The sequence below is a fragment of the Roseicella sp. DB1501 genome, from assembly GCF_013112485.1.
GTDB lineage: Bacteria > Pseudomonadota > Alphaproteobacteria > Acetobacterales > Acetobacteraceae > Paracraurococcus.
This window is the reverse complement of the sequence record NZ_JABFHG010000004.1, coordinates 280772-337525: the sequence shown is the minus strand read 5'-3', so window position 1 is coordinate 337525 and position 56754 is coordinate 280772. Positions and strand designations below refer to the sequence as shown.

General features: G+C 69.5%; 50 protein-coding genes and 2 tRNA genes (2 of these 52 only partly in view). 26 read left to right on the top strand and 26 right to left on the bottom strand.

What is annotated here, in order from left to right; all coding sequences use genetic code 11:
• From trbL to HJG45_RS10500, 5 genes are all read left to right on the top strand, one after another.
• Positions 1-88, top strand: partial view of a P-type conjugative transfer protein TrbL gene (gene trbL / locus HJG45_RS10520; RefSeq protein WP_171612067.1) — the 3' end only. 1274 nt of this gene lie to the left of the window's left edge; 88 of the gene's 1362 nt are visible here — the last part of the coding sequence; its start codon lies beyond the left edge, outside the window; its stop codon occupies positions 86-88.
• Positions 88-771 (top strand): conjugal transfer protein TrbF, encoded by a 684-nt coding sequence (trbF, locus tag HJG45_RS10515; protein WP_171612066.1) that lies wholly within the window; start codon positions 88-90, stop codon positions 769-771. The genes trbL and trbF overlap by 1 nt, the downstream gene beginning before the upstream one ends.
• Positions 768-1793: a P-type conjugative transfer protein TrbG gene (gene trbG, locus HJG45_RS10510; protein WP_171612065.1), complete on the top strand. Its 1026-nt coding sequence runs from the start codon at positions 768-770 to the stop codon at positions 1791-1793. The genes trbF and trbG overlap by 4 nt, the downstream gene beginning before the upstream one ends.
• A gap of 113 nt (positions 1794-1906) precedes the next feature.
• On the top strand, positions 1907-3043 hold the full coding sequence (locus tag HJG45_RS10505; RefSeq protein ID WP_171612150.1) for a TrbI/VirB10 family protein: 1137 nt from the start codon (positions 1907-1909) through the stop codon (positions 3041-3043).
• A gap of 1 nt (position 3044) precedes the next feature.
• On the top strand, positions 3045-3284 hold the full coding sequence (locus HJG45_RS10500; RefSeq protein WP_100236962.1) for a DUF2274 domain-containing protein: 240 nt from the start codon (positions 3045-3047) through the stop codon (positions 3282-3284).
• Positions 3285-3322: 38 nt separating this feature from the next.
• Here the strand turns inward: HJG45_RS10500 and HJG45_RS10495 are convergent, their stop codons facing one another.
• The 3 genes from HJG45_RS10495 to HJG45_RS29410 form a co-directional block, all read right to left on the bottom strand.
• Positions 3323-3616, bottom strand: a complete 294-nt coding sequence (locus HJG45_RS10495; protein WP_100236961.1) for a hypothetical protein — start codon at positions 3614-3616, stop codon at positions 3323-3325.
• Positions 3617-4271: 655 nt separating this feature from the next.
• Positions 4272-5516, bottom strand: coding sequence for an outer membrane beta-barrel protein (locus HJG45_RS10490; protein ID WP_100236960.1), 1245 nt, complete (start codon positions 5514-5516; stop codon positions 4272-4274).
• Between the two features lie 141 nt (positions 5517-5657).
• The gene (locus tag HJG45_RS29410; RefSeq protein WP_368040563.1) at positions 5658-6542 is read right to left on the bottom strand and encodes a LysR substrate-binding domain-containing protein; all 885 of its coding nucleotides are present in this window, start codon (positions 6540-6542) and stop codon (positions 5658-5660) included.
• A 259-nt stretch (positions 6543-6801) separates the two neighbouring features.
• Between HJG45_RS29410 and HJG45_RS10480 the strand changes: the two genes are divergently transcribed.
• The gene (locus HJG45_RS10480; RefSeq protein WP_157801163.1) at positions 6802-7134 is read left to right on the top strand and encodes a hypothetical protein; all 333 of its coding nucleotides are present in this window, start codon (positions 6802-6804) and stop codon (positions 7132-7134) included.
• Positions 7135-7158: 24 nt separating this feature from the next.
• Here HJG45_RS10480 and HJG45_RS10475 read toward each other — a convergent pair whose 3' ends face one another.
• The 10 genes from HJG45_RS10475 to HJG45_RS10430 form a co-directional block, all read right to left on the bottom strand.
• Positions 7159-7836 carry an isoprenylcysteine carboxylmethyltransferase family protein gene (locus tag HJG45_RS10475; RefSeq protein WP_242443463.1) on the bottom strand — a complete coding sequence of 226 codons (678 nt, stop codon included), beginning with the start codon at positions 7834-7836 and terminating at the stop codon, positions 7159-7161.
• An 82-nt stretch (positions 7837-7918) separates the two neighbouring features.
• Positions 7919-8632: a response regulator gene (locus HJG45_RS10470; protein WP_100236957.1), complete on the bottom strand. Its 714-nt coding sequence runs from the start codon at positions 8630-8632 to the stop codon at positions 7919-7921.
• The gene (locus HJG45_RS10465; protein ID WP_100236956.1) at positions 8604-11294 is read right to left on the bottom strand and encodes a sensor histidine kinase KdpD; all 2691 of its coding nucleotides are present in this window, start codon (positions 11292-11294) and stop codon (positions 8604-8606) included. The genes HJG45_RS10470 and HJG45_RS10465 overlap by 29 nt, the downstream gene beginning before the upstream one ends.
• Positions 11295-11343: 49 nt before the next feature.
• A complete protein-coding gene (kdpB, locus tag HJG45_RS10460; RefSeq protein WP_100236955.1) occupies positions 11344-13425 on the bottom strand; it encodes a potassium-transporting ATPase subunit KdpB in 2082 nt (693 codons plus the stop codon).
• Between the two features lie 15 nt (positions 13426-13440).
• A complete protein-coding gene (gene kdpC / locus HJG45_RS10455) occupies positions 13441-14115 on the bottom strand; it encodes a potassium-transporting ATPase subunit KdpC (protein ID WP_100236954.1) in 675 nt (224 codons plus the stop codon).
• A gap of 12 nt (positions 14116-14127) precedes the next feature.
• Positions 14128-15831, bottom strand: coding sequence for a potassium-transporting ATPase subunit KdpA (gene kdpA, locus HJG45_RS10450; protein WP_100236953.1), 1704 nt, complete (start codon positions 15829-15831; stop codon positions 14128-14130).
• Between the two features lie 136 nt (positions 15832-15967).
• The gene (gene kdpF / locus HJG45_RS10445; protein WP_197707317.1) at positions 15968-16063 is read right to left on the bottom strand and encodes a K(+)-transporting ATPase subunit F; all 96 of its coding nucleotides are present in this window, start codon (positions 16061-16063) and stop codon (positions 15968-15970) included.
• 530 nt (positions 16064-16593) lie between these two features.
• Positions 16594-16670 (bottom strand) — tRNA-Arg (locus HJG45_RS10440).
• 179 nt (positions 16671-16849) lie between these two features.
• Positions 16850-16968 (bottom strand) — tRNA-Arg (locus tag HJG45_RS10435).
• 56 nt (positions 16969-17024) lie between these two features.
• Positions 17025-18164: a patatin-like phospholipase family protein gene (locus HJG45_RS10430; protein ID WP_171612064.1), complete on the bottom strand. Its 1140-nt coding sequence runs from the start codon at positions 18162-18164 to the stop codon at positions 17025-17027.
• Positions 18165-18337: 173 nt separating this feature from the next.
• Here HJG45_RS10430 and HJG45_RS10425 point away from each other — a divergent pair, with 173 nt between their 5' ends.
• Complete coding sequence (locus tag HJG45_RS10425) at positions 18338-19474, top strand: CaiB/BaiF CoA-transferase family protein (RefSeq protein WP_171612063.1); 1137 nt, start codon at positions 18338-18340, stop codon at positions 19472-19474.
• 197 nt (positions 19475-19671) lie between these two features.
• Here the strand turns inward: HJG45_RS10425 and HJG45_RS10420 are convergent, their stop codons facing one another.
• Positions 19672-20046: a hypothetical protein gene (locus HJG45_RS10420; protein WP_171612062.1), complete on the bottom strand. Its 375-nt coding sequence runs from the start codon at positions 20044-20046 to the stop codon at positions 19672-19674.
• Positions 20047-20175: 129 nt separating this feature from the next.
• Positions 20176-21192: a TauD/TfdA family dioxygenase gene (locus HJG45_RS10415; RefSeq protein WP_171612061.1), complete on the bottom strand. Its 1017-nt coding sequence runs from the start codon at positions 21190-21192 to the stop codon at positions 20176-20178.
• A 139-nt stretch (positions 21193-21331) separates the two neighbouring features.
• Here HJG45_RS10415 and HJG45_RS10410 point away from each other — a divergent pair, with 139 nt between their 5' ends.
• Genes HJG45_RS10410 through HJG45_RS10395 form a run of 4 tightly spaced genes read left to right on the top strand, consistent with a single transcriptional unit; the run spans position 21332 to position 25803 of the window.
• Positions 21332-22126 (top strand): class II aldolase/adducin family protein, encoded by a 795-nt coding sequence (locus HJG45_RS10410; RefSeq protein WP_171612060.1) that lies wholly within the window; start codon positions 21332-21334, stop codon positions 22124-22126.
• Positions 22127-22130: 4 nt separating this feature from the next.
• Positions 22131-23111, top strand: coding sequence for a tripartite tricarboxylate transporter substrate binding protein (locus HJG45_RS10405; protein ID WP_171612059.1), 981 nt, complete (start codon positions 22131-22133; stop codon positions 23109-23111).
• A 53-nt stretch (positions 23112-23164) separates the two neighbouring features.
• Positions 23165-24844: a thiamine pyrophosphate-binding protein gene (locus HJG45_RS10400; protein ID WP_171612058.1), complete on the top strand. Its 1680-nt coding sequence runs from the start codon at positions 23165-23167 to the stop codon at positions 24842-24844.
• Positions 24841-25803, top strand: a complete 963-nt coding sequence (locus HJG45_RS10395; protein WP_171612057.1) for a tripartite tricarboxylate transporter substrate binding protein — start codon at positions 24841-24843, stop codon at positions 25801-25803. The genes HJG45_RS10400 and HJG45_RS10395 overlap by 4 nt, the downstream gene beginning before the upstream one ends.
• Here the strand turns inward: HJG45_RS10395 and HJG45_RS10390 are convergent, their stop codons facing one another.
• From HJG45_RS10390 to HJG45_RS10380, 3 genes are all read right to left on the bottom strand, one after another.
• Positions 25804-26112 carry a non-heme iron oxygenase ferredoxin subunit gene (locus HJG45_RS10390; protein WP_171612056.1) on the bottom strand — a complete coding sequence of 103 codons (309 nt, stop codon included), beginning with the start codon at positions 26110-26112 and terminating at the stop codon, positions 25804-25806. It abuts the gene before it with no gap.
• 60 nt (positions 26113-26172) lie between these two features.
• Positions 26173-27045 carry an MBL fold metallo-hydrolase gene (locus HJG45_RS10385; RefSeq protein WP_171612055.1) on the bottom strand — a complete coding sequence of 291 codons (873 nt, stop codon included), beginning with the start codon at positions 27043-27045 and terminating at the stop codon, positions 26173-26175.
• Positions 27046-27132: 87 nt separating this feature from the next.
• Positions 27133-28113, bottom strand: coding sequence for a threonine dehydratase (locus HJG45_RS10380; protein ID WP_171612054.1), 981 nt, complete (start codon positions 28111-28113; stop codon positions 27133-27135).
• 178 nt (positions 28114-28291) lie between these two features.
• On the opposite strand from HJG45_RS10380, the gene HJG45_RS10375 reads away from it, so the two are divergent.
• Positions 28292-28849, top strand: a complete 558-nt coding sequence (locus HJG45_RS10375; RefSeq protein WP_171612053.1) for a hypothetical protein — start codon at positions 28292-28294, stop codon at positions 28847-28849.
• Between the two features lie 77 nt (positions 28850-28926).
• Here the strand turns inward: HJG45_RS10375 and HJG45_RS10370 are convergent, their stop codons facing one another.
• From HJG45_RS10370 to groES, 3 genes are all read right to left on the bottom strand, one after another.
• Positions 28927-29130, bottom strand: a complete 204-nt coding sequence (locus HJG45_RS10370) for a cold-shock protein (protein WP_111467780.1) — start codon at positions 29128-29130, stop codon at positions 28927-28929.
• Between the two features lie 293 nt (positions 29131-29423).
• On the bottom strand, positions 29424-31064 hold the full coding sequence (groL, locus tag HJG45_RS10365) for a chaperonin GroEL (RefSeq protein WP_171612052.1): 1641 nt from the start codon (positions 31062-31064) through the stop codon (positions 29424-29426).
• 103 nt (positions 31065-31167) lie between these two features.
• The gene (gene groES / locus HJG45_RS10360; RefSeq protein WP_171612051.1) at positions 31168-31482 is read right to left on the bottom strand and encodes a co-chaperone GroES; all 315 of its coding nucleotides are present in this window, start codon (positions 31480-31482) and stop codon (positions 31168-31170) included.
• A 318-nt stretch (positions 31483-31800) separates the two neighbouring features.
• Here groES and HJG45_RS10355 point away from each other — a divergent pair, with 318 nt between their 5' ends.
• Both HJG45_RS10355 and HJG45_RS10350 read left to right on the top strand, forming a co-directional pair.
• Entirely contained in the window at positions 31801-32088 is a 288-nt protein-coding gene (locus tag HJG45_RS10355; protein WP_171612050.1) for a Usg-like family protein, read from the top strand.
• Between the two features lie 223 nt (positions 32089-32311).
• The gene (locus tag HJG45_RS10350) at positions 32312-33331 is read left to right on the top strand and encodes a 2-hydroxyacid dehydrogenase (protein ID WP_171612049.1); all 1020 of its coding nucleotides are present in this window, start codon (positions 32312-32314) and stop codon (positions 33329-33331) included.
• 13 nt (positions 33332-33344) lie between these two features.
• Here the strand turns inward: HJG45_RS10350 and HJG45_RS10345 are convergent, their stop codons facing one another.
• Together HJG45_RS10345 and HJG45_RS10340 are read right to left on the bottom strand one after the other, a co-directional pair.
• A complete protein-coding gene (locus HJG45_RS10345; RefSeq protein WP_171612048.1) occupies positions 33345-34076 on the bottom strand; it encodes a TVP38/TMEM64 family protein in 732 nt (243 codons plus the stop codon).
• Positions 34073-34858: a glycosyltransferase gene (locus HJG45_RS10340; RefSeq protein WP_171612148.1), complete on the bottom strand. Its 786-nt coding sequence runs from the start codon at positions 34856-34858 to the stop codon at positions 34073-34075. Before HJG45_RS10340 ends, HJG45_RS10345 begins: the two co-directional genes overlap by 4 nt.
• Before the next feature lie 106 nt (positions 34859-34964).
• On the opposite strand from HJG45_RS10340, the gene HJG45_RS10335 reads away from it, so the two are divergent.
• Genes HJG45_RS10335 through HJG45_RS10320 form a run of 4 tightly spaced genes read left to right on the top strand, consistent with a single transcriptional unit; the run spans position 34965 to position 42466 of the window.
• A complete protein-coding gene (locus tag HJG45_RS10335) occupies positions 34965-36056 on the top strand; it encodes a COX15/CtaA family protein (RefSeq protein WP_171612047.1) in 1092 nt (363 codons plus the stop codon).
• Positions 36053-40549, top strand: a complete 4497-nt coding sequence (locus tag HJG45_RS10330; RefSeq protein ID WP_171612046.1) for a PAS-domain containing protein — start codon at positions 36053-36055, stop codon at positions 40547-40549. The genes HJG45_RS10335 and HJG45_RS10330 overlap by 4 nt, the downstream gene beginning before the upstream one ends.
• A 25-nt stretch (positions 40550-40574) precedes the next feature.
• Positions 40575-42026 carry a metalloprotease TldD gene (gene tldD, locus HJG45_RS10325; RefSeq protein ID WP_171612045.1) on the top strand — a complete coding sequence of 484 codons (1452 nt, stop codon included), beginning with the start codon at positions 40575-40577 and terminating at the stop codon, positions 42024-42026.
• Positions 42023-42466, top strand: coding sequence for a GNAT family N-acetyltransferase (locus tag HJG45_RS10320; protein WP_171612044.1), 444 nt, complete (start codon positions 42023-42025; stop codon positions 42464-42466). The genes tldD and HJG45_RS10320 overlap by 4 nt, the downstream gene beginning before the upstream one ends.
• A gap of 25 nt (positions 42467-42491) precedes the next feature.
• On the opposite strand, the gene HJG45_RS10315 is transcribed toward HJG45_RS10320, so the two are convergent.
• Positions 42492-43838: a glutamate--cysteine ligase gene (locus HJG45_RS10315; RefSeq protein WP_171612043.1), complete on the bottom strand. Its 1347-nt coding sequence runs from the start codon at positions 43836-43838 to the stop codon at positions 42492-42494.
• Positions 43839-43895: 57 nt separating this feature from the next.
• Positions 43896-44618, bottom strand: a complete 723-nt coding sequence (locus HJG45_RS10310; protein ID WP_171612042.1) for a 16S rRNA (uracil(1498)-N(3))-methyltransferase — start codon at positions 44616-44618, stop codon at positions 43896-43898.
• A 58-nt stretch (positions 44619-44676) separates the two neighbouring features.
• Between HJG45_RS10310 and ubiA the strand changes: the two genes are divergently transcribed.
• From ubiA to HJG45_RS10295, 3 genes are all read left to right on the top strand, one after another.
• Entirely contained in the window at positions 44677-45576 is a 900-nt protein-coding gene (gene ubiA, locus HJG45_RS10305) for a 4-hydroxybenzoate octaprenyltransferase (RefSeq protein WP_171612041.1), read from the top strand.
• Positions 45573-46244 carry a 50S ribosomal protein L11 methyltransferase gene (locus tag HJG45_RS10300; protein ID WP_171612040.1) on the top strand — a complete coding sequence of 224 codons (672 nt, stop codon included), beginning with the start codon at positions 45573-45575 and terminating at the stop codon, positions 46242-46244. The genes ubiA and HJG45_RS10300 overlap by 4 nt, the downstream gene beginning before the upstream one ends.
• 133 nt (positions 46245-46377) lie before the next feature.
• A complete protein-coding gene (locus HJG45_RS10295; protein WP_171612039.1) occupies positions 46378-46767 on the top strand; it encodes a hypothetical protein in 390 nt (129 codons plus the stop codon).
• Between the two features lie 104 nt (positions 46768-46871).
• Here HJG45_RS10295 and HJG45_RS10290 read toward each other — a convergent pair whose 3' ends face one another.
• Positions 46872-47924, bottom strand: coding sequence for an NAD(P)/FAD-dependent oxidoreductase (locus HJG45_RS10290; protein WP_254452417.1), 1053 nt, complete (start codon positions 47922-47924; stop codon positions 46872-46874).
• A gap of 213 nt (positions 47925-48137) precedes the next feature.
• Between HJG45_RS10290 and tsaE the strand changes: the two genes are divergently transcribed.
• The 5 genes from tsaE to addA all read left to right on the top strand — a co-directional run.
• Positions 48138-48611, top strand: a complete 474-nt coding sequence (gene tsaE, locus HJG45_RS10285; protein WP_171612038.1) for a tRNA (adenosine(37)-N6)-threonylcarbamoyltransferase complex ATPase subunit type 1 TsaE — start codon at positions 48138-48140, stop codon at positions 48609-48611.
• Between the two features lie 15 nt (positions 48612-48626).
• Positions 48627-49601, top strand: coding sequence for an aminoglycoside phosphotransferase family protein (locus HJG45_RS10280; protein WP_171612037.1), 975 nt, complete (start codon positions 48627-48629; stop codon positions 49599-49601).
• 133 nt (positions 49602-49734) lie between these two features.
• Complete coding sequence (locus HJG45_RS10275) at positions 49735-50463, top strand: nucleotidyltransferase family protein (RefSeq protein WP_368040560.1); 729 nt, start codon at positions 49735-49737, stop codon at positions 50461-50463.
• Positions 50464-50499: 36 nt separating this feature from the next.
• Positions 50500-53616 (top strand): double-strand break repair protein AddB, encoded by a 3117-nt coding sequence (gene addB, locus HJG45_RS10270; RefSeq protein ID WP_171612036.1) that lies wholly within the window; start codon positions 50500-50502, stop codon positions 53614-53616.
• A protein-coding gene (gene addA, locus HJG45_RS10265) for a double-strand break repair helicase AddA (RefSeq protein WP_171612035.1) crosses the window boundary here: on the top strand, positions 53613-56754 show its 5' portion. It continues 401 nt past the right edge of the window; the window shows 3142 of its 3543 coding nt (coding positions 1-3142); it begins with the start codon at positions 53613-53615; its stop codon lies beyond the right edge, outside the window. Before addB ends, addA begins: the two co-directional genes overlap by 4 nt.

Sequence of the window (56754 nt, the reverse complement as noted above, 5' to 3'; positions counted from 1 at the left end):
CGGTGTCCAGGTCGCCGCCCACGCCGTGCGCTCCGGCGACAGCCACGGCGGCGGCTCCTCTATCAATCTCTCTGAAGGCGACCGCTGATGTTCAAACGATCCTCTACCCATTACGGCAAAACACCCCAGCCCGAGACGCCCTATCAGCGCGCCGCGCAGGTCTGGGACGATCGTATAGGCTCCGCCCGCGTTCAGGCGCGAAACTGGCGGCTGATGGCCTTCGGCTCACTTGCGCTATCAGCCGGCTTGGCGGCCGCGCTCGTTTGGCAGTCGGCGAATGGTTCGATCGTCCCCTGGGTGGTGCAAGTCGACAAGCTCGGCCAAGCCCAGGCCGTAGCGCCAGCGGTCGCCGATTATCAGCCGGCCGATCCCCAAATCGCCTTCCATCTCGCCCGCTTCATCGAACAAGTCCGCTCGATCCCGGCTGATCCGATCATCGTGCGGCAAAACTGGCTCAGAGCCTACGACTTCACCACGCAGGCCGGGGCGCTCGCGCTTAACGACTATGCACGCGCAAACGACCCCTTTGCGAAGGTTGGCAAGCAGCAAATTGCTGTGGAGGTCTCCAGCGTCATCCGGGCATCACCCAACTCGTTCCGCGTCGCTTGGATCGAGCGTCGTTATCAGGACGGCGCGCTCGCCGCCACGGAGCGCTGGAGCGCGATCCTCACCATCGTCGTGCAGACGCCACGCGACGCCGAAAAGCTCCGGGCCAATCCGCTCGGCATCTACGTCAACGCTATCAACTGGTCGAAGGAGCTTGGACAATGACGCCCACCTTCCGCAAAGCCGGAAGGCCGGCTTTCCGTAACTTCTCGGTCGCGGCTTTGCTGCTGGCGACGGCCGCACTTGCCGGCTGCGCTACGACGCAGAGGCCACCGGAAATCTCCTACGATAACGCGGCGCCGGCGGTGCTGACCGTCGATCCCCCTGCGCCGGTCAAGGTGGTCGAACTGCCGCGTCCTCTGCCGTTGCCCGGTCAGTTAAAGCCGGTGCAGGCTTCCCGCAGGACGCCCGAACCGACCGATCCGGCGGCGCGTGTGAAGCAGGCCAACGCTCAAGCCCGCGTCCAGCCTGTGCGCGATGGCTTCATCAACGCGATGCAAGTCTATCCATTTACGGCAGGAGCGCTCTATCAGGTTTATACGGCTGTCGGGCAGATTACCGACATCGCACTCCAACCTGGCGAACAATTCGTTGGCTCGGGTCCGGTCGCCGCAGGAGACACGGTGCGCTGGATCATTGGCGATACCGAGAGCGGGGCAGGCGCCGCCCGTCAATTACATATTCTCGTCAAGCCAACACGGCCGGACCTGATGACCAATCTCGTCATCAATACCAACCTGCGCACCTACTACATGGAGCTGCGCTCCACGACCTCGACCTATATGGCATCCGTGTCGTGGCAGTATCCGCAAGATCAACTCATTGCTCTACGACGCCGCAACGAGCAGGCGCAGACCGCCCAACCCGTTGCGAACGGCGTCGATCTTTCGCGTGTCAACTTCCGTTATGAAGTGACAGGGGATCGCGCCCCGTGGCGCCCGCTACGCGCCTTCGACGATGGACGGCAGGTCTTTATCGAGTTTCCACGCGGTATTGGTCAGGGAGAAATGCCGCCGCTTTTCATCGTTGGACCCGAAGGCGATACCTCAGAACTCGTGAATTACCGGGTGCGCGACAACTACATGATCGTGGACCGGCTCTTCGCCGCCGCCGAGCTGCGGCTTGGTAGCGACAAGAACCAGAAGCGCGTTCGTATTACCCGCACCGACGGGAGGCCGGCGTCGTGACCAATCCGCTGGACCCCGCGAGGGAGGAAGGGGAAACGCGGGCTGCGACATCCCCGGCCGAACAGACGCAGGAGGATGACGCCCGGCCGCTGACCGGAGAGCCAGTCGGCGACATGCGGTTGCGGCCGGAGCCGCCGCGCGTAACGCGACTGTCGCGTAAGGTATTAGCGGGGCTTGGCCTGGTGGCTGGCGTCGGAATTGGCGGCGCGCTCCTCTATGCCCTCCAAACACAGAACGAGGGGAAGCAAACCCAGGAGCTTTACGCGACAGACAATCGCACGACCCCGGACGGTCTCAACACCCTACCACGGGATTATACCGGCCCGATTCTTGGCCCGCCGCTGCCGGGAGATCTCGGGCGCCCGATGATCGGCGCACAAGGCGCCGGCCAGCCGATGCCAACACCACCCGGCGCATCCAATCCCCGAGTCAGCCCGGAGGAACAGCGTCGGCTTCAGGAACTCGAGGCAGCGAGGACCGCTCGCTTATTTGCTGCCACGGAGACGCGCACGAACACGCCCGCTACGGCCTCGCCAACGCCCCCTGCAGCACCGCAGCCCGATCTTGCCGGTCTCGGCCTCGCGCCGCAGCCTGCTACGCCTTCAGCCCAGGATCGCCAACTCGCGTTCCTCAACCAACCGCCCGATCGGCGCACAGCTTCGCCCGATCGTGTTGCTGCGCCGACCTCCCCCAATGTGCTTCAGGCGGGCGCGATCATTCCGGCTGCCCTCATCACAGGCATCCGCGCCGATCTCCCCGGTCAAATCACGGCCCAAGTCACGGAGAATGTCTATGACAGCCCGACAGGACGGATTCTTCTGATCCCGCAGGGCACGCGCGTCATCGGGCAATACGACAGTGGAATCGGCTTCGGGCAGCGCCGCGTCTTGCTCGTATGGAATAGGCTGATTTTCCCTAATGGCCGCTCCATCGTTCTGGAGCGGCAGCCTGGCGCGGACGTCGAAGGTTATGCGGGCCTTGAGGATGGCGTGGACTACCATTGGGGTGAGCTGTTCAAGGCTGCGGCCCTTTCCACCATCCTGAGCGTCGGCGCCCAGGCCGGAGTTTCAGGGGAGGAAAGCGACATCGTGCGTGCTTTGCGCCAAGGCGCATCCGACAGCATCAACCAGACTGGCCAGCAGATCGTCCGGCGCCAGCTCAACATCGCGCCCACGCTCACAATCAGGCCCGGCTTTCCCGTTCGCGTCATCGTTACGCGCGACATCACCCTCGAACCCTACGGGAGCTGACATGACCAAGTTGAAGCTCGGCCCAATCGCCGACGAAAAGCCCGTAAAAGTCACGCTGGAGTTACCCGCCAGCCTTCATAGCGACCTTGCGGTCTATGCCGAAATTCTTGGCCGGGAGACCAATCAACCGCCGGCTGATCCTGTGCGTTTAATCGTGCCCATGCTGCAACGCTTCATCGCCACAGATCGAGGTTTTGCAAAGACGCGACGTTCCATTGGGGCCGCGAAGGTCGATAGCTAATGCCATCGGCCTGATTGCGGTGAAACTTCGCCGTGTCGTTAATGTGCAAAATTACCGCCGATATGCAGCCCGAACGCCACGAACCCTAGCCACAATGCTTCATCCCAATGGTTGAAGCCGTCCCGCTGCCAAAAGCGTTCTTTAAGCATCAGAGCGAACGTCACACAAAACGCGGCATAAAGGCCGATCCAAAAAGAGACGGCCGTGAGATACCCGGCCTTGCCATAGGTGCCGATCACGGCCGATATCGCGAGCTTCGTGCAAAAGCGGCGAATAGCCAGGCGCGACCCGGTATTGAGGCGGGAAAACATGATTTGGCCGGTCGATTGCAAGCGTTTTTCGCTGTCTATCGGGCCTCGAATAAAGACAGCATCAAATTTTTACGCCGCCCGCCGGGAGAGCTTCGGCTGGTCGGTGAAGCCATCCCTATACAGTTCTTACAGAGACGCGCCAAACATTGTGCTGCCCTGACATCGGCTATGTTAGCCGTCCGCTCATGCGGCACGAGTGGAGTCCAGGTCGTTGGCTCGGGGTGCTACGCGATCCCGATGAGCGCTCGCGTAAGCATTTGCGACTGTTGGGAGGCCAGGTCGGCTTTATCGTTCTGTTCAGTTCTCCTACTCTGGCCATTGATCAGCATAGACCGATACTCTTCCTATCCCTGATACATCTCATGTTCGGATTTTCGGCGCTGCTCGTATTCGGTGCCGCACTCTGGAAGCGCGATCCAATTCCTCCCAACAGCCTGTGCGTCTGGGATCACGGGTTCGCCATGCTCCTTTTGATGCTGATCAGCTCGGTTTTCCTCAGAGTGTTGGCGTAAATGCACACATACCGCCGCGACTGACGTCATATCAGAGCCGGTGACGACCGCCTCGAGCTCCGGTGCCCCTGATCTCCGAGCAACAGGCTGCGAGTGCCGGCCAGTGCTCGTGCTGTTTTGGCTAGGCGGAACGACCCTTCAAACCTGCGCCCCGCGCTGCCCCGTCAGAAGAGGATGCCGGTCTCCAGTAGGGCGCGGACCTGATCGCGCTGGTTCAAGTCACGGCCGAAGCCGAGCCCCGACTGAAGATTGCCGATCCTGGTGTAAGACAGTTCGCCACGCGCGAAGAACACGCCCTTTTGGTAGGTCGGAGTGATGGTGAGCGACCAGGCGTTGCTCTTTGCGCCGTAGAGCAGATTGGTCGGCGTGCAGTTGGGGTCCGTCCCGCACGTTCCGCCGGTCGTCTTCAGATATTCGGCGCGCGCGCCAAGCGACCATTCGCTGTTGAGCGCGTATTTGACGAGCAGCGCACCGCCATAGGTATCAGCCGAGCGATTGATGCCGAGTTGGTCATCACGGCCGACGTGGCTATATTGCAGATAGGGCGTGAGCGTCAGTGGGCCGCTGGTATGGGTGTAGATGAGATTGAAGATACTGCTGTTGTTCTGCGCGAGGGGGGTCGCGACTGACGACTTGTCGCTCCGCGACAGGCTGCCGGCGCCGACAATGCTGATCGAATTCGACGAGTCGATCGCATAACCTAGTGTGCCCGAAAGCCAATTCAACTTGCCGGAAAAATAGCCGTCGTTGAGCGAGATCGCTGCGGAGAGCGGCCCGCGCGCATAGTTGACTTGAACGCCGCGGCTGATCGCAGGCTCTTGATTCCATAGCAGCCCGCGCTCGATGTTGACGTTCTGAAACGTGAACGTCGCCTCCGCGCCGACCATAGTCGGCAGGAGACCGCCGCTGATTGACAGCTCCGGTGTTATCATGGCCTTGGCATAGGCGACAGGAATGGGACCATAGAGTTGGTCGGTCGCTTTCGTTGCACGCAGATAGGCCGTGCCCAGCGACGGTAGCGAATAGGCGCCGGCCTGGACATAAAACTGCAAGCGTCCGTCCGTCTGGATCTCGATCTGCGCATTGCTGAGGTCTGCGAATCCGTCCTCGTTTCCTATGCCGCCCGCGTGCGTGGCGGCGCTTTGCAACACGCCAATGCCGCTGAGCTGACCGGAGAGCGAGATCGAGCCAAATGGCCCCGCGTCCACCGACAGAGGATGAGGATTAGGCGCGAGTGGGCCGGAAAAGCTCGGCGCCGGCAACGGATCGGCGTGAGCCGCCTCGATCCCGAAGAAGGCGCTACAGGCAACGAGCAGGAAGGCGTAACGGGCGGCGCGCACACCAGACGAGCGAGAGCCGCATCGCCTCGAGGTGGCCACCGAATAGGAAAACGGAGACGGAGTTGTCATGCGTGCATCCCTCTGCCTGAAAGGTCGATGCACACGAGACGTAAGAGCGGGCGCGTAAAATCGGCGTCTTATCTTGCTCAGAATCGTAAGGACGGAGTAAAAATCGCGGCACGCCGCTGCCCCACCCAATAATTATACACTCTAATGAGTATGGGGCCTACGGACGACTGCGTTGCTCTCGACCCTCGACAGGAGGTTCGCCATGCTCAGCAGGCGCCGAAATGCGGGATTGTCGTTTTCATCGGACCAAATGCCACAGAACGGCAGCCGACACCCAACTAATCTCCGATACGCGACGCCAGCGAACGGCGTTTCGGTGATCGACTCGCTCGCGAGCGTGATGCCTTGACCACAAGCAACGAGTTGCATCAGGGTCTGGCGGGATACGCGATTGCGCTGGATGTCCGGCCGATGACCCAGTGAAGACAAATGCCGAAAGAGGAGAGCCTCAATATCCCGTCCAGGCGCGATCTCTGTGACGATGAACCGACGGCGACGTATATCACTCCAGGCTATCTCCGATCGAGATGCGAGAGCGTCCGCTTTCGACAAAACCACATAGACCTGCTCGGTCCACAAACGTATCGAGCTGAAATCCTCGATCTCATGAGGCTCGGTCATGAACGCAATGTCGAGTTGATGGCGGCGCACGGCAGGGATGAGTTCAAGGTGATCGCCTTCGAGGAATTCGAGCTGCACCTCCTTGTGATCAGCCATAAATTGCCCAATCAGGCTCGCGACGAATCCGGTTGCAAGGGAGGAAAAAAGTCCGATGCGAATGACCCCGCGGCTGCCGCGTCCAATCGCTCCAACATCGCGGATCGCGAAATCAATCTGCGTAAGAGCACATCGCGCTCTCTGAACAAAGCTCTCGCCGGCTTGGGTAAGAGCGACGCCCGCTCGGGTGCGGAGAAAAAGACTAGAGCCGAGGGCATCTTCCAAATCACGGATCTGTCGGCTGATCGTTGACTCGCGCACTCCAAGCCTGGCGGAGGCTTTTCGGAAGCTCCCCTGTTCTGCGGCCACAACAACGTAGCGAAGGTGCCGAACCTCGATGGTGCATTTCGGTATGGGCACGATTGGTTAACCAGCAGCTAGGATGAAGTAATCATAGGAAGATCCCCGTTCACCCCCGCTCGCCGTCCAAGATCAGACGATTTTCAATCGCTTGTCTCCGAAGGATCGACCGAGGCTTAAGCGATCGAATGTAAGGGTGGGATAAAGTTTTTATCCGTTGGCATAAAAGTGCTGTAAGGATGCGCACGCCTGCCGCGGCAGTTCCTCGGTGCTGGTCAGCTACATGCTGGAGCAATGGTCTCATCGTGCGCGCTTAGACCCGGCGCGGGTGGGCGCCTTCGGCTTTTCCTCGGGCGGCTTCACGGTGCTGGCGGCCGCCGGAACGATGACGGATGCAGCGGCAATTTCTTGGCATTGCCGAGTCTTGCCCGCTCTCTTCGACTGTCAACTTCCCAAGACCAATCCCGCGACCCCCAGCACCTCGCCACCCGGATTTGACCGCGCTGGCTTTCATGTCGCCTTCAATCGCGAGGTGGTGCGGTTTTTCCGGCAGAATTTGCGTCGACGCGCAAAGCAAACTTTCCCTTCCCGTGCGCCATAACGACCGGGGGCGGGACTGAGGTTTTCACCAAACACCGGGCAGCAGGCGGTAGCGCACGCGGCTAACATAGTTTCGATAGCCCGGAAGCTCGTCGGCCAAGACCGCTTCCTCCCCAAATATCCGCGCGGCAAGAATGATCGCCATTGGGATAAGTCCGAGCAAACCCCATAACGATCCGAGCATCAGTGTCGTGCCGATCGCGAACGGAAACAGATAGGCATACATTGGATGGCGAATGACGGCGTAGGGGCCGGACGAAATCACGCTTTGACCGCGTTCCTTTTGGACGCCAATCGTCGTCGCGGCAAAGCTGTTGGCGCGCAGGACCGTGTAGAAGCCCCAGAACGACCATGCCACCAGCACCGCGCCGACCACCTCGAGCCAGACGGGGCCATCGGACCATTCAAAGCGCTCGGCATCGAGCGCAATGAACGCCATCCACGCGCAGAAGAAAATCAGAAGCAGCGAAACGATGATGCGATCGCGCGGCTTCTGCTCAGCCTTGAGTGGCGACTGCATCCGCGCGGCCAGTAGTGCGGGATCAGCCTTCAGCATCCAGAGCGTCATCGCGAGGCTGCAAACCATGAAGAGCAGGAGATATGCCCAGCCTTCCGGCCATGACAGCGTGCCGGCAGGCGCAAACAGCAGAAGGCCAAGGACTAGCAAGCCCAAGAGTGATTGAATCAAGACCTTGGCGATCATGATCGCCACCTCACTTTCCAGATCACGCCAAAGACTATGCTGCGAGCAGCCACGGGCGGATGACACTATCGTTGGCGTAAACCTAACTTGCTTCTGAAATCTCGAGCCCAGAGAGTCGATAACCAACCTGCAATTCCGTGATCAAATGCACGGGCTGCGACGGGTCATCCTCAAGTTTTTGCCGAAGCTGAGCCATATAGATGCGAATGTAATGCGAGCGCTCCGCGTAGCCTGGCCCCCAAACTTCCATGAGGAGCTGTCGATGGGTGAGCACCTTACCGTGCCCGCGGATCAGCGCCGTGAGCAGACGAAACTCGTTTGGTGTCAGATGCACCGGCTCATCGCCCCGCGCGATCTCGTGGGTGGCGAGGTTGATTGAGACATTTCCAAATCTCACGATCGGCGAGGCGCCTGCACCGTTTGACACCGTGCTTGAGCGACGCAGTTGCGCACGCACACGCGCCAGCAACTCCGGCACACCGAATGGCTTGACCAGGTAATCGTCGGCGCCGGCGTCCAGCGCTTCGACCTTCTCGGTTTCCTGTTCACGCGCCGACAGCACGACGATCGGAGCGGAGACCCAACTACGGACGTCGCGGATCAGCATCTTTCCGTCTCCGTCAGGCAAACCAAGGTCGACGATCATGAGATCGGGTTTCCGGCTGCCCACGTTGAGGCGCGCCTCCTCGGCCGTAGCCGTCTCGAAGACGTTCATGCCTTCCTTTTCAAGCGCCATTCGGACAAAGCGACGAATGTCGGCTTCGTCCTCAACGATCAGGATGCGCGGTTTGATCATCGGCTGTCTCACTCTCGACTTCAGGCGGCGCACCTAGCGGCAGCCGGATCTCGAAGGCTGCGCCATGTGGCTTGCGCGCCCGCGCCCGGATCGTGCCGCCATGCGCGGAAACGATGCTGCGACACAACGCCAGGCCCAGACCGACCCCAGCGATTGACGATTCCTTCTGCCCCCTGGCGAACGGCTCAAAAAGCCCATCGGGGTCAGTCGCTGGCAAGCCGGGACCGTCGTCCTCGACGACCAGATAGACGGAATCCCCTGAAGCTCCGGCTCGGATCGTAACGGTTGTCTCAGGCGGCGTATATTTTGCCGCGTTGTCGAAGAGGTTGATGAGAACACGCTCAATGAGGGCCGCATCAACCTCGACGAGCGGCAGGGTGGCCGGAAGGCGCGTTTGGACCGTCCGTGGCTTTAGAAGCGTGGTTGATTGCGCGAGGGCGCTGCCGACGATCTCGCTGAGCGTGTGCCATTCTTTGTGGAGATGCACCCCGTCGCTTTGCATTCGCGCCAAGTCGAGAAGATTGCTCACGAGGCGCTTGAGTTCGTCGGCTTGCATCTTGATGGAACGAGCAAGATCGGTGCGGTCGTTGACGCGCAGGTTAGGCGAGTCCTCGAGGGTCTCCGCCAAGCCGCGGATCGCTGTCAGCGGTGTTTTGAGATCGTGAGACACCGCAGAAAGAAGAGCATTGCGAAGTTTCTCGCCTTCCATGCGGACCAGCGTGTCCTGGGCAACCTCCACGAAATGGATACGCTCGAGCGCCAATCCGATGGTCGAGCAACAGGCATCGAGCAAGCGGCGATCGTCTGGATCGTTCAGTATCGTCGAGCCGGACGGCAGGATGGCCAGCACGCCTCTGGTTGCCATTGACGCCTTAAGCGGAAGATAGAGCGCATTGGCGGCGCTCAAGGTCTGTGTTCCGAGTCCCGCTTCCTGCGCATGGTCGAAAGTCCATTGGGCGACCGAGAGGTCGACGAAGCCGGCATTCTGGGTCGCGACGAGGCGCTCCTTCTGGTCCGGGATGAGAAGAACCACCTGAGCCCCGATCAGGGGGGTGATCGCGTCCCGGCACATCGAGACTATCTGTTCGATCTTTATGGCGCTGGAGAGATCGCGCGCGATGCGGGCCAGAGTGGAAGCCCGGCGCTCGCCGGCGCGAGCGACCCTGGCTTCGGAGCGCATACGCGCAGCGAGCTGGCTGATGACAAGCGCCACGACCAACATGAGCGCAAAGGTGAAGAAATATTGGGTGTCAGTGGCGGTGAATGAGAGCGTTGGCTCGATGAAAAATAGATCGAAGCACACCACCGACAAAAACGCGGCCCAAGCGCCGGCGACGCGGCCGAGATGCATCGCGACGAACACGACCGTCATCAAGAACAGCATGATGACGTTGGATGGGTCGAAGACCCGCAGCAGCCATGCCGCTAGCGCCGTGGTTGCGCCGCAAGCGAGTGTCGCAATGGAGAGCGCCGCAGCATAGCCTCGGGGTTCATCCGTGACTTTGCGTTTGACCGTCGGCCGAACATCATCGACGCTGAGCAGGATCAGTCCCATTTCCGGGCCAGCGCGCGCGATTCTTTCCTGAAGCCGTGATCGGAAGAGCTTGAATTTCCAGCGGGGTGGATTACCGACAATGAGCTTCGTAACATTGCGCTTGCGCGCGTAATCCAACAGGGTCTCGGCGATATCCTGTCCGGGAATATTTGCAAACTCCGCCCCCGCTGCCTGCGCGGTGGTGGCGATCGTCAGCAATGTTTCGCGGGATCTCGTGTCGTCGCCTTTGTAGGGTTGGTCGATATGGACGACGATCCATTTGGCCTGTAGCCGCTGCGCGAGCCGCGCGCCCTCGCGAACCAACCGCTCTTGCGATCGGTCGGCGCTCACGCAGACCATGAGCATTTCCTGAGTGGGCCAGACCGACTTGATCGCGTGAGAGACTCGATAGCTCCGCACATCCGCGTTCACACGATCGGCGACGCGGCGAAGCGCCAGTTCGCGGAGCGCTATCAAATTGCCGCGACGGAAGAAATTCTGACGAGCACGCTCGACCGCGACCGGCAAATAGACCTTTCCGGCGTTCAACCTGGCCAGCAGATCGTCGGGCGGTATGTCCACCAATACAACGTCGGTGGCGGCGTCGAAGATGCGGTCAGGAACCGTCTCCCGCACACGGGTGCCTATGATGCCGCCAACGATATCGTTGAGGCTGTCGAGATGCTGGACGTTAAGCGCCGTATAGACGTCGATGCCGGCATCGAGCAGCTCCTCGACATCCTGCCAGCGTTTGGCATGTCGGCTGCCGGCGACGTTGGTGTGGGCTAGTTCATCGACAACCAGAATTTTGTATGGCGATGCGAGCGCGCCATCGAGATCAAACTCGGTTGCCGCTCGGCCGTTGCCGCCCACCGTCTTGCGCGGCAGAACAGGAAGCCCTTCTAAGAGTTCCTGCGTATCTTTGCGACCGTGGGTTTCGACGACCCCGATCCCGACTGCGGCCCCCTCGGCGTGGAGCTGGCGCGCCGCCTGGAGCATCGCGAAGGTCTTGCCCACCCCTGCGCACGCGCCGAAGAATATCTTCAGTTGCCCGCGTTTGGAGCGATGGTCCTCACCTTTCACGACCTCCAGAAGATCGTCGGGATCTGGCCGCTGATCCGTCATCATTTACCGTCCAACCTCACAACGGCGTTCGCCTCTTTTTGAAGACCCTCCGCTAGAAGAAAGGCGTCAGCAGGATGTCGATCAGCTTTATACCAATAAACGGCGCGATGATCCCGCCCAATCCATAGATCAGGAGGTTCCGGCCAAGGAGCCGGGCCGCTGGCTCGGCTCTATACTGCACTCCTCGAAGGGCCAGCGGGATCAAGGCTACGATGATGAGCGCATTGAAGATTACCGCCGATAAGATGGCCGATGCGGGGCTGTGGAGGCCCATGACATTGAGGACGGCCAGCGGAGGATAGGTCGCGACAAACGCAGCCGGAATGATCGCGAAATATTTCGCCAAGTCGTTGGCGACGCTGAATGTGGTCAACGAGCCACGAGTCATGATCATCTGTTTGCCGACCTCGACAACGCGCAGCAGTTTGGTCGGGTTGCTGTCCAGATCGACCATGTTGCCGGCCTCTTTGGCCGCCTGAGTGCCACTGTTCATCGCCAGAGCAACGTCAGCTTGCGCGAGCGCGGGCGCGTCGTTGGTCCCGTCGCCGGTCATGGCGACGAGCCGCCCCTCTGCCTGATACTTGCGGATGAGCTGGAGTTTGTCCTCGGGCGTGGCTTCGGCCAGATAGTCGTCCACTCCGGCCTCGGCCGCGATCGCCGCGGCCGTGAGATGATTGTCGCCGGTAATCATCACGGTCTTGATGCCCATGCCGCGCAGTTCGGCGAAGCGCTCCTTGATCCCGCCTTTGATGATGTCCTTGAGTTCGACAACGCCGAGCACATGGATGTCATCGCTGACGACGAGCGGCGTGCTACCGCGCCGCGCGACATCCTCGACGATCTTGGTGATCTCCTGCGGGAATACGCCGCCCATCGCCTCGACATGCGCGCGAATTGCGCTCGCGGCTCCCTTGCGGATCTGGCGGCCGTCGAGATTGATGCCGCTCATCCGTGTGTGTGCGCTGAACGCGATGGTCTCGGCCCCATGCAGTTCACGCCCACGGATGTTGAAGGTGTTCTTGGCCAACACGACGATCGAACGGCCCTCCGGCGTTTCATCGGCCAATGACGCGAGCTGGGCGGCGTCTGCCAGCGTGCGCTCATCCATTCGAGGGGCGGGATGGAACTTGGCGGCCTCACGATTGCCGAGGGTAATCGTGCCGGTCTTGTCGAGCAGCAGGACATCGACATCTCCGGCCGCCTCGATGGCACGCCCCGAGGTAGCAAGCACATTGGCCTTTATCATCCGGCTCATGCCGGCGATGCCGATTGCGGAGAGCAATGCGCCGATGGTGGTGGGAATCAGGCAAACCAGGAGCGCAATGAGCACGGTGATCGTCACCACCGAGCCGGAGCCGTTGAGGACCGTGCTGAACAGCGAAAAGGGCAGGAGCGTTGCGCACACCAGAAGGAAGATAAGCGTGAGAGCTACAAGCAGGATCGTCAGGGCGATCTCGTTTGGCGTCTTTCCCCGCTTGGCCCCCTCGACCATAGCGATCATGCGGTCGAGAAAGGCTTCGCCAGGCTTGGCTGTCACGCGGATCACGATCCAGTCGGATAGGACGCGAGTGCCGCCGGTCACGGAGCAGAAGTCGCCGCCCGCCTCGCGGATGACCGGAGCGGATTCGCCGGTGATCGCCGACTCGTCGACTGAAGCTGCGCCCTCAATGACTTCGCCATCGGTTGGGATTATCTCGCCAGCTTCGACCAAGAGGTAGGCGCCCACGTCAAGCTCGTCACTTGGCTGCGGCCAAGACTCGCTGTCACGGCGCGGCTCCTTGAGCATTCGAGCGACCACGCGCTGGCGCGTCGCGCGTAGCGCATCAGCTTGTGCTTTGCCACGCCCCTCCGCTAACGCCTCGGCGGCATTTGCGAAAAGCACCGTGAACCACAGCGAAATCGCGACCGCGAAGATGAATGCGCCCGACGCCTCGCCTTTACCGGAAAGCGCCTGGACCCAGAGCAGCGTTGTGACGATGCTGCCGAGATAGACGACGAACATCACGGGGTTTTTCGATTGAACCCGTGGCGACAGCTTCTTGAACGCCTCCCCGATCACGGAGGCCCACTTTACGGGCTTGGGACTTCCACCGGAACTTGCGCCGAGCGGCGCCGTTGCGTCGACTTGTGACATGATGGCACCGCCTTCTTATTGTGCGGCAGGACGCGCCGTCGTGGCCGCGTCCAGTGCGAGATTGAGTTCAAGGACATTCACTCTCGGATCGCCGAGAGCGCCGATTTGGGGGCCGCTCGTGTGATCGTTCACGAGCGCCAGCACTGTGGCTGGCGGCAGGCCGCGCACCCGAGCAACGCGCGCTGCTTGCAGTCTGGCGTTCGCAACGGAAATGTGGGGGTCGAGGCCAGAACCGGAGGCCGTAACAGCGTCGACTGGAACTGGAGCGTCGGGCGCAAGCCCGTTCTCTTCGCGATATGCCCTCGCGCGTTCGTTCACCGCATCAAGCAGTTTCTTGCTGGTCGCACCCTGGTTGCTCGCCGCACTGGCGCCGGCATTATAGGGCTGGTCGATGCTTTTCGAGGGATCGTTGGGATCAGCGCCTGCCGTCACACTCGGCCGACCATGAAAATATTCAGGTCGCGCGAAATACTGCCCGATCAAGCGGGAGCCAACGGTCTGCCCGTCTCTTACGATGAGGCTGCCCTGAGCCTGATCGGGGAAAAGAATATTGGCGACGCCGGTGGTCACCAACGGATAGGCAATGCCCGCCACCACCATGAAGAAGACGGCCGACACGAGCGCCGGACGCGCGATGCCCTTGGTCAGTGAGAGGATGCCATTTTCAGTCGTATTGGAAACATCGGACATGAGCGTTCTTCCTCAGAAGGTCGTGCCGGACAGCATCAACAGGTGCTCGACAATCGGGCCGAGCGCCAAGGCTGGCAGGAACGTCAAACCGCCGACGATGATGACCACAAAGACGAGCAAGCCGGTGAACAGCGGAGTCGACGTCGACAGCGTTCCGGGGCCTTCCGGGACGGTCGTTTTGGCTGCCATCACCCCCGCCACGGCTAACATCGGCAATAGCGTCAGATAGCGTCCGATCAGCATCGCCAGGCCAATCGTCGTGTTGAAGAACGGTGTGTTGGCGTTAAGGCCGGCAAACGCCGAACCATTGTTGGCCGTGCCCGAGGTGTAGGCGTAAAGCACCTCGCTGAAGCCATGCGGACCCATATTGGCAAGGCTGGCGAGCGTTGATGGCGTGAGGCAGGCGAGCGCTGTGAAACCCAAGATGCTGAACGGATGCGCCAGCACCGCGAGCATCACAAATTTCATCTCGCGCGCCTCGACCTTCTTGCCCAAGAACTCGGGCGTTCGCCCGATCATCATGCCGACCAGGAACACGGTCAGGATCGCGTAGGTGACGAGATTGATGAGGCCGACACCATCGCCGCCGAACACGTTGTTCAGCATCATCTCGGCGATCGGCACCAGGCCGCCCAATGGCGTAAGCGACGAGTGCATGGCATCGACCGAGCCGGTCGTCGCTGCCGTCGTGGTGGTTACGAACAGGCTGGTCTGAGCGATGCCGAAGCGCAGCTCCTTGCCTTCCATGTTGCCGCCGGCCTGAAGCTGCGTCTGCGCCTGATCGACGCCGGCCGAGGCGAACATGGGGTTGCCGGCACGCTCGGCGCTATAAACCAAGGCAAGGAAACCAAGGAACATGACCAGAAACGCGGCGAAGAAGGCCCAGCCCTGGCGCCGCCGCGCGATCATCGAGCCGAACGTGTAAGTCAGCGCCGAGGGGATCAACAACATGCTGAGGATGTGCAGCGTGTTCGTCAGGGGCGTCGGGTTCTCGAATGGATGTGCCGAGTTCATGGCAAAGAAGCCACCGCCGTTGGTGCCGATGTGCTTGATGGTCTCCAAGCTCGCGACCGGCCCAACGATGAGCTGTTGTCTCGCTCCTTCGAGAGTATTTGCGATAGCCTCGGCATTCAGCGTTTGCGGTATCCCCTGCCAGACATAGACGAGGGCCAGGACGAAGCAGATCGGCAGGAGGAGGCGAAAAATGACGCGGGTGAAGTCCACCCAATAATTGCCGATATCGGCCGCGCTCTTCCGGCTTAACCCCCGGATAAAGCCTCCTGCCGCCGCAACGCCGGTCGCGGCGCTCACCGTCATGAGGAAGGTGATGACGGCCATCTGCGAAAAGTTGGAAAGACTCGTCTCGCCCGAATAGGATTGCCAGTTCGTGTTGGTGATGAACGAGGCGGCGGTATTGAAAGCCAGGTGCGGCGACTGCGACGCACGCTCAAGCGCATCGCCCGGAATATACTGCTGCACGCGCAGGAGCAGATAACCGAGCAGCATCATCGCGGCGTTGCTGAGAAGCAGCACCATGCCATAGCGCTTCCAGGACATTTTCTCGGCTGGATCGACGCCGAGCAGCCGATAGGTGCCGCGCTCAATGATGTTGTGGGCGGGGCTGACGAAGAGGTGCGTCATCCATTTGCCGAGCACGAAAACCAGCCCGGCCATGATCGCGAGGATGAGAGCGAATTGGGTGAGGTCGTGTTCCATGTGCGCGTCCTCAAATCCGGTCCAGGGCTACAATGAACCCCGCTGTCACTAGGAAGAAGACGAGCGTCACCGCTACGAATATGAGGTCGCCCATAATTGCCACCTGACCTTATTGTTGCAGAACGCTGTTCTGCTCTTAGAAGCGCTCAGGCTTCACGAGGGCGTAGAACAGATAGACGAAGAGGCCGACTGCGCAGAGGCCGGCCAGCCAGGTCATCGCGACGGCGGTCACGGTTGAGGCTCCGACGCGCGCTCGTCTGTGGCGGATCGGCAGGGTTGCGGCTTGGCGTTACGAGGAAACTGATCGCGCGACATATAAACCGGCTCCATTCTGGTTGCCGGCAAGCATTTACTGTGTCGCATGTAAGGGTAGTGCTGAGTTTTTACGTCCGCGCGTAAGGGCGGCGTAAAGAACTTGGAATTGCGCGCCGCCCGGTTTTCGCCGGATACTGCTGACGCGATGCATTTCAAGGCGGGCCGCCAAGCGTGATTATCAGGCTCGCCCGCAGGCTTTCAGAAGCGTGGAATCTTCGAGAGAGTGCCCAACGTGGGTTCGGAAAGGCTGATCTTCTCGCCTATATGCGCAACGATCCACTTGGTGAAACTCATGGCCGCGCCATGCCGTCGATCCAGCTATCGTAGCGTCGCCGCGCGGATCGAAGACGAGAAGGAAGCTGGGAATCGACCCGCCCCACACCGACATGGCATGGTCGCCGCCTCCCGCGGAAATCGGTCGAAGTCTGTGTTCAAAGTTCTCTGAAATGGCGCACCCGAGAGGACTCGAACCTCTGACCTTCGGCTTCGGAGGCCGACGCTCTATCCAACTGAGCTACGGGTGCATCGTGTGCAGGCGATAAAGCGTGACCCAAAACGAGGTCAACTTCAAACCCGCTTCCCTTCCTCGGCTCGAACGTCATTAGGACTCGGTGACACACCAGTCCTTTTGTCGTCGTTTGCCGCCTCTGGTCTCCTTTCGTTTGCTTCCGTGGTGCTTCCGCGACCACGGAAGCGGTTTTCCTGGTTCCTTCGAGGTTCGCCAATCGCTTGGTTTCCCTCGCTTTTTCTAATCCGCACACACAACCCACTTGACTTAGCTTTGCCTTCGGAGGGCAACGCTCTATCCAGCTGAGCTACGGGTCCGTTGAGGCGCTTCCTAGCCTGCCCTGCCGCTCAAAGGAAGCCCCCTTCCGCAATCACGGCGCCTCGTCCCGGTGCACGTCGTGGGTGACGATGCCCGGATCCTCCTCCGGCAGGTCGAACCAGTCGCGATGGGCGAAGCTGCGCTGCGTGTCCTCGTAGCCGCTCTGCCAGTGGTCGCGCATCGTGTCCTGGCCGAACTCGTAATCCTTCGCCTGCCCCTCATAGGCCTTGGCCTGGTAGATCATCTGTAGGATCGACAGCCGCGGCAGCCGTTCCAGGCGGGCCCGCATGGCGCGGTCTTCCTCGGTCAGGCTCGCCTCCGGCACCCGCTCGAGGGCGCGCTTGAGCTGGATCTGCCAGCGCCGCAGCCGGGTATAGGCGTCGGTGTTCATGCGGGTGCGGGAGGAGTAGCGGATGTCCTTCTCCCGCCCCAGCACCTCCTCCATGTCGCGCGGCAGAGGGCCGCGGGCGGGAAAGAGATCCACCTGGAAGACCACCGTGTTGCGGCAGTCCATCTCGTCCTCGAGCAGGTATTGCAGCGGCGTGTTGGAGACGAGACCGCCATCCCAGAACCAGTCGCTGCCGATCTTCACCGGCGGCAGACCCGGCGGCAGGGCGCCAGAGGCCATCACATGCTCCGGCCGCAGCGCCGTCCGGGCGCTGTCGAAATACTGGAAATTGCCGCGCAGGATGTTCACGGCCCCGACCGCCAGCCGCGGATGCCCGCCCGGCTCGGCCAGCAGAGTCCAGTCCACCAGTTCCTCCAGGGTCTCGCGCAGCGGCGCCGTGTCGTAGAAGGCGGTTGCCTCCGGCGCGCCGCGCGGCGCCAGCCAGGGGTTGATCGGGTTCGGGCGGAAGAAGCCGGGCGTGCCGAGGGCAAGGGTGGTGAGGGCGCTCTGCACGCTGCGCAGCCGCCGCAGGTCGTCTCCCTCGGAGACCGAGGGCAGCAGGCGCCGGCGGGTGATCCGGTCCCAGAACTCCCGCAGCCGCGGCAGCCGGTCCTCCCGGCGGTTGCCGGCGATGATCGTGGCATTGATCGCCCCGATCGAGACCCCGGCCAGCCAGTCCGGCTCCAGCCCGGCCTCGTGCATCGCCTGATAGACCCCCGCCTGGTAGGAGCCGAGCGCGCCGCCCCCCTGCAGGACGAGCGCCACCCGGTCGAAGGCGCAGCGATCGGACAGGCTGTCGGGCATGCGGGGTCCTCCGTGCCGGGCCCGGGCCGGCGAGAGGGTGCCGTGCCGTGGCCAGATCGACCCCCTATGCCACGAATGCCGGCGCCGATCACCGGCCGGGGCCGGCGCGGCGCCTTGACCCCGGCCGCCGGCCGGACGAGCCTGCCGGCGGTGCTTCGGGGGGACGGGCGGGCATGCTGCCGCTGCAGGGCGTGAAGGTGCTCGAGATCGGCCAGAACCTGGCCGGCCCCTATGCGAGCGAGATCCTCGGCATGCTCGGCGCCGAAGTGGTGAAGATCGAGCGGCCCGAGGGCGACGACGCCCGGGGCTGGGGCCCGCCCTTCCATGCCGGCATCGCCTGCAGCTTCCATGCGGTGAACCGCAACAAGCGCAGCATCGCCCTCGACCTGAAGGACAAGGCGGCGCAGGCCTGGCTGCGGGAGTTCCTGCGCGGCCAGGACATCTTCGTCCAGAACATGCGCCCCGGCTCGCTCGAGGCCTTCGGTCTCGGTGCCGAGGCGGTGCGGGCGCTGAACCCACGGCTGATCTACTGCTCGCTGCACGCCTTCGGCGCCAAGGGGCCGATGGCGCTGAAGCCGGGCTACGAGCCGATCGTGCAGGCCTTCGCCGGCATGTTCAGCGTCAACGGCCTGGCGGAGGCGCCGCCGGCCCGGGTCGGCATGCAGGTGCTCGATCTCGGCACCGGCGTCTGGGCGGCGCTTGGCTGCCTCGCCGCGCTGCAGCGCCGGCACCATACGGGCGAGGGCTGCACGGTCGACACCTCGCTCTTCGAGACCGGCCTCGGCTGGATGGCGCAGCATGTCGCCGGCTTCAACGAGAGCGGCCGGCAGCCGCCGCGCCACCGCACCGGCAACCCGAAGCTCATCGTCTTCCAGGCCTTCGACACGGCGGATGGCGAGATCGTCGTGGCGGCGGCGAATGACCGGCTCTTCGCCAAATTCGCCGCGGTGCTCGGGCATCCGGGCTGGGGCAGCGACCCGCGCTTCCGCACCAATGCCGACCGCATCGCCCATCGCGACATCCTGCTGCCGCTGCTGGAGGCGGCGATGCGGACCCGCGGCAGCGAGGCGTGGAGCGCGGCACTGGAGGCAGCCGGCATCCCCTGCTCGCCGATCCACGACCTCGCCGCCGTCACGGCGCATCCGCAGACGGCGGCGCTCGGCATCATGCAGCCCATGCCGGGCTATGGGCTGGAGGGGGTGGGCCTGCCGGTCTCCTTCGATGGCGAGCGGCCGCCGGTGCGGCAGGGCGCGCCGGCCCTCGGCGAGGCGAATGCCGCGCTCGGCGCGCCGCTGCCGAAGCCGCGTTGAGGCCCGCCGCACGAAGGTTGCACCTTCGTGTCCCTCAATTGCCGGGCACCACGCATCCGCGCGGCTTGGCTTCGCGGCATAAGCCGCGGCGTCCGTTCGGGCGCTCGGTGTGAGGCTGCGACCTGGACCATGGTCCAGGACGTTGTTTGAGCGCGTGATTCACGCTTTTCGGTGCGTCCACCTCAAGCGATCACGCTCTAGCGCAGCATCTCGCGCCATTCCTCGAAGCTCGGCGGCGCGCCGGTGATGCGGCCCCGGCCGTCGTAATAGAGCTTCGGCCCGCAGACATGCCGCAGTCGCCGCTCGGCCTCCTCCAGGTCGGGATGGCGCGAGACCAGCATCCAGCAGGTGGCCGCCGCGGCGCCGCCATGGGCGGTGAAGTGGAAGGATTTGCGATGCAGCGTGTAGCTGCCGTCATCCTCCGCCCGGATGCAGAAGGGCGGCACGATCTCGAAATAGCCGAGCGCCGCGCGGTATTCCCGCTCGAAGATGTCCCTGGGGCTGACATAGGGCTTGGGCTGCTCGGGCGATGCCAAGCCATCGTCGCGGACCTCCTCCTCCCGGCCCGTCATGCCGCCCCTCCCCCAGCCTTCGGCCCGTCAGGCTAGGAGCAACGATTCCGGCGCCCAAGGCCCGCGCCGTGCGGCGCCGGACTTTCCTGTTGATAATCACCCGCCGCAACGGATGGCGTCACGGACAGGTCAAACCGGCATCGGCGCCGTCTCCGGCGCCAGCCGCGCCGGGATGCCGTCATGCTCGCCGAAATCGGGCGCCAGCGGCCGGCGCGGCGTGACGGTGAGCCAGAGCCGCACCATCAGCCGCCGCCGCTCCGGCTCGGCCCAGTCCTCGAATTCGGTGCGGGCATGGGTGGTGACGTAGTTGTTGCAGAACTGCATCTCGCCCGGCTCGAGCATCATGTCGAGCCGCATGTCCGGCCGCGCCGAGAGCTCCGACATCATCTCCAGCGCCCCCTGCTCCGCCTCGGTCAGCGGCACGCCGCGGCGCTGCGCCCCAGTCTCGATCGGGTTGCGGATGAAGCGGCAGGAGAGCACGCCCTGGTGCCGGCTGAAGACCGGGATCGGTTGCGGCGTGACGCCCGAGGGATTGTCCGCCGCCTCGCGCTCCGCGTAGTGGAAGCCGCGATAGAGGATGGGCAGCAGGTCCGGTCGGGTGCGCAGGATCTCGTTGTGCACCGCCATGGTGCTGACCACCGAGGAGAGGCCGCCCGACCTCGCCCGCCGCTGGCAGAGCAGCCCGACCAGGTCGCAACGGTCGGTGTGGAAGTCGAGCCGCGCCTTGGTCTGGTAGCCGCGGGTATTGGCCGCGCCGTAGGTGCGGCCCTGGTCGAAGACATGGCCGAGCATCTCGCCATGCGAGTTCTGCGAGACAGCGGTGCCGAGATGCGTGCCGAGGCCCCAGAAGATCGCCTCCCGCTCCGCCTCGGTGAAGCGCTCCGCCGGCAGGCCGCGCAGCAGGAAGAAGCCGCGCCCGGTCTGCGCCTCGCGCAGCCAGGCGGCGAGGCGCGGGGCCAGTCGCGGCAGCGGGAAGTCGGCCCGGGTGATGGCGGTGGTGGCGAGGCCGCGCGCCTGCACGCCGCGCTGCGCCGCCGCCAGCTCCTCGACCTCGGCGGCGGTCAGGCTGTCGATCCAGCCGGGATCGCCGGCGATCTCCGCGCCGCGCCAAGCGCTGGCATCGGTGACGGGAAGGAGTTCGGTCATGGCATGCGTTCCTCTGGCGGCAGCTTCCGCCCCTTCCCCGCCCCGCGCAACCCGCGGCCCCCTTCTCGCGGCGCCCCTCTTCGCAGCATCCGGGAAGGCTGGTTGAATGGCGGCAAGCCAGAGCTTGGAGGGTCCGAGAATGACGTCGCAGGCCGCGCTGCGGATCGCCCCGGTCCGCGCCTCCGTCTCGGAGGCCGAATGGCAGGCCCGGCTCGACCTCGCCGCCTGCTACCGGCTCTGCGACCAGTACGGCATGTCCGACATGGTCTACACCCATATCACCGCCCGGGTGCCGGACAGTCCCCGGGGGGAGGGTGGGCATTTCCTCATCAACCCGAACGGCATGCTGTTCAGCGAGATCACCGCCTCCTCGCTGCTGAAGGTGACTCTCGAGGGTGAGGTGCTCTACCGGCCCGACCTGCCCTATGGGTTGCATCCGGCGGGCTTCACCATCCACAGCGCCATCTACCGCGCCCGGCCTGATGCCATGGCGGCGATGCACACCCATACCATCGCCGGCATGGCGGTCTCGGCGCTGAAATGCGGGCTGCTGCCGCTGACCCAGACCGCGACGCGCTTCTACGGCCGCATCGCCTACCACGATTTCCGCGGGCCCGAGCGCGATCCAGGGGAGCGCGACCTGCTGGCGCAGAGCATCGGCGCGCGGAACTACTGCATCCTGCGCAACCACGGCCTGCTCACCCTCGGCGAGAGCGTGCCGGAGACCTTCATCGCCATGTGGGGCATGGAGCGGGCCTGCCAGGCGCAGCTCCAGGCCATGGCCTGCAACACCGAGCTGAACCTGCCCCCGGACGAGGTGGTGGCGAAATCCTGCGCCATGTACGACCCGCCGAATTCCCGGCGCTACGGGCTGCTGGAATGGCCGGGGCTGATGCGCAAGCTCGACCTCGCGGACCCGTCCTGGCGCGATTGAAGGCATGCTGCCCGCCACCCCGCGCCGCCGCCTGCTGCCGCTGCCGTCGCTGCTGCTGGCATCCGGCGCATGCGGGGCGCGGGCAGAGGAGGCTTGGCCGAGCCGGCCGGTGCGCATCGTCATCCCCTTCGGTGCCGGCGGCCCGATCGATGCCGTCGGCCGGCTGCTGGCCGAGCCGCTGCGCGAGCGCCTCGGCCAGCCCTTCCTGATCGACAACCGCCCCGGCGCCGGCGGCAGCATCGGCATCCGCGCCGTGGTGCAGGCGCCGCCCGACGGCTCGATGCTGCTGCTGACCAGTGCCTCCCTCGCCTCGGTCCCGGCGCTCTATCCCGATCAGGGCCTCGACCCGCGGGAGGCCCTCACGCCCGTCAGCCTCGTCGCCGACATCCCGACCGCGCTGGTGGTGCGCGCCGAGGCGCCCTGGCGGAGCGTGCCGGCGCTGGTCGCGGCGGCGCGGGCGCAGCCGGGGCGGCTCACCTATGGCAGCGGCGGCGTCGGCTCCTCGAACCATCTCGCCGGCGCCCTCTTCGCCTCGGCCGCCCGGCTGCGGCTGGAGCATGTCTCCTATCGCGGCGCCGCGCCGGCGATGGTGGCGCTGCTCGGCGGCGAGATCGACATGGTCTTCGCCTCGACGGTGGAGACCTTGCCGCATGTGCAGGCCGGCCGCGCCCGGCTGCTCGGCGTCACCACCGCGCAGCGCGTGCCGAGCCTGCCCGAGACGCGGGCGATCGCCGAAACGGTGCCGGGCTATGTCGCGCTGAACTGGTACGCCATGGCGGCGCCGCACGGCCTGCCGGCGCCGATCCTCGACCGGCTCTCATCCACGCTCGCCGCGCTGCGCGACCTGCCGGAGCTGCAGGCGCGCTTCGCCGCCGCCGGCACCACGCCGCGCCTGACCGGGCCGGCGGCGCTGGCGCGGCTGCTGGAGACGGAGGTGCCGACCTGGCAGCGCGTGGTGACGGAGGCCGGCATCCGCGGGACGTGAGACCGATCCACACGGACACCGAGCCAAAGGGATATGGGGAAGGAAACGGGCGAATGAACCGCAGTGTGGGCCGCATCCTGGCCGAAAGCCTGATCGCGCATGGCGTCGACACCATCTGGATGGTGCCGGGCGAGAGCTTCCTCGGCCTCACCGACGCGCTGACCGAAACGCCGGAGGTCCGCCTCATCGTCTGCCGGCACGAGGGCGGAGCCGGCTTCATGGCCGTGGCGGATGGCCGCATGCAGGGCGGCCGCGCCGGCGTGCTGCTGGTCTCGCGCGGCCCCGGCCTCTCCAACGCCATGGTGTCGCTGCACACCGCGCATCATGACGCGACGCCGCTGGTCGTGCTCTGCGGCCAGGTGGAGCGCAAGGATTTCGGCCGGCTCGCCCTGCAGGAGCAGAATTACGCCAAGCTGCTCGCCGACATCACCAAGGACGTGATCGAGGTGAACGAGACGGTGCAGGCGAGCGAGGCGATCGCCCGCGCCTTCCACCTCGCCGAGAGCGGCACGCCCGGCCCGGTCGCCGTCATCCTGCCCGAGGATATCTTCGACGAACCCTGCGAGGCGCCCCTGGCGAAGCCGCGGCCGCGCGTGCATGGCGGCGCCCGGGCGCAGGACCTCGACCGCCTCGCCGAGATGCTGGCCCACGCCGAGCGGCCGCTGGTCTGGGTCGGCGGCGCGCTGGCCAATGCGGCGCCCGAGGCGCTGGCGGCGCTGCGCGAGCTGGCCGAGCAATGGGTCCTGCCGGTCTGCCCGACGCATCGCCGGCCGCAGCTCTTCGACAGCGCGCATCCGAATTACGGCGGCTACATGGGCATCCGCGTGCCGAAGCAGCTCGTCGAGGAGATGAAGCGGGCCGATCTGCTGCTGGCGCTCGGCGAGCGCATCACCGATTCCGTCAGCCAGTCCTACAGCTTCCCCAATGCGCCCGATCCGCAGCTGCCGCTGGTGCAGGTCTGGCCGGATGCCAACGAGATCGGCCGCGTCTTCCGCCCCGATCTCGGCATCGCCGCCGAGCCGGAGGCGGTGATCGAGGCGCTGTTGCGGCGCGGGGCGCCGGCGGGCGCGGCGCGGCGCGCGGGCTGGGTGGCCGGGCTGAACGGCATCCACCAGCGGCTGATGGAGCCGGTCTGGGAGAGCATGACGGACGGGGTGAACTTCGCCGCCATCTGCGTGGAGGTGGCCAAGCACCTGGCGCCGGATGCCGCCGTCACTTCGGATGCCGGCAATTTCTCCTCCTTCATCCACCGCTATATCGGCTTCCGGCCGGGGCAGAATTTCCTCTCCTCCGTCGTCGGCGCCATGGGGGCGGGCGTGCCGATGGCGGTCGCCGCCGCCATCCGCCGGCCGGGGAAGCAGGCCGTCGCCTTCGTCGGCGACGGCGGCGCGCTGATGAGCGGCAACGAGATCGCCACCGCCATGCAGTACGGCGCGGCGCCGATCATCATCGTCTCCGACAACAAGCGCTACGGCACCATCGGCATGCATCACGAGGTGCGCTACCCGAACCGGCCCTATGAGGCCGCGGTGCGCCTGACCAATCCGGATTTCGCCGCCTGGGGCCGGGTCTTCGGAGCGGAGGGCATCACCATCGCGGCCGAGAGCGAGGTGGAGGCCGGCATCGCCCGCGCCTTCGCGGTGCGGGACCGGCCGGTGGTGGTGCATGTCCACACCTCGGCCGAGCAGATGAGCGCCTGGCGGCGGCGGGGCACGCCGCGGCTGCACGGATGAGGCGCCGGGCGCTGCTCGCCGGCGGGCTCGCCCTTCCCCTGCCCTGGGCGGCCGGCGCCCAAGCTTGGCCGGAGCGGGCGGTGCGGATCGTCGTGCCCTATGCGCCGGGCGGGCCGACCGACCTGCTGGCCCGCGCCCTGGCGGCGGCGCTGACCGAGCGCTGGCGGCCGGGCGTGGTGGTGGAGAACCGACCCGGCGCCGGCAGCGCCATCGGCACCGAGGTGGTGGCGCGCGCGGCGCCGGACGGCACCACGCTGCTGCTGGCGGCGACCGCGCATGTGATGAACCCGGCGCTGATGCCGCACCTGTCCTTCGATCCGGTGCGCGACTTCGCCGCCATCCTCAACTGCGCCTTCCATCCGATGGTGCTGGTGGTGCATCCGGGCACCGGCATCGCCGATGTGCCGGGCTTCCTGGCGGCGGCGCGGGCGCAGCCGGGCGGGCTGACCATGGGCTCGGCCGGCATCGGCAATGCCAGCCACCTCGCCATGGCGCTCTTCGCCTCGGTGGCCAGCATCCCGCTGACGCATGTGCCCTTCAACGGCGCCGCCCCGGCGCAGACCGCGCTGCTGGCCGGGCAGGTGCAGGGCGCCTTCCTCAACTCCACGGTCGCCGTGCCGCAATTCCGCAGCGGCGCGCTGCGCGGCCTCGCCACCGCCGATGCGCGGCGCTGGCGCGAGCTGCCCGACCTGCCGACGCTCGCCGAATGCGGCTTCCCCGGGGCCGAGGCCGTCTCCTGGTACGGCATCCTGGCGCCGGCCGGCCTGCCGCCGGCGCTGCGGGCGCGGCTCCACCACGACCTGCTCGCCGCGCTGCGCCAGCCCGTGATGCGGGAGCGGATCACCGCCGCCGGGCTCGACCCGCTGGAGACCGGCCCGGAGGCGTTCCAGGCGCAACTCGCCGCCGAGACGGCGCGCTGGGCCGAGGTGGTCAGGGCGGCCGGCATCCGGCCGGACTGATCAGGCCTCGACGAAGACCTCGCCGCCCTCGACCTTCACCTTGTAGGTGTCGACCGGCACCTCGGCGGGCTCGTTCAGCGCCGCGCCGGTGCGGATGTCGAAGCAGGCCTGGTGCAGCGGGCATTCCAGCTTGCCGTCCTCGCAATAGCCGTCCGAGAGCAGCGCATATTCATGCGTGCAGACGTCGTTCACCGCGAAGATGCCGTCCTCGAGCCGGACGACGGCGATCTGCAGCTCGCCGATGCGGATGGCGAGCGGCATGTTCTCGGCAAGATCGTCCTCGGCGGCGACGCGATGCCATGCGGCCATGAAAACCCCCTTCCTGCAGGGTGGCGATCTTGCCCCGGGCGGCCCGGGCTGTCGAACCCGTCAGGCCGCGGCAGCCCCGTCCGCCGGCGACCGCTGGCGCTCCGACCAGATGGTCATCGCCACATACTCCACCGGGTCATGCGTGCAGAACACCGCCAAGGGCGCCTCCGGATCCCGCGCCAGGCTGCGGACACGCTGCCGCTGCGCCCGCGCCAGCGGGCCGTTCCAGGCCATCGCGGCCTCATAGGCGGCGCTGCCGGGCGGGCAGTGCGGTGGCTCGGCGAAGATCTCGGCGCGGTTGAAGTAGCTGTCGCCGGCATGCAGGACCCAGCCGCGCGGCCCCTCGATGGCGACGCCGGCATGGCCCGGCGAATGACCGGGCAGCGGGACGAGCAGGATCTCCGGCGGCAAGCCCTCGAGCTCCGTCACCGCGTCGAAGCCGAACCAGCGGCCGCCGGCGCGGTCCGGATAGGTGATCCAACGCTCGGTATCGCCCCATTGCACCGGCCGGTACCGCATCCGGCCGAGCATCCCGTCCCGCGCCCGCGCGGCGCGCGCCTCGGCCTCCATGAGATGCACCCGCGCCTGCGGGAAATCCACCAGGCCGCCGGCATGGTCGAAGTCCAGATGCGTCATGACGATGTGCCGCACATCGCCCGGATGCAGGCCGAGGCGCTTGATGTGCCGCAGCATCGTCCGGTCCGGGTCGCGGCGGAAGCGCAGCAGGGCGCTGTTCACCCAGGGCAGCCGCCCGGCGGGGCGGAGCATGTCGCGCAGGCCGAGTCCGGTATCGACCAGCACCACGCCGTGCCGCTCCGTCTCGATCGCCAGGCAATGGCAGGTGAGCCGGCCGAAGGCGCCGGGGCTCGCCCCGTCCATCAGGGCGCCGCCCACCGGCCGCGCCGGCCCGCAATCGAGATGGTGGATGCGCATCGGCGGCTCCCTTGCTCCCGCCGGGGGAACGGGGCGCGGCGGCGCGGGGTTGCAGCGGCCCCTTGGAACCGCTTTCGGGGCCGGCTTTCAGCCGGGTGGGACGTCCTGGCCGCCCGGCGCCAGCACCCAGTCGCGGAACAGGGCGAGGTCGATATTGCCGCCGCCGAGCACCAGGCCAACCCGCTTGCCGGCCATCCGCCCACGCTCCTGCAGCAGCGCCGCGAGCGGCGCCGCGCCCGCCCCCTCGGCGAGGTTGTGGGTGTCCTGCCAGTAGGCGCGGATCGCGGCCGCGACCGCTGCGTCCGAGACGGTGACGATACGCGCCGCGCCGCGGCGGATCAGCGCCAGCGCCGCCGGATCGGGGATGCGCACCGCCATGCCGTCGGCCAGCGTCGCCGCGCTCTCCGTCGTCACCACCCGCCCCGCGGCATAGGACAGCGCGTAGGCCGGCGCCTCGGTGCTCTGCACGCCGATGATCTCGGTCGGGAGGCCGAGCAGGTCGCGCGCCAGGATGCAGCCGCAGATGCCGGAGCCGAGGCCGATCGCCACATAGAGCGCATCGAGCGGCGGGGCGCCGCGGAAGAGTTCGAGCGCATAGGTCGCCACGCCCAGCACCAGGTCGGGCGCGAAGGAGGGGGCGAATTCCAGCCCCTCGGCCAGGGCGAGCGCCGTCGCATGCTGCCGCGCCGCGTCGAAATCCGCGCCGTGCTCGACCAGCCGCGCGCCCAGCGCCTGCATGGCGGCGTTCTTCTCGCGGCTGTTGCCCTCGGGGACGACGATGGTCACGGGCACGCCATGGCGCGCCCCGGCATAGGCCAGGCTCTGGCCATGGTTGCCGCGGGTGGCGCTGACCACGCCGCGCACCGCCGGCCGCTCGCGCCGCAGCCGCTCCATGTAGACCAGGCCGCCGCGCAGCTTGAAGGCGCCGGTCGGCGTGTGGTTCTCGTGCTTCACCCAGGCCTCGGCGCCGCTGCGGGCGGCGAGCAGCGGCCAGGCGATCTGCGGCGTCGGCGGGAAAGCACGGTGGACCAGCGCGGCGGCGGCTTCGAGGGTGGGCAGATCGAACAAGCGGGCCTCCGGAACGGCGATGGGTGGCGGGCGTTGGCCCTGCAACGGCTCGGCCCGTCCCGCTCCGGCAGGTGTCCCCGGCAGGCGAAGGCGCGGGCGACGCAGGTCGTGAGCCATCGGGCAGGGCCGTCATGCCGGACTCTTCGGCCGGCGCTCACAGCAAGCAAGAGGAGTCCGCATGCCTATCGTGGTGGACAGCAGCCAGTGGACCGGCGAGCAGGACGATACTGCCGCAGGCCCCATGGTCTGGGGCGAGTTTGCCGAGCAAGCGGCGCTCGACCGCGCGGCGGAACGGTTGCAGGGTGAAGCCTGGTTCCGCGAAGCCTTCGCGGATCGCAGCGTGCCGGAGGAGCAGCGCCCGGCCGACAACGAGGATCAGGTGGACAAGCCGGACGAGGACCCGAAGGGCGCTGACCGGCGGAACCTGCGGCAGAATTTCGTCGGCATCGGCACGGCGGCGAGTTCCATGGCGGCCGCGGGCATCGTCATCGCCTCGGGCGGCACGGCCCTGCCGGCGGTGGCCGCCGCCGCCGCTGCAGGCGCCGTCGCGGCCGCGGCGACGGAGACGGCGGGCAATGCCGCCTCGGAGGTCGCCGCATCGCGGGAGCCGGTACGCACCGAGGGCCCGGCGCTCGGCATCCGCGCCGGCACGCCCGAGTTGCAGCAGCAGGCGGAGACCTACCTGCGGCAGGCAGGGGCGAAGCGCGTCTGGGTACAGCACGCGCCGATGGCCTGACTCTGGAGACAAAAAAGCGGCGCCCGGGCCCGGGCGCCGCTTCGCTGCATCATGGTACCGGCGATGCCCGGCGGTCGCTACATCGGCTTCAGATTGGCCGCTGCCGCCTTGCCGCGCTCCATCACCACGTCGTAGCTGACCTTCTGGTTCTCGTTCAGTCCCTGCAGGCCAGCCTTCTGCACCGCGGTGATGTGCACGAAGACATCCTTGCCACCATCCTGCGGCACGATGAAGCCAAACCCCTTGGTTGCGTTGAACCACTTCACGGTACCGATCGCCATGCGCTGCAACCTCCATGTCCTTTGGCACGGACGAGGACCGCCCGCGCGGGAAACCCACCGGGCTGGATCGCTTGAAGGCACCCGGGAGTTGCAGCCCGGGAAGGCACGGCAAGTCGGCCAAGAGCGGTTGGCCATGCCAGTCAACACGTTCCGATCGGGCGAAGTCAACGATCGCAGATACGCGATTTAGTGAATAGCGGGAGCGGCCGTCGCAAAATGACGCTGACGTCACACAAAGAAAAAAGGGCGGGATCCTGCGATCCCGCCCCTCCGTAACTTCGATCCGCCCTGGATCAGAAGTCCATGCCGCCCATGCCGCCCATGTCGGGGCCGCCAGCCGGCGCAGACTTCTTCTCCGGACGCTCGGCCACCATCGCCTCGGTGGTGATCAGCAGCGCCGCGACCGAGGCCGCATCCTGGAGCGCCGTGCGCACGACCTTGGTCGGGTCGATGATGCCGGCGCCGACCAGGTCCTTGTACTCGTCCTTCTGGGCGTCGTAGCCGAAGGTGTAGTCGGACTTGCGCAGCACCTCGCCGGCGACCACGGCACCGTCCTTGCCGGCATTCTCGGCGATCTGCTTCGCCGGCGCCTGGATGGCGCGACGGACGATCTCGATGCCGACCTGCTCGTCGTTATTGGTGCCCTTCAGCGAAGAGAGGTTCTCGGAGGCGCGCAGCAGCGCCACGCCGCCGCCCGGCACGATGCCTTCCTGCACCGCGGCGCGGGTCGCATGCAGCGCGTCGTCGACGCGGTCCTTGCGCTCCTTCACCTCGACCTCGGTCGAGCCGCCGACGCGGATCACGGCGACGCCGCCGGCGAGCTTCGCCAGCCGCTCCTGCAGCTTCTCGCGGTCGTAGTCCGAGGTGGTCTCCTCGATCTGCGCCTTGATCTGCTCGCAACGGCCGTTGATCTCGGACTTCTCGCCCGCGCCGTCGACGATGGTGGTGTTCTCCTTCTCGATCCGCACCGTCTTGGCGCGGCCGAGCATGTTCAGCGTGACGTTCTCGAGCTTGATGCCGAGATCCTCGCTGATCACCTGGCCACCGGTCAGGATCGCGATGTCCTCGAGCATCGCCTTGCGGCGGTCACCGAAGCCCGGAGCCTTCACGGCAGCGATCTTGAGGCCGCCGCGCAGCTTGTTGACCACCAGGGTGGCCAGCGCCTCGCCCTCGACGTCCTCGGCGACGATCACCAGCGGACGGCCGCTCTGCACCACCGCCTCGAGCAGCGGCAGCATCGGCTGCAGCTGGCTGAGCTTCTTCTCGAAGATCAGCAGGTAGGGGTTCTCGAGCTCGGCGATCATCTTCTCCGCATTCGTGATGAAGTACGGGGAGACGTAGCCGCGGTCGAACTGCATGCCCTCGACGACGTCGAGCTCGGTCTGGATGCTCTTGGCTTCCTCGACCGTGATGACGCCCTCGTTGCCGACCTTCTCCATGGCCTTGGCGATCATCTCGCCGATCTCGGCCTCGCCATTGGCGGAGAGGGTGCCGACCTGCGCCACCTCGGCGGAGGTGGTGATCTTGCGGGTCTTGGCCTCGAGCTCGGAGACCACCTGCGCCACGGCCTTGTCGATGCCGCGCTTCAGGTCCATCGGGTTCATGCCGGCGGCGACGGCCTTGGCACCCTCGCGGACGATGGCCTGGGCCAGCACGGTCGCGGTGGTGGTGCCGTCACCGGCCAGGTCGTTGGTCTTCGAGGCCACTTCGCGCACCATCTGCGCGCCCATGTTCTCGAACTTGTCGGCCAGCTCGATCTCCTTGGCGACGGTCACGCCGTCCTTGGTGATCCGCGGCGCGCCGAAGCTCTTGTCGAGCACGACGTTGCGGCCCTTGGGGCCCAGCGTCACCTTCACCGCATCGGCCAGGATGTCGACGCCGCGCAGCATCCGCTCGCGGGCACCGGCGCCGAACTTGACGTCCTTCGCTGCCATAGTGCGTGTCCTCTCTTGCTCGCGCTCACGGTCTTCGCCTCGGGCAGCGGCCCCGGGCGCTCAGCGGAGCGCAGGAATGGAAAATACGGTTCGAGGCTTAGCCTCAGGCAGCCTTCTTCGAGGCGGCGGCGCCTTCGAGGATGCCCATGATGTCGGACTCCTTCATGATCAGGAGCTCCTCACCATTGAGCTTCACCTCGGTGCCCGACCACTTGCCGAACAGGATGCGGTCGCCGGCCTTCACGTCCAGCGGGCGGAGCTCGCCCTTGTCGTTCAGCGTGCCGGAGCCGACGGCGACGATCTCGCCTTCCTGCGGCTTCTCCTTGGCGGTGTCGGGGATGATGATGCCGCCCGCGGTCTTCTCTTCGGCCGTCACGCGGCGAACGAGAACGCGGTCATGCAGGGGCCGGAAGCTCATACGGTCCACTCCTGATGCCAATCCTTGCGTTTCCTCGACCGGCAGGTCTGGCCAGGGCCCGTCTACGGCACCGCTAGCACTCCCCCCGGAGGAGTGCCAGAGACCTAAGCGAACCCGCCGGCCTCGTCAAGAGATTGCAGCACTCATCGAGTGCGAGTGCTAATGGCCTGAATCAAAAGGTTTTTTGTTGCGGGAAACCCCCGCCTCTGTGGCAGGCTTTCATCCATACACGAGGAGGATGCGCCGGTCCGCAAGGTTGGACCGCCAAGGCCAGGATCAAGGCCACACGATCAAGGCCCAGGATAAGGATGAAGAGGCGTGCTGCAGGAGATCGAGAGCTTCGTTCGCGTGCCCGAACTCAACGTGCCCGACTGGCGGCTCACCACTGCCGAGATCCTCTACCACCTGCCCGACCATCCGGGCGTGCTGCAGAGCTTTCTCTGGCAGAAGCTCGACAGGGCCCCGGTTTTCCCCGAGCTGACCCGCTTCCTGCAATTCTGGACCCGTGAGATCGAAGGGCCGCTGCATTCCGTCCGCGTCGCCTCGGCCGCGCTCATCCGGCCGGCCGAGCTGCGCTATGCCGACGGGCAGTTCCGGCTGCACTAGTTAATCCCCACGCCGTCGCCGCGCGCCGTCGCAGGGGCCCCGGTAGGTCCCCCTCCTGGCCCGAGGGGCGTCACAGCCTCCCGAGGCAAAGCCTCGGGAGGACAGGGGGGTGACGGGCGGACAGACCGCCAAGCGCCGCCTTGCGGCCAGGGGCGAAACCTGCCCTGCTCGGGCCTTCACCGGGACGCGGCCCCTCCGCGGGCCGCCGCCGAAGGAGGGACCGATGCGCATCGCGATGTACAGCACCAAGCCCTACGACCGGCGCTCCTTCCTGGCGGCCGCCAATCCGTCGGGGCATGAATTCCTTTTCCTCGAACCGCGCCTGACCGCCGAGACCGCCCTGCTCGCCCAGGGCGCCGAGGCGGTCTGCCCCTTCGTCAACGACGAGCTTTCCGCCCCGGTGCTGGAGACGCTGGCGGCGGGCGGGACGCGGCTGGTCGCGCTGCGCAGCGCCGGCTTCAACAATGTCGACCTCAAGGCCGCGCACCGGCTCGGCCTCGCCGTCGCCCGGGTACCGGCCTATTCGCCGCATGCGGTGGCCGAGTTCACCCTCGGCCTGCTGCTCTCGCTCATCCGCGGCATCCACCGCGCCTATCAGCGCACCCGCGACGGCAATTTCGCCCTCGACGGGCTGCTCGGCTTCGACCTGCACGGCCGCACCATTGGCGTCGTCGGCACCGGCCGGATCGGCGCCCTGGTGGCCCGCGCCTTCGCCGCCGGCTTCGGCTGCCGCGTGCTGGCCCAGGATGTGACGTCCGACCCGGCGCTGCAGGCGATCGGTGTCACCTATGCCGGCCTGCCCGAGATCATGGCCGAGGCCGACATCCTGACGCTGCACTGCCCGCTGACGCCGGAGACTGCGCATCTCGTCCGCGCCGAGACGCTGGCCCTGGCGCGGCCCGGCCTGGTGCTGGTCAATACCAGCCGCGGCGGGCTGATCGATGCCGAAGCGGCGATCGAGGCGCTGAAATCCGGCCGCCTCGGCGGCCTCGCCATCGATGTTTACGAGCAGGAGGCCGACCTCTTCTTCGAGGACCTCTCGAACGAGATCCTGCCTGACGACGTGCTGGCGCGGCTGCTGACCTTTCCCAACGTCCTCGTCACCGGCCACCAGGCCTTCTTCACCCGCGAGGCGCTGGCGGCGATCGCCGCGACCACGATCGACAACGTCAACCGCTTCGCCGCCGGCCAGCCGCTCGGCGCCTCGGGGGTGACGGAGGCGGTGGTGGTGCCGAAGGGCTGATGGCGAGGAGGGTCTAGCCGCCCTCCTCCGCCATCGCCTGCCCGGCGCGGTGCCGGCGCAGCAGCCGCAGGCCGAGCCAGACCGAGCCCGCCAGCATCGCCGCCGCCAAGGCAATCTGCCAAGCCCCATCCACCCGCACGCCCTTGCCGAGCAGGGCGAAGACCACGGTCTGCGGCAGGTAGCCGAGCGCCGAGGCGGCGAGGAAGGGCATGGCCGCGATCCCGGCCATCCCGGCCAGCAGGTTCAACGCCAGATTGTTGCCGACCGGCAGCAGCCGGAGCGCCAGGGTGGTGTCGAAGGGGCTCGCGGCCAGCGTGTCGCGCAGCGCCCGCAGGCGCCGGCCGAAGCGCCCGGCCAGCCGCCGCTCCGCCCAGGCCCGCCCGACCAGCCGCGCCCAGGCGAAGGACAGCGCGCAGCCGAGCAATTGCGCCACCAGCCCGAGCCCGCCGCCGATCACCGCGCCGAAGGCATAGCCGCCGAGGAAGGCGACGCCCTGCCGCGGCAGGCCGACGGCGCAGGCCGCGGCGCCGACCAGCAGGAACAGCGTCTCCCCCAGCAGGCCGCGGTCGCGGATGTAGCGGTCCACCCATTCCGTGCCGGGCGCGGCGCCGAGCGCCCGCAGCAGCAGCCCGCCCAGCGCCAGCCCGGCCGCCAGCAGCAGCAGCTTGCCGATGGCGCGCAGCCGCGTCCCGCCGCCCCGCGCCCCGTCATCCTGGGGCCCACCGGACGCGGCCTCGCCGCTCATTCGGCGGCGTCCACCACCGGGCGCTTCCAACGCCGCTGCAGCCAGGCGACGCCGATCAGGTCGAAGAGGCTGACCGCCAGCCGATCCAGCGTGCCGTAATTCGAGGCGCCGCGGGTTCGCGGGCGATGGTTCACCGGCTCGCTCACCACCCGCCCGCCCTGGCGCAGCACCAGCGCCGGCAGGAAGCGGTGCATGTGATCGAAATGCGGCAGGTCGAGGAAGAGGGCGCGCGGGAAGAGCTTCAGCCCGCAGCCGCTATCCGGCGTGTCGTCGCGCAGCAGCCAGGCGCGCACGGCGTTGGCGATTCGGCTGGAGCGGCGCTTCACCCAGGAATCCCGCCGCGTCACCCGATGCCCGGCGACCAGGATGCCGCCCGCCGCGCCCTCCCTGGCCTCCGCCTCGGCGCGGGCGAGCAGGCGAGGGATGTCGGCCGGGTCGTTCTGCCCGTCGCCGTCGAGGGTGGCGATCCAGCGGCCGCGCGCCGCCTTCACCCCGGTGACCACCGCCGCCGACTGGCCGCAGCTGCTGCGGTGCCGGAGGATGCGCACCGGCGCCGTGGCTGCGGCCACGCGCAGCGCCGCGCCGGTCTCGTCGGTGGAGCCGTCATCGACATAGATGATCTCGTGCGGCAGGCCGGCCAGCGCCGCCTCGATCTCGGCCACCAGCGGCGCGACGTTCGGCGCCTCGTTGCGGACCGGGATGACGACGGACAGGGGCAGGGCATCGGGCTGGGCCGCCGGCCCGGCGCCCGGCGGCGCCTGGGCTGCGGCGGCCGGCGCCATCTTCTCGGCGGAGGGCATGGGCGCGCGGGTAGCAGCACAGGCCCCCCCCCTGCAAGCCGCTCCGCCTGACGATGCATCAATCCCTGGCTCGCCTTATACTCGCGCGATGCCCTTCGACGCCCAGACCACCGCCTCCTCGGCCCGCCGCACCTCGCCCGATCCGCGGCCCGTCGCGCTCTGGCTGCTCACCGTCGCCGGCATGGTCTGGATCATGGTGGCGCTCGGCGGCGCCACCCGGCTGACCGGCTCGGGCCTGTCGATCATGGAATGGGCGCCGCTCTCGGGCGCCCTGCCGCCGCTCTCCGAGGCGGAATGGAACCGGCTCTACGCGCTCTACCAGACCATTCCGCAATATGCGCTGGTCAACCAGGGCTTCGGCCTGGCGGGGTTCAAGAGCATCTTCTGGCTGGAATGGACGCATCGGCTCTGGGGGCGGCTGATCGGCCTCGCCTTCGCGCTGCCGCTCGCCTGGTTCTGGCTGCGCGGCCAGATCCCCGCCGGGTACAAGAGGCGCCTGCTGCTGCTGCTGCTGCTCGGCGGGCTGCAGGGGGCGGTCGGCTGGTTCATGGTCGCCTCGGGCTTCGAGGCGGACCGCACCGCCGTCTCGCCCTACCGCCTCGTCGTGCATCTCGGCCTGGCGCTCGGCCTCTATGCCGCGCTGCTCTGGACCGGCCTCTCGCTGCTGCGGCGGCCGGGCGAGCCGCATCCGGCCTTCGGCTCCCTGCGCCGGCAGGTCAAGGCGGCGGCCTGGCTGGTGGCGGCGGCCATGCTGGCGGGCGGCTTCGTCGCCGGCATCAAGGCCGGCCTCGACTACAATACCTTCCCGCTGATGGACGGGCGCCTGGTGCCGGAGGGCTACTGGCGGCTGGAGCCGGCCTGGCGGAACCTCACCGCCAATATCCCGGCGGTGCAGTTCAACCATCGCCTGCTGGCGACGCTCGCGGCCCTGGCCGCCATCGGCGCCGCCCTCGCCGCCTGGCGGCGCCTGCCCGCCGGCCCGGCGCGCCGCGCCTGCCTCGGCCTCGGTGCCGCGACCTGTCTGCAATACGCCCTCGGCATCGCCACCCTGCTGCTGGTGGTGCCGGCCTGGCTCGGCACGCTGCACCAGGCCTGCGCCGTGCTGGTCCTGACCGCCGCCCTCCTCGCGCTGCACGCCCTGCGAGCCCCGTCCCCGGGCGCGCCCCGGAGACCGACATGACAGATCCCGGGGCCGCCGAAGCGGCTCTCGCCGCGCTCGCGGCGCTGCCGCAAGCGGTCTGGGTCTTCGGCCCGGATCACCGGCTCCGCCTGGCCAATGCCGCGGCCCGGGCAATGGCCGGCGCCGCGGTGGCGGCGCTGCCGCCCGGCACCCCCTACGCCACCCTGGTCCGGACGCTCGCCGGACACGGCTTCTACGGCGAGGGCGACCCGGATGCCCTCGCCGCGGCGCAGCACGACCTCGATCCCAGCCGGCCCGGCCAGCAGCGCATCCGCCGCGCCGATGGCGGCAGCCTCGACCAGTCGGTCCTGCCGCTGCCCGCCGGCGGCTTCCTCCTCATCTGGACCCCCGCCACCACCGAGGCGGCGACCGAGCGGCTGCACGCGCTGGAGGCCATGCGGCACGGCGTCGTCCTCTACGATGCCGAGGCGCGCCTCGTCGCCGCGAACGCGCTCGGCGCCAGCTACAGCAGCCTCGGCCCGGCCGACATGCTCCCCGGCCGGCCGCTCGCCCATATGCTCGAGCTGCAGCGCCAGGCCGGCGCCTTCGGGCCGGAGCCCGCGGCGACGGCGCAGATGCGGGCGCTGCTCGCGCTCGACCGCCGGCAGCGGCACACCTACCGCCGGACCACGCCGGATGGCCGCACCCTCGACGTGCATTCGGCCCCGACCGCGGATGGCGGCTTCGTCGTCACCCATACCGACGTCACCGATCTCGTGCGGGCACAGGACGTGGCGCGCGAGCGGGCGGCGCAGCTCCAGGCCATGCAGGACGGGATGCGGCACGGCATCGCCCTGTTCGGCCCCGACCGGCGGCTGAGCATCGCCAACCGCCTCGCCGCATGCCTGCTCGGCGTGCCGGACGAGACGCTGCGGCCGGGCCTGACGATCGAGGAGATCGCGCAGTTGCAACTGCGCCAGGGCGTCTTCGGCGAGGGGGCGGCGGCGGAGGCCGAGGCGCGGGCCGTCGTGGCGCGCGACCGCAGCCTCATCCATCCGCTGCGCCGGCGCATGCGCGACGGGCGGCTGATCGACAGCATCTCCGATCCGACACCGGATGGCGGCTTCGTCGTCACCTGGACCGACGTGACGGCGCGCGTCGAGGCGGAGGCCGCGGTGGCGGAGCACGCGGCGGTGCTGCAGGCCATGCTCGACACCATGCGCATCGGCGTCGCGCTCTTCGGCCCGGATCACCGCTACCGCGCCGGCAACCGCCTGGCCAGCACCCTGGCCGGGCTGCCGGAGCCGATCGCGCCCGGCACCAGCTTCGAGACGCTGGCGACGGCGCAGCGCCGCCACGCCGTCAGCGGCGACCCGCGGATCGACGACAGCATGACCGCGAAGGCCCTCGCCGCCGACCGCTCGCGCCCACAGCAGCATGTGCGGCCGACGCGCGACGGCCGGATGCTGGAGGTCTTCTCCGACCCCCTGCCGGATGGCGGCTTCGTCGTCACGCTCAACGACATCACGCCCCTGGCGCGGGCGGAGGCGGAGGCGAAGCAGCGCGCCGCCACCCAGGCGGTGATGCTCGACGTCATCCGGCACGGCATCCATCTCTTCGGGCCGGACCGCCGGCTGGTGGCCGCCAACCGGCTCGGCGCAGTGCTGAGCGGCGCCCCGGCGGAGCACCTGCAACCCGGCATCGCGCTCGAGCAGGTGCTGCGGCTGCAGCAGGCGGCCGGGGTCTTCGGACCGGAGCCGGAAGGCGAGGCGATGGTGCAGCGGCTGCTGACCATCGATCGCGGCCAGCCCTATGTCGCGCGGCGCCGGAGCACGGATGGCCGGCTGATCGAGGTGGTCTCGGACCCGACGCCGGATGGCGGCTTCGCCGTCACCTTCTCGGATGTCTCGGCCCTGGCGGCGGCGGAGGAGGCGGCCGCCTCCCGGGCCGGGATCCTGCAGACGGCGCTCGACAACATGCGTCACGGGCTGCTGATCTTCGACCGCGACCGCCGGCTCCTCGCGGCCAACAGCCTCGCCGCCGAGCTGTCGGATCTGGGGCCGGAGGACATGCGGCCCGGCACCCGGCTCGACGACCTGATCCGCCGCCAGCATGCCGACGGGCATTTCGGCCCGGAGCCCGAGGCCACCGCCATCATGCAGCGCATCCTGGAGGCGGACCGCACGCGGCGCGGCCGGCGGCTGCGGCGGCAGCCGGACGGGCGGCAGATCGAGGTCTGCACCGATCCCACGCCGGATGGCGGCTTCGTCATCAGCTTCACCGACGTCACCGCCCGGGCCGAGGCCGAGGCGGAGGCCAAGCGGCGCGCCGCCATGCTGCGCGACGCGCTCGACAGCATGCGCCACGCGCTGGTGCTCTTCGGCCCGGATCGCCGGCTGCTGACCGCCAACCGGCTGGCCGGGCCGGATTTCCACCTGCCCCCCTTGCAGGACCGTGCCGGGATCACCTTCGAGGCGATGGTGCAGGAGCAGCTGGAGGCCGGGCGCCTCGGCACCGGCGCCGCGGCCGAGGCGGACCGCGACAGGATCCTCGCCGAGGATCGTAGCCGCCCGCTCCGCTATCGCCGGCGGCAGCCGGACGGCAAGGTGATCGAGGTCGGCTCCGATCCCACGCCCGATGGCGGCTTCGTCATCACCCATACCGACGTGACCGACCTGGCGCGCGCCCAGGCCGAGGCGCTGGAGCGGGCGGCGACGCTGCAGCTCATGCTCGAGACCATGCGGCATGGCATCGCGCAATTCGACCGCGACAAGCGGCTGGTGACGGCGAACCGGCTCGCCGCCGAGCTGAACGGCATCGACCCGGCGATGCTGCGCCCGGGCGTACATGCGGGGGAGCTCGCCCTCGCCGCAGTCCGCGCCGGCCTGGTGACGGAGGAGGAGCGGCAGGCCGGGCTGCGGGAGGATTACAGCCGGCCGCTGCGGCGCATGCGCCCCCATACCGATGGCCGCGTCATCGAGATCGCCGTCGATCCGACGCCGGATGGCGGGTTCGTCGCCACCTACAGCGATGTCACCGCGCTGATCCGCGCCGAAGCGGAGGCGAGCCGGCGGGCCGCCGTGCTGCAGGTGATGCTCGACAACATGCGGCACGGCATCTGCTACTACGGGCCGGACCGGCGGGTGATCGCCGCCAACGCCCTGGTCGCCGAACTCGGCGGCTATACGCTCGATCAGCCGCTGGTCGGCACGCTGCTCGACGACCTGATCGCGGCCCAGCTCCGGCACGGCACCGTCGGCGGGGATGCGCGGAGCACGGCCGAGATGGCGCTCCGGCTCGACCGCAGCCGCCCGACCCGCTACGTCCGCCCCGACGTGCAGGGCCGGGTCATCGAGGTCACCTCCGACCCGACGCCGGATGGCGGCTTCGTCGTCACCCTGACCGATATCAGCCCCCTCGCCCGCGCCGAGGCGGAGGCGCAGCACCGGGCCGGCCTGCTGCAGGTCATGCTCGACAACATCCGCCACGGCATCGCGCTGTTCGACCGGGAGGGGCGGATCCAGGCGGTGAACCCCGTCTTCCTCGCCCTGCTCGATCTGCCGGCATCGGTGATGGCCTCCGGCGGCAGTTTCACGGAGTTCATCGAGTACCTGGAGGCCCGCGGCGACTACGGCCCCGGCGAGGCGGGCCGGGCCGCGGCGGCGCGGTTGAAGACGCTCGACCGCCGCCTGCCGCACCGCAATTCCCGCACCCGACCCAACGGCGTGGTGCTCGAGGTCGCCTCCGACCCGGTGCCGGATGGCGGCTGGGTGCTGGCGCTGACCGACGTCACCGAGGACCGCCGCATCCGCGCCGAGCTCGAGGGCGCCAAGAACGCGGCGGAGGCGGCGAGCCGCGCCAAGTCGCGCTTCCTCGCCACCATGACGCACGAGCTGCGGACGCCGCTGAACGCGGTCATCGGCTTCGCAGAGGCCTTCGCCGCCGATCCGCATCCGGTGCGCGGCCCGGATTACGTCCGGTCGATCCACGAGGCGGGGCGGCACCTGCTCTCTCTCATCGACAACATCCTCGACGTGACGCGGGCGGAGACGACGGGCTTCGCCATCATCGAGGGCGAGGTGGCGGTGATCCCGCTCATCGAGAGCGCGGTCCGGGTCATGCAGGGCGCTGCCGCCGCGGCCGGGGTGAGCCTGCAGGCGGCGCTGCCGCCCGCGCTACCGCTGCTGCAGGGCGACGAGCTGCGGCTGCGGCAGGTGCTGCTCAACCTCGCCTCGAACGCCGTGAAGTTCACCCCGCGCGGCGGCTCCGTCACCCTCTCGGCCATGGTCGAGGAGGAAGGGCTGGTGATCCGGGTGGCCGACAGCGGCATCGGCATGCGGCCGGAGGACATCCCGCGGGTCTTCGAGCCCTTCAGCCAGCTCGATTCCTCCCTCGCCCGCCGCTTCCCCGGCTCCGGCCTTGGCCTATATCTCTCGCGGGCCCTGGCCGAGGCGCAGGGCGCGGCGCTGACGCTCGAGAGCACCCCCGGCATCGGCACCACGGCCGTGCTGCGCTTCCCGAAATCCCGCCTGCTGACCTCCGTCGCCGCCTGAGCGGCCCGCCAGAAGGAAGACCGCCATGCCGCTCGACACGCCGCTCTCCGTCACCGATCGCCTGTTCTTCGCCACCGGCGGGCCGGCCGGGCTCGACCGCGACGGGGCCGGACGCATCCTGCGCCAGGCGCTGGACGGCGCCGATGACGGCGAGCTCTTCCTCGAATATCGCGAGAGCGAGATGATCTCGCTCGATGACGGCCGCATCCGCTCGGCGAGCTTCGACGCGTCGCGCGGCTTCGGGCTGCGCGCCGTCGCCGGCGAGGCGGCGGGCTACGCGCATGCCGGCGAGCTGTCGGAGCCGGCGCTGCGGCGGGCAGCGGAGACGGTCGGCGCGGTGCGGCAGGGCCATTCCGGCACGCTCGACCTCGCGCCGCGCGCGACCAACGCCCGGCTGTACGAGGATGCGAACCCGCTGGCGCTGCTCGACTTCGCGGCCAAGACGCGGCTGCTCGGCGAGATCGACGCCTATGCCCGCGGCCGCGACCCGCGCGTCGCGCAGGTGATGGCGAGCCTCGCCGGCGAGTGGCAGGCGGTGCAGATCCTGCGCCCCGACGGCAGCCGCGTCGCCGATATCCGCCCGCTGGTGCGGCTCAACGTCGCCGTGGTGGTGGAGCAGGGCGGCCGGCGCGAGACCGGCAGCCACGGCATGGGCGGCCGCTTCGACTATGCCCGCATCGTCGCCGAGCCGGTCTGGCAGGGGGCGGTGGAGGAGGCGCTGCGCCAGGCGCTGCTGAACCTCGACAGCGTCCCCGCCCCGGCCGGCGAGATGGAGGTGGTGCTCGGCCCGGGCTGGCCCGGCATCCTGCTGCATGAGGCGATCGGGCATGGGCTGGAAGGCGACTTCAACCGCAAGAAGACCTCGGCCTTCGCCGGCCTGCTCGGCCAGCGCATCGCCTCGCCGGGCGTCACGGTGATCGATGACGGCACCATCCCGGACCGCCGCGGCAGCCTGACCGTGGATGACGAGGGCACGCCGACCAATCGCACCGTGCTGATCGAGGACGGCGTGCTGGTCGGCTTCCTGCAGGACCGGCAGAACGCCCGGCTGATGGGCGTGGCGCCGACCGGCAACGGCCGGCGGCAGAGCTACGCCCATATCCCGATGCCGCGCATGACGAACACCGTGATGCTCGGCGGCGCGCATGCCCCGGAGGAGATCCTGCGCAGCGTGAAGCGCGGCCTCTATGCGGTGAATTTCGGCGGCGGGCAGGTCGACATCACCTCGGGCAAGTTCGTCTTCTCCGCCTCCGAGGCCTATCTGATCGAGGATGGCCGGCTGGGCGCGCCGGTGAAGGGCGCGACGCTGATCGGCAACGGGCCGGACAGCCTCACCAAGGTGGCGATGATCGGCAACGACATGGCGCTCGATCCCGGCATCGGCACATGCGGCAAGCAGGGCCAGGGCGTGCCGGTCGGCGTCGGCCAGCCGACGCTGAAGCTGGCGGGGCTGACGATCGGCGGCACGGCGGTATGATCCGCCCGGCGCGGCCGGAGGAGGCGCCGCTGCTGGCGGCGATCGTCGAGCGCGCCTACGGCCCCTGGGTGCCGGTGGTCGGCCGCCGCCCCTTCCCGATGGATGACGACTACGCCGCCCGCATCGCCGCCGGCGAGGCCTTTGTGCTGGAGACGGAGGGGGAAATCCGCGGCCTTGTCGTCATCGAGACGCATCCCGACCACCTGATGCTCGATAACATCGCCATCGAGCCGGCGCGGCAGGGCCATGGCGACGGCCGCGTGCTGCTCGACTTCGTCGAGGCCGAGGCGCGGCGCCGCACCCTGCCGGAGGTGCGGCTCTACACCAACGTGCTGATGGAGCGGAACATCGCGCTCTATGCGAAGCGCGGCTATGCCGAGACCGGGCGGGGGCAGGAGAAGGGCTTCGCGCGGGTGTTCATGGCGAAGCGGCTCGGCTGAAGGCCACCGGCCGCTCCGGCCCCTCCTACACCTCGGCGTGCAGCAGCGCCTCCGCCGCATTGCCGCCCCAGGCGCGCTCGTAGAGTTGCAGCAGCCGGTCCGCCTGGGTCAGGCCGCTCTCGGCGATCTCCTCGAGCGGCGCGAGATAGACCTCCTCGCCAAGGCCCCGGGCGCGTAGCCCGTCGCGGGCGATGGCCAGCACGTCGCGCGCCACCGCCTGCACCCGCCGGCCGCGGATCTCGGCCGCCAGCGCCTGCCGCGGCACGGCGAGGCGCAGCGCCTGCATCTCCTCCACCGTCCAGTCGCGCACCAGCGCCGCCGCCGCCGCCTGCGCCGCGGCGTCATAGAGCAGCCCGACCCAGAGCGCCGGCTGCGCCACCAGCATCGCCGGGCTGCCGGCATCCGAGCCGCGCATCTCAAGGAAGCGCTTGAGCCGCACATCGGTGAAGGCGGTGGTCACATGGTCGGCGAAGTCGCCGATCGTCGCGCGCTCGCCCGGCAGGATGTCGAGCCGGCCGTCGAGGAAGGCGCGGAAGCTCCGGCCTGACGCATCCAGCCACTTGCCGTCGCGCATGACGAAGTACATCGGCACCTCGAGCAGCCATTCGGCGAAGCGCTCGAAGCCGAAGCCGGGCTCGAAGACCACGGCGGGGATGCCGGTGCGGTCCCGATCGGTGTCGGTCCAGACCTGCGCCCGCATGCTGCGGAAGCCGTTCGGCCGCCCCTCGGTGAAGGGGGAGTTGGCGAAGAGCGCGGTCGCCACCGGCTGCAGCGCCAGCGAGACGCGCAGCTTCTCGACCATGTCGGCCTCGTCGCCGTAGTCGAGATTGGCCTGCACCGTGCAGGTGCGCAGCATCATGTCGAGGCCGAGGCTGCCGACCTTCGGCATGTAGCGCCGCATGATCGCGTAGCGGCCCTTCGGCATCCAGGGCATCTGCTCGCGGCTGTGCAGCGGGTGGAAGCCGAGCGACGCGAAGCCGATGCCGAGCGGCCCGGCCACCTCGTGCACCTCGCGCAGATGCCCGCGCAGCTCGCGCCAGGTCGCGTGCAGGTCCGGCAGCACGGCGCCCGAGAGCTCAAGCTGCCCGGCCGGCTCGAGGCTGATCGAGGCGGCGCCGCGTTTCAGCCCGATCGGGTTGCCGGCATCGAGGATCGGCGACCAGCCCTGGCCTTCCAGCCCGCCGAGGATGCTGCGGATGCCGGCCGCGCCCTCATAGGCCGGGGTCGCCTGGCCGTTGCGGAAGAAGCCGAATTTCTCGTGTTCCGTGCCGACGCCCCATTCCACCCGCGGCTTGCCGCCGGCGGCGAACCATTCGGCGAGTTGCCGCACGGAGGTGATCGGCGTGAGGTCTGCCTCGCCGGGATTCGACATCCTGCCCTTCCATGTCGTCGGGGCCTGGGCAGGACGCCCGGCGCACGATGAGAGTCTCTACCAATCGCCGGCAAGCGCCTGCAGCACCGCCAGCCCCGCCACCGCGGCCGTCTCGGCCCGCAGGATGCGGGGCCCGAGGGAGCCTGTCGAAACAAAGGCACGGCGGCGGAGATCGTCAAGCTCCGCCCGTTCGAAGCCCCCTTCCGGCCCGACCAGCCAGGCCCAGGCGCCGCCCCGCGGCAGCCCCCGCGCCAGGGCGGCGAGCGGCGGCGCCTCGCCCCGCTCGTCGCCGACCAGCAGCGGCGTGCCATCCCATGCATCGAGGAGGGCATGCAAGGGGGCGGCCGGGGCGAGGCGCGGGACCGTCAGCCGCTCGCACTGCTCCGCCGCCTCCTGGGCGATGGTGCCGAGCCGGGCGAGGTTCACCCGGTCGGTGATGCTGCGCCGGGTCAGCACCGGCTGGATGGCGCCGATGCCGAGCTCGGTCGCCTTCTCCACCATCCAATCCATGGCGTCACGCTTCACCGCCGCCACCAGCAGGCGGCAGGCCGGCGCCGGCTCCTGCGCCCGGGTCCGGCGTTCCGGCAGCAGGGCGCAGCGGTCCTTGCGCAGATGCGCGATGCGCCCGGCCCATTCGCCGTCGGCGCCGTTGAACAGCAGCACCGGGTCGCCGGCCGCCCGGCGCAGCACCCCGCCGAGGTAATGCGCCTGGCCCGGGCTGGCGGGGACCTCCCGCCCGGCCTCCAGCGGCTGGTCGAGATAGAGACGCGGGATGGACATGCGGGTCTTTCGCTGGAAGAGAGGCCGCGTACAAGGCCAGGGGTGTAAGGCCAGGGCGATGCAGGGCTACACCGATATCCGCACCCAGGGGCTCGTCGCCCGGCTGCCCGCGGGCTGGCGGCCCTATGCGCTGCTCGCCCGCTTCGACCGGCCGATCGGCTCCTGGCTGCTCTTCCTGCCCGGGCTCTGGGCCTTCGCCATCGCCGCCCCCTCCTGGGCCGAGGGGCTGCGGCTCACCTTGCTCTTCGGCATCGGCGCCGTGGCCATGCGCGGCGCCGGCTGCGTGGTGAACGACCTCTGGGACCGCGACATCGACCGGAAGGTGGAGCGCACCCGCGGCCGGCCGCTCGCCGCCGGCACCGTCACGCCGCGGCAGGCGCTGGCCTTCCTGGCCGGGCTTTGCCTGGTCGGGCTGGCGGTGCTGCTGCAGCTGAACCGTACCGCGATCCTCTTCGGCCTCTGCGCCCTGCTGCCGATCCTGCTCTACCCGCTGGCCAAGCGCGTCACGCACTGGCCGCAGGCGATGCTCGGCCTCACCTTCTCCTGGGCGGGGCCGGAGGGCATCGCCGCGGCGACCGGCCGGCTGGATGCCGCCGCCCTGCTGCTCTGGGCCGCCGGCTTCTGCTGGATCCTCGGCTACGACACGATCTACGCGCATCAGGACCGGGAGGACGATGCCGCGGTCGGCATCGGCAGCACGGCGCTGCGCTTCGGCGAGCGGACCCGGCCCTTCCTCGCCGCCTGCTACGGCGCGACCCTCGCCCTGCTGGCCCTGGCGGGCTGGGCGGCCGGGCTCGCCTGGTTCTACCTGCCGGGACTGCTGCTGCCGGCGGCGCTGCTGGCGCGGCAGGTGATCCGCCTCGACATCCACGACCCGGCCGGCTGCCTGCGGCTGTTCAAGGCGAATCGCGAGGTCGGGCTGGCCATCGCCGCCGCCTTCCTGCTGGGCCGGCTGTGACGGAGGGTCCGCGGCGCGACCCGGCGGCCTTCATCCGCGCCGTGACGGCCATCGCCCGGCCGCCCCTGGTGCCCGAGATCGCCCTGCACCTCGCCACCGAGATCACCCCGATCTGGCAGGCCACCGAGGCCTGGCTGGGCGAGGTGGGGATCGAGCCGCCCTTCTGGGCCTTCGCCTGGCCGGGCAGCCAGGCCATGGCGCGGCTGATCCTCGACGATCCGGCGCGGGTCGCCGGGCGGCGCGTGCTGGACTTCGCCGCCGGCTGCGGCCTCGCCGCCATCGCCGCCGCCCGCGCCGGGGCGGCCCTGGTGGAGGCGGCGGAGATCGATCCGCTCGCCGTCGCCGCGACCCGGCTGAACGCGGCGCTGAACGGCGTCGCGGTCACGGCGCTGGTGGCGGATCTGGTCGGCAGCGTCTCCCCCCGGACCGGCCGCTGGGACCTGATCCTCGCCGGCGATGTCTGCTACGAGGCGCCGATGACCGGCCATATCCTGCCCTGGCTGCGCGCCATGGCGGCGGCCGGCGCCGAGGTCTGGCTGGCCGATCCCGGCCGCGCCTACGTGCCGCGGGAGGGGCTCGCGGCGATGGCGCGCTTCGACGTCCCGGTAACGCGCGAGCTCGAGGACCGCGACAGCCGGCGCGTCACCATCGCCCGGCTGCTGGGCTGAGGCGCCAAGAGGGCGGACCGGTCGCGGTGGATTGAGCCGGCGCGTCGTTGCCGCCGACGCTGCCGGCACTGAACCCGACCCGCCTCCCGGCGTTCGATGGAGCCAAGAGGAGAGGGAAACCTCAACCATGGCCATGACGACCAGTAGCCCGAAGGGCAAGGAACACCCCGAGCAGACCTCCGACGCCAATGTCGAGAGCGGCGTCGAGCAGACCTTCCCGGCAAGCGATCCGGTGTCCAGCACGGCTTCTCAGGGTTCGCGCGCCGTCCCGCTGGAGGAGATGATGCCGGCCACGGGCGCCAGGACGCCGGGGCATGACGACACCACCCTGTCGCTGCGCTTCCCCGACAGCGAGGCGGCGAAGCTGGCGCTGGAAGCCGCGGTGCGCGAGGGCCCGATCGACCGGCGCTGCGCCACCATCGACCTCGATGACGACCGGGTGACGATGCGGCTGGAAGTCCCGCGCGCCGATCGCGACCGCATCGGCGGCCTCCTCCGCAAGCATGGTGGTATGGAGGCCTGACGACAGCCCTGACGGCCGTTGCCCTGCCGCCGTTTTGCCGCGGCAGGCCGTGATGCCTGTTCGACCCCAGGCGAAGCAGGACACCCCCTGGACGCCGCGGGGCGCTAAGCCGGCACGCCCTTGCTGGTGCTGTACTCGAAATGCAGCGCCTCGCCGGGGAAGACCCGCGGATGGATGGCGTGCGCCGCCATCGCCGCCTCCGCGAAGCCTTGTAGGATCAGCTTGAGCTTGCCGGGATAGGTGGCGATGTCGCCGATGGCGTGGATGCCAGGCAGGTTGGTCTCGCAGGTGGCGGGCTGCACCGTCACATGGCTCCGCTCCAGCCCGAGCCCCCATTCGGCGATCGGGCCGAGCTCCATCGACAGCCCGTAGAAGGGCAGCAGGTGGTCGGCCGGCACCGTCTTCGTCTCGCCCTTCAAGGTCGAGAGCACTACCCCCTGCAGCCGCGTGCCGTCGCCCTCCAGCCCGTGCAGCTGGTAGGGGATGGCCATCTCCACCTCGCCGCGCGCCGCGGCGGCATCCAGCCGGGCGGCGCTCTCGGGCGCGGCGCGGAATTTCGACCGGCGATGCACCACCGTGACCTTCGCCGCCACCTCCTTCAGCGACAGTGCCCAATCCACCGCCGAATCGCCGCCGCCGGCGATCACCACCCGCTTGCCGCGGAAATCCTCCCGCCGCGCCACCAGGTAGCGCACCGCGCCCGAGGCCTCGTAGCCCGGCAGCCCCTCGAGCGGCGGCCGGTTCGGCCCGAAGGCGCCAGCCCCGGCGGCGAGGATCACCGCCTTGGCCTTGATCACGTCGCCGGCGCTGGTGCCGAGCTCCCACTCGCCCTCCAGCCCGCGCAGCCGCTCCACCCGCCGGCCGAGCAGGTAGAGCGGGGTGAAGGGGGCGGCCTGCGCCTCCAGCTTCTCGATCAGCGCCGCGCCGTCGATCTGCGGATGCGCCGGGATGTCGAAGATCGGCTTCTCCGGATAGAGCGCGCTGCACTGGCCGCCGATCGCGTCCAGCGCATCGACCACCACGCAGCGCATGCGCAGCATGCCGCATTCGAAGACCGCGAAGAGGCCGACCGGCCCCGCGCCGATCACCGCGACATCGGTCTCGACCGTCACGCCAGAGGTCCGCCCAGAGGTCAGCATGTCATCCGCTCCCGCCATGCCCGGCGTCCCGCCTGCCGAAAGCGGGGGTCATAGCCTGCACAGGGGATGGCTGGAACCTCCGGCGCCCAGATGCGCCCCGTACAGCGCCCCCGTACAGCGCTCCCGCACAGCGCTCCCGCACAGCGCCCCCTTGGCCATCGGATGCTTGCGGTGGGGCGGGACGGCCGGGCAGATAGGCGGCACCGCCCGACTCTCCCTGCCCGGAGGCCCATGCCAGGCCCGATCGCCCTGACGCTGCCCGACCTTGCCGCCACCGGCCGCCTCGCCGCCCGGCTGGCGCCGCTGCTGCGGCCGGGCGACGCGCTGCTGCTGCAGGGGCCTCTCGGGGCCGGCAAGAGCGCCTTCGCCCGCGCCCTGCTGCGCGCCCTGACGGGCGATCCCGGCCTGGAAGTGCCCTCGCCCAGCTTCACCCTGGTGCAGAGCTACGCGCTGCCGGACGGGACCGAGGCGCATCATTACGACCTCTACCGCCTCGCCGGCCCCGGCGACCTGACGGAGCTCGGCTGGGACGAGGCGCGGCGCGGCATCGTCATCGTCGAGTGGCCCGAGCGCCTCGGCGCCGAGTGGCCGGCGGATGCGCTGCTCCTCACCCTCGCCCCCGAGCTCTCCCCCGGGGCGGGCGAGGAGGAGCGCCGCGCCATCCTCTCCGGCTGGCCCGGCCGGCTCGAGCAGATCACGGCCTGAGCGCCGCGGAGCAGCATGCGATACCCAGACCCCTTCCTCGCCGCGCATGGCTACGGCGCGGCGGAGCGCCAGCCCCTCGCCGCCGATGCCAGCTTCCGCCGCTATGTCCGGCTGCGCGGCGGGCCGCGCCCGGCGCTGCTGATGGACGCGCCGCCGCCCGAGGATGTGCGGCCCTTCGCCGCCCTCGCCCGGCATTTCGGCGCTGCCGGCCTCTCCCTGCCGGAGATCATCGCCGAGGATGCGGAGGCCGGCTTCCTGCTGATCGAGGATTTCGGCGACGCGACCCATGCCGCGCTGCTCGATGCCGGCGCCGATCCGGTGCCGCTCTATGTCGAGGCGGCCGAGGCGCTGGCGGCGCTGCATGCCGCACCGGTGCCGCCCGGCCTGCCGGCCTGGGACGCGGCGGCGATGGCGCGGGCGACGGCCGCCACCTTCCTCGACTGGTGGTGGCCGGCGGCCTTCGGCGCCCCGCCTGCCCCCGGCATCCGGGAGGAACTGGACGCGGCGATCCAGGCCATGCTCGCCCCCTTCGCCGGGGCGCAGGGCTTCGTCCATCGCGACTACTTCCCGGCCAACCTCATGCGCATCGAGGGCCGCACGGGCGCCCGTCGCACCGGCATCCTCGACTTCCAGGACGGCGCGCTTGGCCATCCCGCCTACGACCTCGTCTCCCTGGTCGAGGATGCGCGGCGCGACGTGGCGCCGGAGGTCCGGCGGGCGGCGCTCGCCACCTATCTGGCAGCGCGGCCGGGACTCGATCGCGCCGGCTTCCTCGGCGCGCTCGCCGCCTGCGGGGCGCAGCGGCATCTGCGCGTCGCCGCCCTCTGGGTGCGGCTGGACCGGCGCGACGGCAAGCCTCACTACCTTCGCCACGGCCCGCGCTGCTGGGCGCTGCTGGCGCGCGCCCTGTCGCAGCCGGCCTGCGCGCCGCTGCGCGACGTCCTCGACCGCCATGTGCCCGAGGAGATGCGGCGCAACCCGGACCGGTAGGCGCGCGCCCGTCCTGTGCCCGCGGCGCCGCGCCCGGCCTTCGATGCGGATGTGATGCGCGGCGGGTGTTTCCAGCCAGGGGCCTCACGGAGTAGGGAGACGCCATGATCCCCAGCCGCCGGAGCGCCGAAGCGTGATCACGCTCACCCATGGCATGGTCCTCGCCGCCGGCCTCGGCCTGCGCATGCGGCCGCTCACCGAGACGACGGCCAAGCCGCTGCTGCCGCTCGACGGGAAATCGCTGCTCGACCATGCGCTCGACCGGCTCGCCGCCGCCGGAGTGCAGCAGGCGGTGGTGAACGCCCATTGGCATGCCGACAAGGTCGCCGCGGCGGTCGCGGACCGCACCGCGCCGCGGGTGATCCTGCAGCGCGAGGACCCGGTGCTGGAGACCGGCGGCGGCGTCGCCCGCGCCTTGCCGCATCTCGGCGAGGGTCCTTTCGCGGTGGTCAATGGCGACGCCATGTGGCTGGACGGGCCTCGCCAGGCCCTCGCCCGCATGGCCGCCGCCTTCGACCCGGCCGCCATGGACGGGCTGCTGCTGGTGGTGCGCAGCGCCCAGGTCGAGGGCGAGATCGGCCGCGGCGACTTCCTGCTCGACCCGCTTGGCCGGGTGCGGCGGCCGAAGGAGCGCGAGCTCGCCCCCTATGTCTTCGCCGGGGTGCAGATCCTGCGGCCGGAGCTGTTCCGGGATATCCCGGACGGCCCCTTCAGCCTCAACCTCCTGTATGATCGGGCCATCGAATCGGGGCGTCTCTTCGCGCTGGTGCATGACGGGATCTGGTTCCATCTCTCGACGCCGCCGGATCTGGAACGGGCGGAGGCCGCGATGCAGGCGGGCCTGGTCCGCGCCCTGTTCTGAGCTGAGGACGTCGCGGCCACCGGCCGCGGCACCGGCATGAACCTCTTCGACATCCCGGCGCATCTGCCCTTCCTGGACTGCCTTGCCGCCGGCGTGCTGCGCAGCGTGCCGGCCGAGTCGCCGGAGAGCCTCTCGCGCGTCACCATCCTGCTGCCGACCCGCCGCTCGGCCCGGGCGCTGCGCGTCGCCTTCCTGCGGGCGGCTGTCGCGCCGGCGGCGCGCGGGGATGATACGGGCCAGGCCCTGCTGCTGCCGCGGATGCGGGCGCTGGCCGGCCTCTCCACCGAGGATGCCGACGAGCTGGCCCTGCCGGCGCTGCTCGACCTGCCGCCGGCGGTCGAGCCGCTGCGGCGGCAGGCGGTGCTGGCCGGCTTCATCACCCGCCTGCCGAAGGAGCGCGGCGGCCCGGCGACGCCGGAACAGGCCTGGTCCCTGGCCGGGGCGCTGGCGACGCTGCTGGACGAGATCGCGCTGGAGGAGAAGGACCTCGACCTGCTGGCGCGCAGCCTGCCCGAGGCGCTGAACGAGCACTGGCTGGAGCGGCTGGAGGGGCTGGTGCCGGAGGCGCATGCGGCGCACTGGCAGATCACCCTCACCTTCCTGCGCGGCGTCCTCGCCGCCTGGCAGCACTGGCTGGCGGGGGAGGAGCTGCTCGATATCGGCATGCGCCGGGTCAAGGCGCTGTGGGAACAGACCCGCGCCTGGCAGCGCAGCCCGCCTGAGCATCCGGTGATCGCCGCCGGCATCGGCGTCGGCGGCACCATCCCGGCTGCCGAGGAGCTGCTGCGCGTCGTCGCCACCGAGCTGCGGCAAGGCTGCGTGGTGCTGCACGGGCTCGATCCCGGCAGCGCCGAGGAGCGGGTCTGGGAGGCGATCCGCGAGGCGCCGACGCATCCCTTTTGCGGCCAGCAGCGCCTGCTGCACCGGCTCGGCGCGCAGAAGGAGGATATCCGCCGCTGGCCGGGCTGCACGCCGGAGGAGGCGGTGGACCTCGCCGCGCCCGCCGACCGGCCGGCCCTGCTCGGCATGGCCCTGCGCCCGGCCGAGGGCCTGCCCGCCTGGCAGTCGCGGCAGCCCTCGAAATGGCGCCCGGCGCTGGCCGGCCTCACCCAGCTCACCGCGCCGGATGCGCAGGCCGAGGCGGCGGCGATCGCCCTCACCCTGCGCGAGACCCTGGAAGACCCCAAGGCGCGCGTCGCCCTGGTGACGCCGGACCGCGACCTGGCGCGCCGGGTCTCGGCCGAGCTCGCCCGGCACGGCGTCACCGCCGATGATTCCGCCGGCGAGCCGCTGGGCGAGACGCCGGCCGGCGCCTTCCTCCGCCTGCTGGCCCGCATGGCCGCGGTGGCGCTGGCGCCGGTGCCGCTGCTCGCCGCCCTCAAGCACCCGCTCTGCGCCGGCGGCTGGCCGCGGACGCGCTGGCTCGGCGCGGTGCGGCGGCTGGAGCGCGCGGCGCTGCGCGGCGCCCGGCCGGCGCCGGGCCTCGCCGGGCTGCGCGCGGCGGCGCGGGCCGGGCTGGCGCGGGAGGAGCGGGCGGAGGCGCTGGCCGAGGTCACGGCGCTGCTGGAGGTGCTGGAGGCCGCGCTCGGCGATTTCGCGGCCCTGCCCGAGGGCGAGGCGCGACCGCCGCGCGACCTGCTGGCGGCGCATCTCGCCGCCGCCGAGGCGCTGGCCGGCACCGACGAGATGCCGGGCGGCCTCCGCCTCTATGCCGGCGAGGAGGGCGAATCCCTCGCCGCGCATCTGGCGGCGCTGGAACCCGCCATGGCCGCCATGCCGCCGATCGCCGCCGCGTCCTGGCCGGCGCTGTTCGATGCCGCGATGGATGGCGCCCCGGCGCCCTCGCTGCGGGCGACCCGCGGGCGTGACGGCAACGCGCATCCGCGCGTCGAAATCCTCGGCCTGCTGGAAGCCCGGCTGCTGACCTTCGACCGCGTGGTGCTCGGGGCGCTGGACGAGACGGTCTGGCCGCTGGCGACCGATCCCGGCCCCTGGATGAGCCGGCCAATGCGCCAGCAATTCGGCCTGCCGGAGCCCGAGGCGCGCATCGGCCGGGTCTGCGCCGATTTCCTGCTCGCCGCCTGCAGCGCGCCCGAGGCGGTGCTCTCCCGCGCCACGCGGCGCGGCGGCGCGCCCACCGTGCCGGCGCGCTGGCTGACCCGGATCGAGACCTTCCTGCAGGGCCAGGAGGGGCTGGCCCTGCCGCAGAGCCCGGCGCTCGGCTGGGCCGGGCTGCTCGACCGCCCGGCCGAGGTCACCCCCTGCGCCCGCCCGGCGCCGCGCCCTGCCCGGGCGCAGCGGCCGACGCGCCTCTCCGTGACGCAGGTCGAGACGCTGATCGCCGACCCCTACGCCTTCTATGCACGGCAGGTGCTGCGCCTCCATCCGCTCGATCCGCTGGATGCCGAAGCCGGAGTGCTCGACTACGGCAACCTCGTGCATGCGGCGATGGCGCATTTCATCCGCCGCCTCTCCAACCAGCCCTGGCCGGGCGAGGATGCGGCCCGCGCCCTCTGGGAGGAGGCGGCGGCGGCGGCGCTGGACGAGGCGGCGCCGCGCCCCGGCCTCGCCGCCTTCTGGACGCCGCGGCTCGCCCGCATCGGCGGCTTCGTGCTGGAGCGGGAGGCGGCGCTGCGCCGCGGCACCGGGCCGATCCGCAGCCTGGTGGAGGTGAAGGGCGAGTTGCCGCTCCGCCTCGCCGGCGGCGAGGTGCTGCTGCAGGCCAAGGCGGACCGCATCGACATCCTGCCGCAGGGCCTGCGGCTGCTCGACTACAAGACCGGCCAGCCGCCGAGCGGCGAGGAGGTGCGGGACGGCCGCAAGCCGCAGCTCACCCTGGAAGCGGCGATCGCCGCGGCGGGCGGCTTCGCCGGGGTGCCGGCGGGGGATGGCGCCGGGCTGCTCTACTGGCGCCTCTCCGGCGGCCCGATGCCGGGCGAGGAGAAGCTGGTGGCGCAGGACCCGGCCGTGGTGCGGCTGCTGGCGGAGGAGGCGGTCACCGCCCTCGCCGGCCTGGTCGGCGATTTCCTGCTCGGCGACCGCGCCTTCACCGCCCGGCCGCATCCGAAGCGCGCCCCGGCGGGCAACGACTACGACCACCTCTCGCGCCTCGCCGAATGGGCCGGGGCCGAGGATGCGCGGGGGCCGGCATGAGCGAGTCCGCCCGCGCCCGCGCCGAGCTGCAGCAGCGCGCCGCCTCCGACCCGGCCGTCTCCGCCTGGGTGGGCGCCTCGGCCGGCTCGGGCAAGACCAAGGTGCTGATCGACCGCGTGCTGCGGTTGCTGCTCGATCCCGGGCAGGTGCCCGGCCGCATCCTCTGCCTCACCTTCACCCGCGCCGCGGCGGCGGAGATGCAGTCGCGCCTGCGCCGCCGGCTCGGCGACTGGACGGTGTGGGAGGAGGCGCGCCTGGCGGCCGAGATCACCCGGCTGACCGGCGAGGCGCCGGATGCGCGTGGCATTGACCGCGCCCGCCGGCTGCTGGTCGAGGTGCTGGAGATGCCGGGCGGCATGCGCATCTCGACCATCCACGCCTTCTGCCAGTCGCTGCTGCGCAGCTTCCCGCTGGAGGCTGACCTGCCGCCGCAATTCGCGGTGCTGGAGGAACAGGATGCGGCGCTGATGCTGGCCGAGGCGCGCGAGGCGGTGCTGGCGCGGACCGACATGGTGGCCGGCGAGCTGGCGCTGCTCGCCGGCATCGCCTCGGCCGACACCTTCTCCGACGTCACCCGCGCCCTGCTGCAGGACACGGCGCGGGAGCGGCTGGGCCGCTGCCTCGAGGGCTACAACGGCGTCGCCGGGCTGCGGCTGCGCCTCGCCGCCGCGCTCGGCGCGCCGGACAGCCTGGACGAGGCCGAGGTGTTGGCCGAAGCCTGCGCCGTCGAGGAGGCGCCGCTGCGCATGGCGGCAAGCCTGCTGGGCGCGAGCAAGACGGAGAGCGACCTCGGCCGCGCCGACCGCATCGCCGCCTGGCTCGCCGCCGGGCCGGAGGAGCGCGCCGCCCGCTTCGCCGACTGGTGCGACATCTTCCTCACCAAGGAGGGCGCCGTGCGCGCCGCGCGCTCCCTGGCGACCAAGGGCGTCGGCGCCCGGCAGGCGGAGGTGCTGGAGGTGCTGACCGCCGAGGGCGAGCGGCTGCTCGGCATCGCCGGGCAGCGCGCCGCCTGCCGGCTCGGCGCCGCGACCGCCGCGCTGCTCGCCCTCGCCGCGCCGGTGCTCGACCGCTACCGGGCGCGGCAGCGCAATGCCGGCATGCTCGGCTATGGCGACCTGATCGACCATGTCCGCCGCATCCTGGAGGACCCCGGCAGCGCCTGGGTGCTCTACAAGCTCGATGGCGGCATCGACCACGTGCTGCTGGACGAGGCGCAGGACAGCAACCCGGCGCAATGGGGCATCGCCGCGGCGCTGACCGCGGAGTTCTTCGCCGGCGAGGGAGCGGCCCGGGGCCAGCGCCGGAGCCTCGCCCGCAGCCTCTCGGCGGCGGCGGTGGAGCAGGCCGCGCCGCCCCGCACCGTCTTCGCGGTGGGCGACATCAAGCAGGCGATCTACGGCTTCCAGGGCGCCGACTCCGCCGGCTTCGCCCGCTGGCAGAGGCATTACCGGCAGCAGGTCGAGGCGGGCGGCGGCGCCTTCCGGCCGGTCGATCTCGACGTCTCCTTCCGCTCCACCGCGCCGGTGCTGGCGCTGGTGGACGCGGTCTTCGAGGATGGCGCGTCCCGGCAGGGCGTGGTGGAGGGGGATGGCGTGCTGCGCCACCTGCCGGACCGGCTCGGCCATGCCGGGCGGGTCGAGCTCTGGCCGCTGCTGCGCCCGGCCGAGACGCCGCCGCCCGAGCCCTGGCAGGTGCCGGAGGAGCCGGCACGGGTGGCGAGCGCCGAGGCGCTGATGGCCGAGGCGCTGGCAGCGCGCATCGACCACATGATCCGGCAGGAGCGGCTGGAGAGCCGCGACCGGCCGGTGCGGGCCGGCGACGTGCTGGTGCTGCTGCGCAAGCAGGCCAATGTCGCGCTGGTGCCGCTGCTGGTCCGGGCCCTGAAGGCGCGGCAGGTGCCGGTCGCTGGCGTCACCCGGGTGAAACTCGTCGAGCATATCGCGGTCATGGACCTGCTCGCGCTCTGCGACGTGCTGCTGCTGCCCGAGGACGACCTGCAGCTCGCGGCGGTGCTGAAGAGCCCGCTGGTCGGCCTCTCCGAGGAGGCGCTGCTGGCGCTCGCGCATGGCCGCACCGGGCCGCTCTGGGGGGCGCTGATGGCGCGGCGCGACGAATCGGCGGCCGGGCCGGAGGCACGCGCCGCCGCCTGGCTGGCGCGGCTGGCGGCGCGGGCCGATTTCGTCTCGCCGCATGCGCTGCTGGCCGAGGTGCTGGGCGAGACGGGACCAGGCGCTGGGGACGGCCGCACCGGCCGGGCGCGGCTGCTGGCGCGGCTCGGCATGGAGGCGGCCGACCTGCTGGACGAGTTGCTGAACGCGGCGCTGACCTATGAGCGCAAGCACCCGCCGAGCCTGCAGGGCTTCCTGCACTGGCTGCGCCAGGGCGGCGCCGAGGTGAAGCGCGAGGCCGAGGGCACGGGCGACGCCGTGCGCATCATGACGGTGCACAACGCCAAGGGGCTGCAGGCGCCGATCGTCATCCTCGCCGATGTCGGCAGCGGCACCGGGACGGAGACGATCCGCTGGCTCGATGGCGAGGGGCTCAGCCTGCCGCTCTGGGCGCCGAACAAGAGCTTCCACGCCCCCGCCTTCCTCGCCGCCAAGGCCGCCGACGAGGCCAGGCGGCAGGGGGAGGAGAACCGCCTGCTCTACGTGGCGCTGACCCGGGCCGAGGACCGGCTGCTGGTCTGTGGCTGGGGCAAGGAGCCGGGCGCGTGGTACGCGCAGGTCGCCGCCGGCTTCCGGCGGTTGGACGGCGCCGCCGAGGCGGCCTTCGACCACCGCGCCTTCGGCGCGCCCGCCGCCTGCGACTTCGGCGAGGCGGTGCTGTGGCAGGCCGCCTGCCCGCAGACGGTGCCGCCGGTCCCCGAGCGCATGGCGAGCGCGGCGGCGCCGGGCGCGCTGCCCGGCTGGGCCTCGCGGCCGGCCCCGCCCGAGGCGCCCGAGACGGCCATCTCCCCCTCCGCCCTGCCGGGCGAGACCGAGACGCCCGCCGCCGCGCCGCATGGCATGAGCGACCCGGGCGGGCGGCGCTTCCGCCGCGGCCGCGTCGTGCATGCCCTGTTGCAGCATCTGCCGGAACGGCCGGAGGCTGAGCGGGCGGCAGCGGCGGCGCGCTTCCTGGCGCGGCCCGGGCATG

Coding starts and splice junctions, on each gene's coding strand:
- trbF (WP_171612066.1), top strand. CDS start 88: ATGTTCAAACGATCCTCTACCCATTACGGCAAAACACCCCAGCCCGAG.
- trbG (WP_171612065.1), top strand. CDS start 768: ATGACGCCCACCTTCCGCAAAGCCGGAAGGCCGGCTTTCCGTAACTTC.
- HJG45_RS10505 (WP_171612150.1), top strand. CDS start 1,907: ATGCGGTTGCGGCCGGAGCCGCCGCGCGTAACGCGACTGTCGCGTAAG.
- HJG45_RS10500 (WP_100236962.1), top strand. CDS start 3,045: ATGACCAAGTTGAAGCTCGGCCCAATCGCCGACGAAAAGCCCGTAAAA.
- HJG45_RS10490 (WP_100236960.1), bottom strand. CDS start 5,516: ATGACAACTCCGTCTCCGTTTTCCTATTCGGTGGCCACCTCGAGGCGA.
- HJG45_RS10475 (WP_242443463.1), bottom strand. CDS start 7,836: ATGATCGCCAAGGTCTTGATTCAATCACTCTTGGGCTTGCTAGTCCTT.
- HJG45_RS10470 (WP_100236957.1), bottom strand. CDS start 8,632: ATGATCAAACCGCGCATCCTGATCGTTGAGGACGAAGCCGACATTCGT.
- HJG45_RS10465 (WP_100236956.1), bottom strand. CDS start 11,294: ATGATGACGGATCAGCGGCCAGATCCCGACGATCTTCTGGAGGTCGTG.
- kdpB (WP_100236955.1), bottom strand. CDS start 13,425: ATGTCACAAGTCGACGCAACGGCGCCGCTCGGCGCAAGTTCCGGTGGA.
- kdpC (WP_100236954.1), bottom strand. CDS start 14,115: ATGTCCGATGTTTCCAATACGACTGAAAATGGCATCCTCTCACTGACC.
- kdpA (WP_100236953.1), bottom strand. CDS start 15,831: ATGGAACACGACCTCACCCAATTCGCTCTCATCCTCGCGATCATGGCC.
- HJG45_RS10430 (WP_171612064.1), bottom strand. CDS start 18,164: ATGCCCGACAGCCTGTCCGATCGCTGCGCCTTCGACCGGGTGGCGCTC.
- HJG45_RS10425 (WP_171612063.1), top strand. CDS start 18,338: ATGCTGCCGCTGCAGGGCGTGAAGGTGCTCGAGATCGGCCAGAACCTG.
- HJG45_RS10420 (WP_171612062.1), bottom strand. CDS start 20,046: ATGACGGGCCGGGAGGAGGAGGTCCGCGACGATGGCTTGGCATCGCCC.
- HJG45_RS10415 (WP_171612061.1), bottom strand. CDS start 21,192: ATGACCGAACTCCTTCCCGTCACCGATGCCAGCGCTTGGCGCGGCGCG.
- HJG45_RS10410 (WP_171612060.1), top strand. CDS start 21,332: ATGACGTCGCAGGCCGCGCTGCGGATCGCCCCGGTCCGCGCCTCCGTC.
- HJG45_RS10405 (WP_171612059.1), top strand. CDS start 22,131: ATGCTGCCCGCCACCCCGCGCCGCCGCCTGCTGCCGCTGCCGTCGCTG.
- HJG45_RS10400 (WP_171612058.1), top strand. CDS start 23,165: ATGAACCGCAGTGTGGGCCGCATCCTGGCCGAAAGCCTGATCGCGCAT.
- HJG45_RS10395 (WP_171612057.1), top strand. CDS start 24,841: ATGAGGCGCCGGGCGCTGCTCGCCGGCGGGCTCGCCCTTCCCCTGCCC.
- HJG45_RS10390 (WP_171612056.1), bottom strand. CDS start 26,112: ATGGCCGCATGGCATCGCGTCGCCGCCGAGGACGATCTTGCCGAGAAC.
- HJG45_RS10385 (WP_171612055.1), bottom strand. CDS start 27,045: ATGCGCATCCACCATCTCGATTGCGGGCCGGCGCGGCCGGTGGGCGGC.
- HJG45_RS10375 (WP_171612053.1), top strand. CDS start 28,292: ATGCCTATCGTGGTGGACAGCAGCCAGTGGACCGGCGAGCAGGACGAT.
- HJG45_RS10370 (WP_111467780.1), bottom strand. CDS start 29,130: ATGGCGATCGGTACCGTGAAGTGGTTCAACGCAACCAAGGGGTTTGGC.
- groL (WP_171612052.1), bottom strand. CDS start 31,064: ATGGCAGCGAAGGACGTCAAGTTCGGCGCCGGTGCCCGCGAGCGGATG.
- groES (WP_171612051.1), bottom strand. CDS start 31,482: ATGAGCTTCCGGCCCCTGCATGACCGCGTTCTCGTTCGCCGCGTGACG.
- HJG45_RS10350 (WP_171612049.1), top strand. CDS start 32,312: ATGCGCATCGCGATGTACAGCACCAAGCCCTACGACCGGCGCTCCTTC.
- HJG45_RS10345 (WP_171612048.1), bottom strand. CDS start 34,076: ATGAGCGGCGAGGCCGCGTCCGGTGGGCCCCAGGATGACGGGGCGCGG.
- HJG45_RS10340 (WP_171612148.1), bottom strand. CDS start 34,858: ATGGCGCCGGCCGCCGCAGCCCAGGCGCCGCCGGGCGCCGGGCCGGCG.
- HJG45_RS10335 (WP_171612047.1), top strand. CDS start 34,965: ATGCCCTTCGACGCCCAGACCACCGCCTCCTCGGCCCGCCGCACCTCG.
- HJG45_RS10330 (WP_171612046.1), top strand. CDS start 36,053: ATGACAGATCCCGGGGCCGCCGAAGCGGCTCTCGCCGCGCTCGCGGCG.
- tldD (WP_171612045.1), top strand. CDS start 40,575: ATGCCGCTCGACACGCCGCTCTCCGTCACCGATCGCCTGTTCTTCGCC.
- HJG45_RS10320 (WP_171612044.1), top strand. CDS start 42,023: ATGATCCGCCCGGCGCGGCCGGAGGAGGCGCCGCTGCTGGCGGCGATC.
- HJG45_RS10315 (WP_171612043.1), bottom strand. CDS start 43,838: ATGTCGAATCCCGGCGAGGCAGACCTCACGCCGATCACCTCCGTGCGG.
- HJG45_RS10310 (WP_171612042.1), bottom strand. CDS start 44,618: ATGTCCATCCCGCGTCTCTATCTCGACCAGCCGCTGGAGGCCGGGCGG.
- ubiA (WP_171612041.1), top strand. CDS start 44,677: ATGCAGGGCTACACCGATATCCGCACCCAGGGGCTCGTCGCCCGGCTG.
- HJG45_RS10295 (WP_171612039.1), top strand. CDS start 46,378: ATGACGACCAGTAGCCCGAAGGGCAAGGAACACCCCGAGCAGACCTCC.
- HJG45_RS10290 (WP_254452417.1), bottom strand. CDS start 47,924: ATGGCGGGAGCGGATGACATGCTGACCTCTGGGCGGACCTCTGGCGTG.
- tsaE (WP_171612038.1), top strand. CDS start 48,138: ATGCCAGGCCCGATCGCCCTGACGCTGCCCGACCTTGCCGCCACCGGC.
- HJG45_RS10280 (WP_171612037.1), top strand. CDS start 48,627: ATGCGATACCCAGACCCCTTCCTCGCCGCGCATGGCTACGGCGCGGCG.
- addB (WP_171612036.1), top strand. CDS start 50,500: ATGAACCTCTTCGACATCCCGGCGCATCTGCCCTTCCTGGACTGCCTT.